Annotated in this window: 52 protein-coding genes (1 of these 52 only partly in view); 30 read left to right on the top strand and 22 right to left on the bottom strand. The window is 70.7% G+C overall.

Annotated elements, in window-relative coordinates:
- Together mdcA and HZU84_RS03555 are read right to left on the bottom strand one after the other, a co-directional pair.
- A protein-coding gene (mdcA, locus tag HZU84_RS03560; protein ID WP_149502344.1) for a malonate decarboxylase subunit alpha crosses the window boundary here: on the bottom strand, window positions 1-1,159 show its 5' portion. It extends 527 nt beyond the left edge of the window; 1,159 of the gene's 1,686 nt are visible here — the first part of the coding sequence; it begins with the start codon at window positions 1,157-1,159; the stop codon falls past the left edge of the window.
- Window positions 1,160-1,183: 24 nt separating this feature from the next.
- Entirely contained in the window at window positions 1,184-2,182 is a 999-nt protein-coding gene (locus HZU84_RS03555; RefSeq protein WP_149502343.1) for a Bug family tripartite tricarboxylate transporter substrate binding protein, read from the bottom strand.
- Window positions 2,183-2,362: 180 nt separating this feature from the next.
- Between HZU84_RS03555 and HZU84_RS03550 the strand changes: the two genes are divergently transcribed.
- The 3 genes from HZU84_RS03550 (at window position 2,363) to HZU84_RS03540 (ending at window position 5,313) form a co-directional block, all read left to right on the top strand.
- Entirely contained in the window at window positions 2,363-3,301 is a 939-nt protein-coding gene (locus HZU84_RS03550) for a LysR family transcriptional regulator (RefSeq protein ID WP_149502342.1), read from the top strand.
- 84 nt (window positions 3,302-3,385) lie between these two features.
- Complete coding sequence (locus HZU84_RS03545; RefSeq protein WP_149502341.1) at window positions 3,386-4,369, top strand: LysR family transcriptional regulator; 984 nt, start codon at window positions 3,386-3,388, stop codon at window positions 4,367-4,369.
- The gene (locus tag HZU84_RS03540) at window positions 4,366-5,313 is read left to right on the top strand and encodes a DMT family transporter (protein WP_149502340.1); all 948 of its coding nucleotides are present in this window, start codon (window positions 4,366-4,368) and stop codon (window positions 5,311-5,313) included. Before HZU84_RS03545 ends, HZU84_RS03540 begins: the two co-directional genes overlap by 4 nt.
- Here HZU84_RS03540 and HZU84_RS03535 read toward each other — a convergent pair.
- A complete protein-coding gene (locus HZU84_RS03535; RefSeq protein ID WP_149502339.1) occupies window positions 5,256-6,317 on the bottom strand; it encodes a 6-phosphofructokinase in 1,062 nt (353 codons plus the stop codon). The two genes, HZU84_RS03540 and HZU84_RS03535, sit on opposite strands and share 58 nt — an antisense overlap.
- A 143-nt stretch (window positions 6,318-6,460) precedes the next feature.
- Between HZU84_RS03535 and mpl the strand changes: the two genes are divergently transcribed.
- The 3 genes from mpl to fabG are packed head-to-tail and all read left to right on the top strand — an operon-like array spanning window position 6,461 to window position 9,218.
- Window positions 6,461-7,843: a UDP-N-acetylmuramate:L-alanyl-gamma-D-glutamyl-meso-diaminopimelate ligase gene (gene mpl, locus HZU84_RS03530; protein WP_149502338.1), complete on the top strand. Its 1,383-nt coding sequence runs from the start codon at window positions 6,461-6,463 to the stop codon at window positions 7,841-7,843.
- A gap of 5 nt (window positions 7,844-7,848) precedes the next feature.
- Window positions 7,849-8,487, top strand: coding sequence for a YqiA/YcfP family alpha/beta fold hydrolase (locus tag HZU84_RS03525; protein ID WP_180692778.1), 639 nt, complete (start codon window positions 7,849-7,851; stop codon window positions 8,485-8,487).
- A complete protein-coding gene (fabG, locus tag HZU84_RS03520; protein WP_149502337.1) occupies window positions 8,478-9,218 on the top strand; it encodes a 3-oxoacyl-ACP reductase FabG in 741 nt (246 codons plus the stop codon). Before HZU84_RS03525 ends, fabG begins: the two co-directional genes overlap by 10 nt.
- 25 nt (window positions 9,219-9,243) lie before the next feature.
- On the opposite strand, the gene HZU84_RS03515 is transcribed toward fabG, so the two are convergent.
- Window positions 9,244-11,142 (bottom strand): bifunctional metallophosphatase/5'-nucleotidase, encoded by a 1,899-nt coding sequence (locus HZU84_RS03515; protein ID WP_149502336.1) that lies wholly within the window; start codon window positions 11,140-11,142, stop codon window positions 9,244-9,246.
- Window positions 11,143-11,301: 159 nt separating this feature from the next.
- Between HZU84_RS03515 and HZU84_RS03510 the strand changes: the two genes are divergently transcribed.
- From HZU84_RS03510 to HZU84_RS03465, 10 genes are all read left to right on the top strand, one after another.
- A complete protein-coding gene (locus HZU84_RS03510; protein ID WP_149502335.1) occupies window positions 11,302-13,374 on the top strand; it encodes an RNB domain-containing ribonuclease in 2,073 nt (690 codons plus the stop codon).
- A 40-nt stretch (window positions 13,375-13,414) separates the two neighbouring features.
- Entirely contained in the window at window positions 13,415-14,299 is an 885-nt protein-coding gene (locus HZU84_RS03505) for an energy transducer TonB (protein ID WP_149502334.1), read from the top strand.
- A gap of 64 nt (window positions 14,300-14,363) precedes the next feature.
- Window positions 14,364-15,209 carry a shikimate dehydrogenase gene (aroE, locus tag HZU84_RS03500; protein WP_149502333.1) on the top strand — a complete coding sequence of 282 codons (846 nt, stop codon included), beginning with the start codon at window positions 14,364-14,366 and terminating at the stop codon, window positions 15,207-15,209.
- Window positions 15,210-15,233: 24 nt separating this feature from the next.
- Window positions 15,234-16,049, top strand: a complete 816-nt coding sequence (locus HZU84_RS03495) for a transglycosylase domain-containing protein (RefSeq protein ID WP_149502332.1) — start codon at window positions 15,234-15,236, stop codon at window positions 16,047-16,049.
- A 28-nt stretch (window positions 16,050-16,077) separates the two neighbouring features.
- On the top strand, window positions 16,078-16,683 hold the full coding sequence (locus HZU84_RS03490; protein ID WP_149502331.1) for a hypothetical protein: 606 nt from the start codon (window positions 16,078-16,080) through the stop codon (window positions 16,681-16,683).
- Window positions 16,683-17,246 (top strand): TlpA family protein disulfide reductase, encoded by a 564-nt coding sequence (locus HZU84_RS03485; protein WP_375139017.1) that lies wholly within the window; start codon window positions 16,683-16,685, stop codon window positions 17,244-17,246. Before HZU84_RS03490 ends, HZU84_RS03485 begins: the two co-directional genes overlap by 1 nt.
- Before the next feature lie 396 nt (window positions 17,247-17,642).
- Window positions 17,643-18,104 (top strand): acetyl-CoA carboxylase biotin carboxyl carrier protein, encoded by a 462-nt coding sequence (accB, locus tag HZU84_RS03480; RefSeq protein WP_149502329.1) that lies wholly within the window; start codon window positions 17,643-17,645, stop codon window positions 18,102-18,104.
- A 13-nt stretch (window positions 18,105-18,117) separates the two neighbouring features.
- Window positions 18,118-19,473 carry an acetyl-CoA carboxylase biotin carboxylase subunit gene (accC, locus tag HZU84_RS03475; protein WP_149502328.1) on the top strand — a complete coding sequence of 452 codons (1,356 nt, stop codon included), beginning with the start codon at window positions 18,118-18,120 and terminating at the stop codon, window positions 19,471-19,473.
- Window positions 19,473-20,402 (top strand): 50S ribosomal protein L11 methyltransferase, encoded by a 930-nt coding sequence (gene prmA, locus HZU84_RS03470; RefSeq protein WP_037480923.1) that lies wholly within the window; start codon window positions 19,473-19,475, stop codon window positions 20,400-20,402. The genes accC and prmA overlap by 1 nt, the downstream gene beginning before the upstream one ends.
- Before the next feature lie 27 nt (window positions 20,403-20,429).
- Entirely contained in the window at window positions 20,430-21,962 is a 1,533-nt protein-coding gene (locus HZU84_RS03465; protein WP_149502327.1) for a zinc-ribbon and DUF3426 domain-containing protein, read from the top strand.
- Between the two features lie 6 nt (window positions 21,963-21,968).
- On the opposite strand, the gene HZU84_RS03460 is transcribed toward HZU84_RS03465, so the two are convergent.
- The 11 genes from HZU84_RS03460 to rplC form a co-directional block, all read right to left on the bottom strand.
- Window positions 21,969-22,475, bottom strand: a complete 507-nt coding sequence (locus tag HZU84_RS03460) for a peroxiredoxin (RefSeq protein WP_149502326.1) — start codon at window positions 22,473-22,475, stop codon at window positions 21,969-21,971.
- A 124-nt stretch (window positions 22,476-22,599) separates the two neighbouring features.
- Window positions 22,600-22,872: a 30S ribosomal protein S17 gene (gene rpsQ / locus HZU84_RS03455; protein ID WP_037480918.1), complete on the bottom strand. Its 273-nt coding sequence runs from the start codon at window positions 22,870-22,872 to the stop codon at window positions 22,600-22,602.
- Entirely contained in the window at window positions 22,869-23,069 is a 201-nt protein-coding gene (rpmC, locus tag HZU84_RS03450) for a 50S ribosomal protein L29 (protein WP_037480916.1), read from the bottom strand. Before rpmC ends, rpsQ begins: the two co-directional genes overlap by 4 nt.
- A 15-nt stretch (window positions 23,070-23,084) precedes the next feature.
- Window positions 23,085-23,501 (bottom strand): 50S ribosomal protein L16, encoded by a 417-nt coding sequence (rplP, locus tag HZU84_RS03445; protein ID WP_149502325.1) that lies wholly within the window; start codon window positions 23,499-23,501, stop codon window positions 23,085-23,087.
- Between the two features lie 12 nt (window positions 23,502-23,513).
- On the bottom strand, window positions 23,514-24,338 hold the full coding sequence (gene rpsC / locus HZU84_RS03440) for a 30S ribosomal protein S3 (protein ID WP_037480912.1): 825 nt from the start codon (window positions 24,336-24,338) through the stop codon (window positions 23,514-23,516).
- A gap of 16 nt (window positions 24,339-24,354) precedes the next feature.
- Window positions 24,355-24,684 carry a 50S ribosomal protein L22 gene (gene rplV, locus HZU84_RS03435; RefSeq protein WP_037480910.1) on the bottom strand — a complete coding sequence of 110 codons (330 nt, stop codon included), beginning with the start codon at window positions 24,682-24,684 and terminating at the stop codon, window positions 24,355-24,357.
- Window positions 24,685-24,696: 12 nt separating this feature from the next.
- Window positions 24,697-24,972: a 30S ribosomal protein S19 gene (rpsS, locus tag HZU84_RS03430; protein WP_037480908.1), complete on the bottom strand. Its 276-nt coding sequence runs from the start codon at window positions 24,970-24,972 to the stop codon at window positions 24,697-24,699.
- Window positions 24,973-24,985: 13 nt separating this feature from the next.
- A complete protein-coding gene (gene rplB, locus HZU84_RS03425) occupies window positions 24,986-25,810 on the bottom strand; it encodes a 50S ribosomal protein L2 (RefSeq protein WP_037480907.1) in 825 nt (274 codons plus the stop codon).
- The gene (gene rplW, locus HZU84_RS03420; protein ID WP_037480905.1) at window positions 25,810-26,124 is read right to left on the bottom strand and encodes a 50S ribosomal protein L23; all 315 of its coding nucleotides are present in this window, start codon (window positions 26,122-26,124) and stop codon (window positions 25,810-25,812) included. The genes rplB and rplW overlap by 1 nt, the downstream gene beginning before the upstream one ends.
- Window positions 26,121-26,744, bottom strand: coding sequence for a 50S ribosomal protein L4 (rplD, locus tag HZU84_RS03415; RefSeq protein WP_037480903.1), 624 nt, complete (start codon window positions 26,742-26,744; stop codon window positions 26,121-26,123). The genes rplW and rplD overlap by 4 nt, the downstream gene beginning before the upstream one ends.
- Complete coding sequence (gene rplC, locus HZU84_RS03410; protein ID WP_149502324.1) at window positions 26,744-27,415, bottom strand: 50S ribosomal protein L3; 672 nt, start codon at window positions 27,413-27,415, stop codon at window positions 26,744-26,746. Before rplC ends, rplD begins: the two co-directional genes overlap by 1 nt.
- 200 nt (window positions 27,416-27,615) lie before the next feature.
- On the opposite strand from rplC, the gene speD reads away from it, so the two are divergent.
- On the top strand, window positions 27,616-28,011 hold the full coding sequence (gene speD, locus HZU84_RS03405) for an adenosylmethionine decarboxylase (protein WP_149502323.1): 396 nt from the start codon (window positions 27,616-27,618) through the stop codon (window positions 28,009-28,011).
- Here speD and HZU84_RS03400 read toward each other — a convergent pair.
- Genes HZU84_RS03400 through HZU84_RS03380 form a run of 5 tightly spaced genes read right to left on the bottom strand, consistent with a single transcriptional unit; the run spans window position 27,956 to window position 34,051 of the window.
- Window positions 27,956-29,578, bottom strand: a complete 1,623-nt coding sequence (locus HZU84_RS03400) for an FAD-dependent oxidoreductase (protein WP_149502322.1) — start codon at window positions 29,576-29,578, stop codon at window positions 27,956-27,958. The two genes, speD and HZU84_RS03400, sit on opposite strands and share 56 nt — an antisense overlap.
- Window positions 29,560-31,146, bottom strand: coding sequence for a polyamine aminopropyltransferase (locus HZU84_RS03395; protein ID WP_375139016.1), 1,587 nt, complete (start codon window positions 31,144-31,146; stop codon window positions 29,560-29,562). The genes HZU84_RS03400 and HZU84_RS03395 overlap by 19 nt, the downstream gene beginning before the upstream one ends.
- Entirely contained in the window at window positions 31,143-31,358 is a 216-nt protein-coding gene (locus tag HZU84_RS03390; RefSeq protein ID WP_149502321.1) for a DUF350 domain-containing protein, read from the bottom strand. Before HZU84_RS03390 ends, HZU84_RS03395 begins: the two co-directional genes overlap by 4 nt.
- 19 nt (window positions 31,359-31,377) lie before the next feature.
- A complete protein-coding gene (locus HZU84_RS03385; protein WP_149502320.1) occupies window positions 31,378-33,006 on the bottom strand; it encodes a DUF4178 domain-containing protein in 1,629 nt (542 codons plus the stop codon).
- Between the two features lies 1 nt (window position 33,007).
- On the bottom strand, window positions 33,008-34,051 hold the full coding sequence (locus HZU84_RS03380; RefSeq protein WP_149502319.1) for an SPFH domain-containing protein: 1,044 nt from the start codon (window positions 34,049-34,051) through the stop codon (window positions 33,008-33,010).
- Window positions 34,052-34,184: 133 nt separating this feature from the next.
- Here HZU84_RS03380 and HZU84_RS03375 point away from each other — a divergent pair, with 133 nt between their 5' ends.
- The 10 genes from HZU84_RS03375 (at window position 34,185) to HZU84_RS03330 (ending at window position 46,503) form a co-directional block, all read left to right on the top strand.
- Window positions 34,185-35,318: a YjgN family protein gene (locus HZU84_RS03375; RefSeq protein ID WP_149502318.1), complete on the top strand. Its 1,134-nt coding sequence runs from the start codon at window positions 34,185-34,187 to the stop codon at window positions 35,316-35,318.
- Entirely contained in the window at window positions 35,305-36,387 is a 1,083-nt protein-coding gene (locus HZU84_RS03370; RefSeq protein WP_149502317.1) for a M48 family metallopeptidase, read from the top strand. Before HZU84_RS03375 ends, HZU84_RS03370 begins: the two co-directional genes overlap by 14 nt.
- A gap of 116 nt (window positions 36,388-36,503) precedes the next feature.
- A complete protein-coding gene (locus tag HZU84_RS03365) occupies window positions 36,504-37,613 on the top strand; it encodes a DUF898 family protein (protein ID WP_149502316.1) in 1,110 nt (369 codons plus the stop codon).
- Between the two features lie 96 nt (window positions 37,614-37,709).
- Window positions 37,710-38,606: a DUF7092 domain-containing protein gene (locus HZU84_RS03360; RefSeq protein ID WP_149502315.1), complete on the top strand. Its 897-nt coding sequence runs from the start codon at window positions 37,710-37,712 to the stop codon at window positions 38,604-38,606.
- Window positions 38,607-38,739: 133 nt separating this feature from the next.
- Complete coding sequence (gene purB, locus HZU84_RS03355; protein WP_149502314.1) at window positions 38,740-40,116, top strand: adenylosuccinate lyase; 1,377 nt, start codon at window positions 38,740-38,742, stop codon at window positions 40,114-40,116.
- Between the two features lie 23 nt (window positions 40,117-40,139).
- Entirely contained in the window at window positions 40,140-40,964 is an 825-nt protein-coding gene (gene pyrF / locus HZU84_RS03350; protein WP_149502313.1) for an orotidine-5'-phosphate decarboxylase, read from the top strand.
- 62 nt (window positions 40,965-41,026) lie between these two features.
- Complete coding sequence (locus tag HZU84_RS03345) at window positions 41,027-42,847, top strand: ABC transporter substrate-binding protein (protein WP_244954387.1); 1,821 nt, start codon at window positions 41,027-41,029, stop codon at window positions 42,845-42,847.
- A gap of 93 nt (window positions 42,848-42,940) precedes the next feature.
- Window positions 42,941-45,016: an acetoacetate--CoA ligase gene (locus tag HZU84_RS03340; RefSeq protein WP_149502312.1), complete on the top strand. Its 2,076-nt coding sequence runs from the start codon at window positions 42,941-42,943 to the stop codon at window positions 45,014-45,016.
- A gap of 201 nt (window positions 45,017-45,217) precedes the next feature.
- Entirely contained in the window at window positions 45,218-45,769 is a 552-nt protein-coding gene (locus HZU84_RS03335; protein ID WP_149502311.1) for a hypothetical protein, read from the top strand.
- Window positions 45,770-46,011: 242 nt separating this feature from the next.
- The gene (locus HZU84_RS03330) at window positions 46,012-46,503 is read left to right on the top strand and encodes a SixA phosphatase family protein (RefSeq protein ID WP_219340837.1); all 492 of its coding nucleotides are present in this window, start codon (window positions 46,012-46,014) and stop codon (window positions 46,501-46,503) included.
- Between the two features lie 21 nt (window positions 46,504-46,524).
- Here the strand turns inward: HZU84_RS03330 and HZU84_RS03325 are convergent, their stop codons facing one another.
- Window positions 46,525-48,699, bottom strand: coding sequence for a glycoside hydrolase family 9 protein (locus HZU84_RS03325; RefSeq protein WP_180692777.1), 2,175 nt, complete (start codon window positions 48,697-48,699; stop codon window positions 46,525-46,527).
- 196 nt (window positions 48,700-48,895) lie between these two features.
- On the opposite strand from HZU84_RS03325, the gene uvrA reads away from it, so the two are divergent.
- From uvrA to HZU84_RS03310, 3 genes are all read left to right on the top strand, one after another.
- Complete coding sequence (uvrA, locus tag HZU84_RS03320; protein ID WP_149502308.1) at window positions 48,896-54,625, top strand: excinuclease ABC subunit UvrA; 5,730 nt, start codon at window positions 48,896-48,898, stop codon at window positions 54,623-54,625.
- 76 nt (window positions 54,626-54,701) lie between these two features.
- On the top strand, window positions 54,702-54,932 hold the full coding sequence (locus HZU84_RS03315; protein ID WP_149502307.1) for a DUF433 domain-containing protein: 231 nt from the start codon (window positions 54,702-54,704) through the stop codon (window positions 54,930-54,932).
- Window positions 54,929-55,114, top strand: coding sequence for a DUF5615 family PIN-like protein (locus tag HZU84_RS03310; RefSeq protein ID WP_149502306.1), 186 nt, complete (start codon window positions 54,929-54,931; stop codon window positions 55,112-55,114). The genes HZU84_RS03315 and HZU84_RS03310 overlap by 4 nt, the downstream gene beginning before the upstream one ends.
- Here the strand turns inward: HZU84_RS03310 and HZU84_RS03305 are convergent.
- Window positions 55,101-55,596 (bottom strand): ISAs1 family transposase (locus tag HZU84_RS03305; RefSeq protein WP_180692776.1); only part of this gene is annotated, 496 nt, incomplete at its 5' end. The genes HZU84_RS03310 and HZU84_RS03305 overlap by 14 nt on opposite strands.

Genomic DNA, 55,596 nt, shown 5'->3' with positions numbered 1-55,596 from the left:
CCATGTTCGGCGCACCGCCAAAGCCGGTGATGCGCCCGAGCGTCGCGGTGGAGCTGTTGCCGGCCAGATCCATCTGCAGCGTCGAGCCGATGAAGAGGTCGCAGGCATAGTGCCCGGCGGCCTGACTGAAGGCGCGGTTGCTGCGCAGGCTGCCGTCGGGGCCGGTGAAGAACACGTCGGAGCGGGCGCGGATGTAGTCCTCCATGCCCAGCTCCGAGCCGAAGGAGTGGATCGACTGCACCCAGCCCGCTTCGATCGCCGGGATCAGCGCCGGGTGCGGGTTCAGCGCCCAGTGCTGGCAGATCCGGCCCTTCAGACCGAGCGATTCGCCATAGGTCGGCAGCAGCAGCTCGATCGCCGCGGTGTCGAAGCCGATGCCGTGGTTCAGCCGCTGCACGCCGTATTCGGCGTAGAGCCCCTTGATGGCCATCATCGCCATCAGCACCTGGATCTCGCTGATCTGCGCCGGGTCGCGGGTGAACAGCGGCTCGATGACATTCGGGCGCGGCGCCTTCACCACGAAGTCCACCCAGCCGGCCGGCACGTCCACCCGCGGCACGCGCTCGACGATCTCGTTGACCTGCGCGATGACGATCCCGCCGCTGAAGGCGGTCGCCTCGACGATGGCCGGCGTGTCCTCGGTGTTGGGGCCGGTGTAGAGATTGCCGTCGGCGTCGGCGCTGTGCGCGGCGATCAGCGACACGCGGGGCGTCAGGTCGACGAAGTAGCGGGCGAACAGCTCCAGATAGGTGTGGATGGCGCCGATGCGGATCTGCCCGCGCGACACCAGCGAGGCCAGCCGCCCGCCCTGCGGCCCGGAGAACGAGAAGTCCAGCTTCGAGGCGATGCCGAGGTCGAACACATCCAGATGCTCCGGCAGCGCGAGCACCGACTGGACCATGTGCAGGTCATGGACCCGCTCGGGGTCGACCTGCACCAGCGCCTTGGCGAGGAAGTCGGCCTGCTTCTGGTTGTTGCCCTCCAGGCAGACGCGGTCGCCGGGCGCCAGCACCGCGTGCAGCAGCGCGACCACCGCCTCGGCCTCGGCATCGGCCCGGGCCTCGAGACGCTTGCCGTGCAGGCGGGCGCCAAGCGCCTCGGCGGCGCGGGCCAGCCGGACCTGGCGGTCCTGCTGGCGCTGGTTCCAGGGGAAATCCATCGTGTCGCTCGCTCGTGCGGCCGCTCAGTCGGCCTTGATGTTGCCGGCCCGGATCACCTCGGCCCAGCGCCGGGTCTCGGCCGTGACGAAGTCGCCGAAGTCCTTGCCCGCCAGCGTCGGCGTCTCGGCGCCGAGGTTGTTCCAGGCCGCCTTCAGCTCGGGGCTGGCCAGCGCGGTCTTCAGCTCGGCGCCCATGCGCTCGACCACCTCCCTGGGCGTGCCCTTCGGCGCCCACAGGCCGTACCAGGTGGCGACCTTGTAGGTCGGCACGCCGGCCTCGGCCGCGGTCGGAATGTCGGGAAATCCGGGCGCGCGCCGATCGCCCGCCACCGCGATGGCGCGCAGCCGCCCGCCCTTGACGTGCGTGGCCGACGAGCCCAGGCCGTCGAACATCATGTCCACCTGACCGCCCATCAGGTCCTGCAGCGCCGGACCCGCACCCCGGTAGGGAATGTGGGTGATGAAGGTGCCGGTCTGCATCTTGAACAGCTCGCCGGCCAGATGGTGCGATGAGCCGTTGCCGGCCGAGCCGTAGGTCAGCCGTCCCGGCTTGGAGCGGATGAAGGCCAGCAGCTCCTTCAGGTCCTTGACCGGCACCTTCTGCGGGTTGACGACGATGACCTGCGGCACGCTGGCCACCAGCGCGACCGGCACGAAGTCGCCCGCCAGGCTGTAGTCGAGCTTCGGATAGATCGACGGCGCGATGGTGTGGTGCACCCCGCCCATGAACCAGGTGGTGCCATCGGGCGCCGCCTTGGCCGCCACGCCGGCGCCCAGATTGCCGCCGGCGCCGCCCTTGTTGTCGATGATGACCTGGTGGCCGAGCTGCTTCGTGAGCTGCGCCGACAGCGGACGCGCGAAGGCATCGGTGCCACCGCCGGCCGGAAAGGGCACGACCAGCGTGATCGGGCGGCCCGGCCAGGCAGCCTGGGCCCAGGCGGGCAGCGGCAGGGCGACGGCGGCGGCGGCAGCCGCGGCGCACAGCATCAGCACCGGACGGCGCGACACGGTGAAAGGGGGCATGGCTTGTCTCCTGGTGGGCAGCGTCCGCGCTGCCTCGGCTTGGCGTCTGGAATCCATGACCCGGACGGACCGGGGTGCACGCATCGTCGGTCATCAGGCACGATCGCGCCATTCGCTTTCGATTGAGGCCGCCTTCGACCCGGGTTGAGGGCGCCTGCCCCGGCGCTGGAGCCCTTGCCCGTGATCAACCTGAACCGATTCGACCTCGTCTCGCTGCGCCTGTTCGTCGCGGTGGTGGACGCCGGCAGCCTGACGGCCGGCGCCGACCGCTTCGGCATCTCGCTGGCCGCGGCCAGCAAGCGCATCAACGAGCTGGAGCAGCACTGCGGCCTGACGCTGCTGCAGCGCGGCCAGCGCGGCGTGAGCACCACCGCCGGCGGCCAGCTGCTGCACCGCCACGCCATCGAGGTGATCGCCCGGCTCGAGCAGCTGGCGCTGGCGGTGGAGGATGTGCACGGCGGCGCCGGCGCGCACCTGCGGCTGTGGGCCAATCCGTCGGCCTTCAGCGGCTTCCTGCCGCGGCTGCTGTCGGCCTACGCGGCGCGCCACCCGAAGGTGCGCATCGACCTGGAGGACGCCCTCAGCGAGGACGGCGTGCGCGCGGTGCAGAAGGGCCAGGCCGAGCTGGCCGTCATCGGCGACAACGTGCCCTGCGAGGGCCTGGAGACGCGGCTGTGCAACATCGACCGGCTGGTGCTGCTGGTGCCGGCCGGCCATGCACTGGCGCAGGGCACGGGCGTGCAAGTCTCGGCCGCCTTCGCGCATGACCTGGTCACGCTGCCACGCAGCGCCTCGCTGACCCGCAAGGTCATGGCCGCGGCCGAGGCGGTCGGCCACACGCCGCGCATCCGGGTGCAGGTGCGCAGCTTCGACTCGATGTGCCGCATGGTCGCCTGCGGCCTGGGCCTGGCGATCCTGCCCGAGGCCGCCGCCGCGCTGTACGCCCAGGCGCTGGCGCTGAAGGTGCAGCCGCTCGAGGGTCTGGAGGTCGAGCGCCGGCTGCTGCTGGCGATGCGCAGCCGCGCCGACCTCTCGCCTCAGGCCGAGGCGCTGGTGGCGATGATCGAGGCGGAGCTGGGCGCGACTGGCGGCCCCGACGTGCATCTGGCGCACGAATGAAATGCGCGCGGCCGGGCTGTCGCCGATGACGACCCGCCGCTAGGCTCGGGGCTCGTCTTCACGCGATCCAGGAATGCCGCTGCCATGACTTCACGCCCCGCCCCACCCTCGGCCGATCTGCTGCGCGGCTCGCAGGCCGACGAGCTGTCGGCGCTGCTGGCGCTGCGTGCCCACGGCTCGCTGGCCGGCGCGGCACGCCAGCTCCAGCGCCACCCGTCAGTGCTGTCGCGCCGGCTGGATGCGCTGGAGCGGCGCCTGGGCGTGCGGCTGGTCGAACGCTCGACCCGGCGGCTGCGCTTCACCGAGGCCGGGCAGCAGCTGGCCGACCGGCTCGGCGAAGCCAGCCGCCTGATCGCCGATGCGCAGGCCGAGGCCGCGCGGGGCGCCGCCGAGGTGCGCGGCCGGCTGCGCCTGGCGCTTCCGGCCGCGATGGGCCGGCGCCTGCTCGGACCGATGATCGCGGAGTTCGCGCTGGCGCATCCGCAGATCTCGCTGGAGGTGCACCATGCCGAGCGCCGGGTCGACCTGATCGACGAGGGCTTCGATGCCGCCATCCGCATCGGCACGCTCGACGACAGCCGGCTGACCGCACTGAAGCTGCACGAACACCGCCGGCTGCTGTGCGCAGCGCCCACCTACCTGGCCCGGCGCGGTCGCCCCCAGGATCCGGACGATCTGGCGAGCCACAACCTGCTCGGCTTCACCGGCCTGGACTCACATCCTCACTGGCGTCTGCGGCGCGACGGCCAGCTCCGGGTGGTGACTGTGCGTGGCAGCCTGAGCGGCAACGACAACGAGGCGCTGCTGGGCGCCGCCTGCCTGGGCGTGGGCGTGCTGATCGCCGGCGACTGGCTGGTGGCACCACACCTGGCCGGTGGCTCGCTCGAACCGGTGCTGCCCGACTGGCAGCCCGAGGGTGACGGCGCCATCCATCTGGTGCGCCCCTCGGCACGCTTCACCAGCGCCGCGATGGAGGCCTTCCGGCAGTGGTCGCTCGACTGGTTCTCACGCACGCCCTGGCTGCCTTCGCTCGCTCCGCATCCTCCGTCTTCCTGTGCTCTGCCATGAATGCCCGCTCCGTCAACACCGCGTCTTCCTCCCCCATCGTCGTGGACAGCGCCATGCCGCTGCTCTTCGTGCTGCTGTGGAGCACCGGCTTCATCGGCGCGCGCTTCGGCCTGCCCGACGCCGGACCGATGAGCTTCCTGTCGGTGCGCTACGCCGCGGTGATCGTGCTGATGGGCGCGCTGGCGCTGGCGCTGCGCGCGCCCTGGCCGCGCAGCCGGCGCGAGGCGCTGCACATTGCGGTCTCGGGGCTGCTGGTGCACGGTGTCTACCTCGGCGGCGTGTTCACCGCGATCTCGCACGGGCTGCCGGCCGGCGTGACCGCGCTGGTGGTCGGCCTGCAGCCGCTGGTGACGGCGCTGGGCGCGCGCACCTTCCTGGGCGAGCAGGTGCGCCCGCGCCAGTGGGCCGGGCTGGCGCTGGGCCTGGCCGGCGTGGCGCTGGTGGTGGCGCACAAGGCCGGCACGGTCGCGCCCGGCGCGCTGGGCACGATGCTGGCGCCGGCCGTCGTCGCGCTGCTGGGCATCACCGCAGGCACGCTCTACCAGAAGCGCTTCTGCCCGTCCTTCGACCTGCGCACCGGCTCGGTGCTGCAGTTCCTGCCCTGCCTGATCCTGACCGGCGCGCTGGCGCTGGCCGAGACGCAGCCGGTGCGCTGGACCGGCAACTTCGTCTTCGCGCTGGCCTGGCTGGTGCTGGTGCTCTCGCTGGGCGCGGTCACGCTGCTGAACCTGCTGATCCGCCGCGGCAGCGCGGTGCATGTCGCCAGCCTGTTCTACCTGACCCCGCCGACGACCGCGCTGATCGCCTGGGCGCTGTTCGACGAACAGCTGGGCCTGCCCGCGCTGGCCGGCATGGCGCTGGCGGCGGCCGGGGTGGGGCTGGCGCGTCAGCCGGCCTCCCCCAGACACACCCCGATCTCCCGCGCGCACACCAGCAGCGGATGATCCAGCGGCACGCGCCGGTTCTGGCCGGCGACCGCGGCCAGCGGCACGCTGGCCAGCCGCCCGTCCTGCAGCGTGACCATGCGCCCGAACTGGCCGCGGCGCAGCAGGTGCGCGGCCTCGTTGCCGTACTGCGTCGCCAGCACCCGGTCGAAGGGCGTGGGGCTGCCGCCGCGCTGCACATGGCCCAGGACGGTGGCGCGCACCTCGGCGTCGACCCGCGGCTGCAGCCGCTCGCGCAGCAGGTGCGCCACGCCCCCGAGGCGGATCGGATCGGGGCTGCCGGCGACCGCGCGCTCGACCGTCAGCGTGCCGCCGACCGGCCTGGCGCCCTCGGCGATGCAGATCAGCGTGGCGCGGCGGCGCGCGTGGCGCTCGCGGCAGACGGCGGCGACGCGCTCGAGGTCGAAGTCGATCTCCGGCAGCAGGATCACGTCGGCCGCGCCGGCCAGCCCCGCCTCCAGCGCGATCCAGCCGGCGTAGCGGCCCATCGTCTCGACGATCATCACGCGGCCGTGGCTCTGGCCGGTGGTCTCGACCCGCTCGAGCGCCTCGGTCACGGTGGCCACCGCGGTGTCGAAGCCGAAGCTGCGCTCGCAGCCGGCGATGTCGTTGTCGATGGTCTTGGGCACGCCCACCATCGGCACGCCGCCGACCTCGCCGAGCCGCGCCGCCATCGTCATCGTGCCGTCGCCGCCGATGGTCACCAGCGCGTCCAGCCCCAGCTCGCGCTGGTAGGCCACGACCTCGGCCGCGACGTCGCGGCCGCGCCAGGCAAACGGGCTGGCGGTGTTGCTGGTGCCCAGGATGGTGCCGCCGGTGGCGAGAATGCCGCTGACCTCGTCCCAGCCCAGCGGGCGCACCCGGCGCTCGATCAGGCCGAGAAAGCCGTCCTCGATGCCGATCACCTCGGCGCCGCACTGGCGGATCAGCGACTTGGTGACGGCGCGGATGACCGCGTTCAGGCCGGGGCAGTCGCCGCCGCCGGTGAGCATGCCGATGCGCATCAGAGGTACCTCTCGGTTTTCAGTTCGGTCGGTTCGGTCGGTTCGGTTGAACCGCAGCCCCGGCAGATGCGGGGGCCGGAAGGTGGCCAGTCTAGGGGGACTCCGCTCGGCGGACCTTGAGCCGGATCCTAGAATCGCTGTCCATGCACATTCACATCCTCGGCATCTGCGGCACGTTCATGGGCGGCGTCGCGGCGCTGGCCCGCGAGGCCGGTCATCGCGTCACCGGCTGTGACGCCAATGTCTACCCGCCGATGAGCGACCAGCTGCGCGCGCTCGGCATCGACCTGATCGAGGGCTTCGCGCCCGAGCAGCTCGCGCTCAAGCCCGACCTGTTCGTGGTCGGCAATGTCGTCAGCCGGGGCAACCCGCTGATGGAGGCGATCCTGGACGCCGGCTTGCCCTATGTCAGCGGCCCGCAGTGGCTGGCCGAGAACGTGCTGGCCGGCCGCCATGTGCTGGCGGTGGCCGGCACGCACGGCAAGACCACCACCACCTCGATGCTGGCGTGGATCCTGGAGGCGGCCGGGCTGCAGCCGGGCTTCCTGGTCGGCGGCGTGCCGCAGAACTTCGGCGTGTCGGCGCGGCTGGGGCGCCTCGGGGCCCCGGGCGAGCGCACACCCTTCGTCATCGAGGCCGACGAGTACGACACCGCCTTCTTCGACAAGCGCAGCAAGTTCGTGCACTACCGCCCGCGCACCGCGATCCTGAACAACCTCGAGCACGACCACGCCGACATCTTCCCGGACCTGGCCGCCATCGAGACGCAGTTCCACCACCTGGTGCGCACCGTGCCGTCGCAGGGCCGGCTGGTGGTCAACATCCGCGAGGAGGCGCTGAAGCGGGTGCTGGCGCGCGGCTGCTGGAGCCCGGTGCAGCATTTCGGCGCTCGCAAGGAAGAGCCCGGCGCGCTGCGCGCCCGCGGCGAGCCGCATGCCTTCGACGTGCTGCGCGGCAGCCTGAAGGTGGGTCGCGTCGAATGGAGCCTGCTGGGCGAGCACAACCAGCTCAACGCGCTGGCCGCCATCGCCGCGGCCGAGCATGTCGGGGTGACGCCGGCGGTGGCCGCCGAGGCGCTCGGCCGCTTCGAGAACGTGCGCCGGCGCATGGAGCTGCGCGGCGAGGCCGGCGGCATCAAGGTCTACGACGACTTCGCCCACCATCCGACGGCGATCCGCACCACCGTCGACGGTCTGCGCCGGCGCGTCGGCGACCAGGCACGCATCCTGGCCGTCTTCGAGCCGCGCTCCAACACGATGAAGCTCGGCACGATGAAGTCGCAGCTGCCGTGGGCGCTGGAGGAGGCCGACCTGTCCTTCTGCCACAGCGGCGGCCTGGGCTGGGACGCGGCCGAGGCGCTGTCGCCGATGGGCAAGCAGGCGCGGGTCTACGGCAGCATTCCCGAGCTGGTCGACGCGGTGGTGCGGCTGTCGCGCCCCGGCGACCATGTGCTGTGCATGAGCAACGGCGGCTTCGGCGGCATCCACGCGAAGCTGCTGGATGCGCTGGCCGCGAAGAAGGCCTGACGCGCATGAGCGGCGCCGCGTCCCCCGCGACCACGCACCTGCTCTATCTGCACGGCTTCCGCTCGTCGCCGCAGTCGATGAAGGCGGCCAAGATGGCGGCCTGGGCGGCGGCGCAGCCGGGGCTTACCTGGTGGTGCCCGCAGCTGCCGCCCTCGCCGGCCGAGGCGATGGCGCTGGTGCGCGAGGGCACACGCCACTGGCCGGCCGGCCGGCGCGCGGTGATTGGCAGCTCGCTGGGCGGCTTCTACGCCACCGCGCTGGCGGGCGACGGCGGCTGGCGCGCGGTGCTGATCAACCCGGCGGTGCATCCGGCGCGCGACCTGGCGAAGTACATCGGCGAGCAGACCGCCTGGCACGATCCGCAGACGCGCTTCTTCTTCCGCGCGGAATTCATCGCCGAGCTGGAGACGATCGACCCCGGCGCGCCGCGCGAGCCCGCCGCCGTCCAGACCTGGGTCGCGCAGGGCGACGAGGTGCTGGACTGGCGCGAGATGGCTGCGCGCCACGCCGCCACCGAGCTGCATGTGCTCGAAGGCGGCGACCACGCGCTCAGCAGCTTCGACGCGCACCGCGACGCGATGCTGCGCTTCCTGCGCCTGCCCCACGATTCCCCCCCCCCTGCCGAAAGACACGCATGCGACTGAAGGACAAGGTCTCGATCATCACCGGCGCCGCCCAGGGCATCGGCCTGGCCACCGCGCTGAAGTTCGCCGCCGAGGGCGCGATCGTCATCGTCTGCGACATGAAGCCCGAGGCGGTGGACGCCGCGGTCGCGCAGTGCCGCGAGGCGGGCGCGCAGGCGACGGGCTTCGCGGTCGACGTCACCGACCGCGGAGCGGTCGACGCGATGGTCGCCGCCGTCAAGGCGCAGTTCGGCCGCATCGACGTGCTGGTCAACAACGCCGGCATCACCCGCGACGCGCGGCTGCAGAAGATGACGCTCGAGCAGTTCGACGCGGTGATCGACGTCAACCTGCGCGCCGTCTTCCACTGCGCCCAGGCGGTGGCCGACACGATGGTCGCGCAGGGCGCGGGCGTGATCCTGAACGCCAGCTCGGTGGTCGGCATCTACGGCAACTTCGGCCAGACCAACTACGCCGCGACCAAGTTCGGCGTCATCGGCTTCACGAAGACCTGGAGCCGCGAGCTCGGCCCCAAGGGCGTGCGCGTCAACGCGGTGGCGCCCGGCTTCATCGAGACGCCGATCCTGTCGACCATTCCCGACAAGGTGATGGACCAGATGCGCGCCGAGGTGCCGCTGCGCCGCCTGGGCCGGCCGGAGGAGATCGCCAATGTCTACGCCTTTCTCGCCAGCGACGAGGCCAGCTATGTCAACGGCGCGGTGCTGGAGGTGGCGGGCGGGCTGACGGTCTGAGACGCGTTCCCCGCCCGCTCCGGAATCAGGGCAGCACCACGCCCGCCTTCGTCGTCACCTTCTGGTGCGCGTAGTCCGCCGCCGCCGGCCGGGCGACCGTGCCCAGCGCGGTGACATGGTCGGCGAAGGTCTGGGTGTAGAGCAGATAGGTGTTGACGAACTTGCCCGCCGCGTAGATCGGCGCGAAGGTCGCATAGCCGTCCTTGCCGCTGGCGACGAAGTCGTTGGTGACCAGCACATAGCTGCGGGCCGGATCGATCGCCGACCAGAGGCCGGTGCTGCGGTTCTTCACCTCGACCTGGCTGAAGCGGCGGCCCTTGGGCTGGCTCAGGTCGAGCGCCCAGCGCAGGCCGGCCGCATACGGATGCGAGCCGTTAGACTGCGCGCTGTCGAGGTGGTTGGCCACCCCGTCCTCCAGCGCCGCGACGATCTGCGCGCCGGTGACCTCCAGCTCGACCAGCACATTGGTGAAGGGCAACACGGTGAAGGCGGTGTTCATCGTGATCGTGCCGGCGGCGATCGCGGTGCGCACGCCACCGGCGTTCTGCAGCGCCACGTCGGCGCGCTTGCTGGCGCGCAGGAAGGCCTCCGCCACCACCTGTGCCGCATCGCTGCCGCGTGCCAGCGTGTTGGCGCTCTCGCAGCCGGCGACGCCGCCGGAGCGGTTGGTGGTCTCGCCCGGCACCCGCACCAGGCACAGCGCCTGGCTGGCCGTGCCGATGGCGCGGGCCTTCTGCGCATCGACCTGCGCGGTGTAGCCGGCCAGCACGCCGGCGGCCACCGGATCGGGCGCAGCCACCTTGATGCCGGCGTCGGCGGCCAGCCGGGCGTTCAGCGCGGTCCGGGTCGCCTCGTCGACCGTGACGAAGGTGCCGGCCTCGTTCTTGCGCTTGAAGCTGTCGCCGATGACCAGCGAGGCCTGGCCGCCGCAGCTCGCCACCGCGCCGCGGGTGTCGAACCTGACATTCATCAGACCGAAGGCCTTGCTGTACTCCCAGGCCTGGCCGATGCAGACCGTCTCGCCGCTGCGGTTCTTCTCGACCGTCGGATAGGGGCCCGAGCTGCTCAGGCCGAAGCGGCTGAAGTCGCCCAGCAGCGTGTGCGAATCGGCGCCGATGATGACGTCGACATCGCTCAATGCCGCCGCCATCCTGCGATCGGCCTCGTAGCCCTGGTGGGTCAGCAGCACGATGTGGCGCACGCCCTGGGCCTTGAGCTCGTCGATGGACTTCTGCGCGGTGGCGGTCTCGTCGAGGAACTGCGTCGTCGCCAGCGGACGCGAGGAGTTGGTGGTCTTGCCGGCGATGTCGATGCCGATGATGCCGACCTTGACGCCGTCATAGGTCTTGATCAGGTAGGGCTTGTGCACCGGCGTGCCGGCCGGCGCCAGCGGCGAGCCGGCCGCCGGCACCACATTGGCCGAGACCACGGTGGTGTCGCAGCCGCCGCCCAGCAGCTGGTCGACGAAGGTCCTGAGCACGCCGTCGCCGTCGTCGAACTCGTGGTTGCCGTAGCCGACCGCATCGAAGCAGACGGTGTTCATCATCTTCGCATCGGCCTCGCCCTTGAAGAAGGTGTAGTACAGCGAGCCGGTCAGCGCATCGCCCGCATGCAGCTTCAGCAGGTTCTTCGTGCCGGCCTGCTGCTGCGCCTTGAACAGCGTCGTCAGCCGGGCAAAGCCGCCCAGCTCGACCTGCGTGGCCACGCCGTCGAGCGTCAGCTCGGTGCCGGGAAAGGCCTCCAGCTGCGAGTGATGGTCGTTGATGTGGGCGATGTTGAGCTCGAGCGCGGCATAGGTGGGCGCCGGCGCCGGGCTGCTGCCGCTGTCGTCGTCGGTGGCGCAGGCGCCCAGCACGGCGGCGGCCATCAGCGCCAGCAGGGTCGGCCGGAAACGGCGGGCAGGGGCGGGACGCAGGCAGGACATGGCGCGGCTCCAATCAGGCGGAAGGCATCGAACGTGAAGAAATGTCGCTGATGCTGCGCAACGACGGTGAACCGGCGATGACATGCAGCTTCCGGGCCGGCGCAGCCGGGGCGTGCACACAGCCCGCGGGCCTTCGCCATCGGCGACAATCCGGCCCCTATGAATGCCCTCTTCGAAGACGCCGGGAAGTTCCTCGCCGGCCGCGTGTTGTCGGAAGCCGAGAGCTCGATGCAGGTCGAGCTGGACTCGGGCAAGCGCGTCAAGGTCAAGGCGGCCAATGTGCTGCTGAAGTTCGACAAGCCCGCGCCGGCCGTGCTGATCGCCGAGGGCCAGCGCCTGGCCGAGGAGATCGACCTGGATCTGGCCTGGGAATTCGCGCCCGAGGGCGAGTTCGGCTTCGCCGATCTGGCGCGCGACTACTTCGAGGCCGGCGCCGGCACGAGCCACCAGGCCGCGGCGCTGTTCCGCCTGTTCGGCGCGCCGCACTATTTCCGCCGCATGGGCCGCGGCCAGTTCCGCAAGGCGCCCGAGGAGATCGTGAAGGCCGCCCTGCTCGCGATCGAGAAGAAGGCGCAGCTCGCCGCGCAGATCGAGGGCTGGGCGGCCGAGCTGGTCGCCGGCCAGTGCCCGCAGCCGGTGCGCGAGCAGCTCTACAAGATCCTGTTCAAGCCGGACAAGAACGCGCCGGAATACAAGGCGGTGGTCGACGCCGCGAAGAAGGCCCAGCGCGCGCCGCTGGACCTGCTGGTGGCCGCGGGCGCCATCGACAGCCCCTACCAGTTCCACTGGCGCCGCTTCCTGTTCGAGCAGTTCCCGAAGGGCGCGGGCTTCCCGGCCTCGCTGGTGGCGCCGGAGATCCGCGACGAGCTGCCCCTGGCCGCGGGCGTGCGCGCCTTCTCGATCGACGACTCGGCCACCACCGAGATCGACGACGCGCTCTCGGTGCAGGGCCTGGGCAGCGGCACCATCGTCTTCGGCGTGCACATCGCCGCGCCGGCGCTGGCGATCCAGCCGGACTCGGCCATCGACAAGGTCGCGCGCGACCGCTTCTCCACCGTCTACATGCCGGGCTGGAAGCTGACCATGCTGCCCGACGAGGTGGTGCAGAGCTACACGCTGCAGGAGGGCCGCGACTGCCCGGCCGTGTCGCTCTACGTCACGATGGACGAGGCCACGCTGGAGCTGAAGTCCACCGAGACGAAGCTCGAGCGCGTGCCCATCGTCGCCAACCTGCGCCATGACAAGCTGGATGCGGTCGTGACCGAGGCGGCGCTGAGCGGCGAGGCGCCCGCCGACTTCGACTTCGCGCCCGAGCTGGCCTTCGGCTGGCGGCTGGCCCGGCACCTGAAGGCGCAGCGCGAGGTGGTGCGCGGCAAGCCGGAGAACTTCAACCGGCCCGACTACAACTTCCGCCTGCAGGATGCCGACGGCCAGTCGCCGAGCGCACCGCCCGACGGCCGCGAGACGGTGGTCATCAGCGAGCGCCGCCGCGGCGCGCCGCTCGACACCATCGTCGCCGAGGCGATGATCCTGGCCAACAACACCTGGGGCGGCTGGCTGGCCGAGCTGGGCGTGCCGGGCATCTACCGCAGCCAGGCCAGCATGGCGCCGGGCGTGAAGGTGCGCATGTCGACCAAGGCGCTGCCGCACGCCGGCATGGGCGTGGCGCACTACACCTGGGCGACCTCGCCGCTGCGCCGCTATGTCGACCTGGTCAACCAGTGGCAGATCATCGCCTGCGCGCGCCACGGCCGCACCGCAGCGCTGGCGGCGCACTTCAAGCCCAAGGACACCGCGCTGTTCGCGATCATCTCGGGCTTCGACGCCGCCTACTCGGCCTACAACGGCTTCCAGAACGGCATCGAGCGCTACTGGACGCTGCGCTGGCTGCAGCAGAACGGCGTGACCGAACTCGACTGCGCCGCGATGAAGGACGGCCTGGTGCGCGCCGACACGCTGCCGCTGGTGCTGCGTGCGGTCGGCGCCGACGGCCTGCCGCGCGGCGCGCGGGTGCGGGTGCGCCTGGGCGAGCCGGACCTGCTGACGCTGGAGATCGGCGGCAGCGTGATCGCCCGCCTGGATGATCCGACCCGCGCGGACGACGACGCGGTGATCGAGGACGAGGCCGAGGAAGGCGCCGAGGCCGCCGCCACCGGCCTGGCGCTGGCCATCGACGTGGCCGATGCCGACGCGCCGGCCGCGGCCGACGGCGGCGCCGCACCGGCCGCCTGAGCCCGGCCCTTTCGCCTCCCCCGCCTCCACGCCCCCGCCGATGCAGCGCCTCAAGCAACTCTCGAATCTCCAGATCGCCCTGCTGCTGTCGCTGGGCGTGCATGCCGCCCTGCTGACGCTGCGGGTGGTCGATCCGGAAGCCTTCGACCGCATCCTGCAGGACACCTCGCTCGAGGTGGTGCTGGTCAACGCCAGCTCCGCCGAGGCGCCGACCCAGGCGCAGGTGATCGCGCAGCGCAACCTGGCCGGCGGGGGCGATGCCGAGCAGGGCCGGGCGACCTCGCCGCTGCCGCCCGCCCCCGCCAACCAGGCCGGCGACTCGCTCGACGAGGCCCAGCGCCAGATCGAGCAGATGCAGCTGCAGCAGATGCAGCTGCTGGCGCAGATGAAGCGCGAGCTCGCCCGTCTGGCCACCACCGATCAGGCCCGGCCCTCGGCGCAGGACCAGCCGGCTGCGCGTGCCGAGGAGGAGCGCCGTCGCCAGCTGCTCGACCAGCTCGCGCAGATCGAGAAGCGCATCAACGACGAGAACGCCCGCCCGCGCCGGCGCTATGTCAGCCCCTCGGCGCGCGAGGGCGTGCACGCGATCTACTACGACACGCTGCGCAGCCGCATCGAGGACATCGGCACCCGCAACTTTCCCGAAGACAAGGGCGTCAAGCTCTACGGCGAGCTGAGCATGCTGCTGGAGATCGACAGCCTGGGCCGCGTCGTCGAGGCCGAGATCATCCAGACCTCCGGCAACCGGCTGCTCGACCGCAAGGCGCAGTCGATCGTGCGCGGCGCCGGCCCCTATGGCCACTTCACGCCGCAGATGCGCGCGCAGTTCGACCGGCTGGTCTTCGTCTCGCGCTTCCGCTTCACCCGCGAGCAGGGCCTGCAGGCCACGGTCGAGGAAAACCAGAACGCGCCGCAGGGCCGCTGACGCGCCGCCCCCCCGGCCCGCGCCCCCCCTTTTCATCCAGTCACTCTCACGCCCGCCTGCTGCCATGGACCGCTATGTCGTGATCGGCCACCCGGTGGAGCACAGCCGCTCCCCCGCCATCCACGCCCGCTTCGCTGCCCTGACCGGCCAGACGCTGGTCTACGAGCGCCTGCTCGCGCCGCTCGACGGCTTCACCGCCACGGTGCAGGACTTTGCCGCCGCGGGCGGACGCGGCTGCAACATCACCGTGCCGTTCAAGTTCGAGGCCTGGCAGCTGGCGGCGCGCCGCACGCCGCGCGCCGAGCTGGCGCAGGCCGCCAACACGCTGCGATTCGACGCCGAGGCCGACGGCGGCTGGTGGTGCGACAACACCGACGGCGCCGGCCTGGTGCGAGACATCACGGTGAACGCCGGTGTCGCGCTGGCCGGCCGGCGCGTGCTGCTGATCGGTGCCGGCGGCGCGGCTGCAGGCGTGCTGGGGCCGCTGATCGAGGCGCGGCCGGCCGGCATCGTCATCGCCAACCGCACCGCACAGAAGGCCGAGGCGCTGGCGCTGCGCCATGCCGCGCTGGCGCGCGAGCACGGCGTGGCGCTGCAGATCGCGCCGCTGGAGGCGCCGGGCGAAGCCTTCGACGTGGTCATCAACGGCACCGCCTCCAGCCTGTCGGGCGCGGGCGTGCCGGTGCCGGCCGAGGTGCTGCGCCCGGGCGCGCTGGCGCTGGACATGATGTACGGCGCCGGCGCACGCGGCTTCCTGGCCTGGGCGGCCGAGCACGGCGCCACCGGCCGCGACGGCCTGGGCATGCTGGTCGAGCAGGCGGCGGAAGCCTTCCTGGCCTGGCGCGGCGTGCGGCCCGACACCGCGCCGGTGCTGGCCGAGCTGCGCGCGCTGGTCGACGCGCCGCGCTGAACATCCCGCCCGGAGAGACGCGCGATGTCGGACACCCCTGTCGCGACGCTGTCCTGGCCGGCCCGGCTGGGCCGGCTGCTGGTGCTGGTGCTGCTCGCCGGTCTGGCGCTGCAGCTGTATTTCCTGCTGCGCATCGCGCTGATGACGGTGATCGATCCGGCCTCGACCACCTTCCAGCGCAGCGAGATCTGGCGCCTGGCCACCACGCAGGGCCGCGTCGACTGGGCGCAGGAATGGCGCGACTACGAGGAGCTGGGCCAGCCGATCGCGCGTGCGGTCATCGCCAGCGAGGATGCCGGCTTCGTCGAGCACAGCGGCGTCGAGTGGGACGCGATCGAGAAGGCCTGGGAACGCAACCAGCGCGCCGAGGCGGTGGCCGAGCGCCGCAACGAGCAGCTCGAGCGGCGCCAGCAGCAGGCGCTGGCACGCGGCCGCGCGCCGGCCGAGCCGCCGCCGCGGGTCGAGCCCAAGGTGGTCGGCGGCTCGACCATCACCCAGCAGCTGGCCAAGAACCTCTTCCTGTCGGGCGAGCGCACTGCGGCGCGCAAGGCACAGGAATTCGTCATCACCTTCATGCTCGAGGCGCTGCTGAGCAAGCGGCGCATCCTCGAGATCTACCTGAACCATGTCGAGTGGGGCGAAGGCCTGTTCGGCGCGCAGGCCGCCGCACGCCACTACTTCCGCATCGACGCGCGCCGGCTCGGTGCGATGCAGGCCGCGCGGCTGGCGGTGATGCTGCCCGCGCCCAAGCGCTTCGAGCGCCGGCCCGGCTCGGGCTATCTGACCGGCCGCGCCGGCACCATCGCCGCGCGCATGGGCGCGGTGCAGCCGCCGCGCTGAATTGCCAACCCCTGCGAGGATCGCCAGGATGCCCACGCCACTGACTGCGGAGATCGCCGCCGCCGCCGCCCGCCTCGTCGTCGAGGAGGGGCTGGAGTACGGACCGGCCAAGCGCCGCGCCGCCCGTGACCTCGGCCGCGGCGCGCGGCAGGTCGATCTGCCCGGCAACGACGAGGTCGAGGACGCGGTGCGCGAGTACCTCGACATCTTCTGCGCCGACACCCAGCCGGACGAGCTGCGCGCGCTGCGCGAGCTGGCCGCGGTCTGGATGGAGCGCCTGGCCGTCTTCCGACCGCACCTGACCGGCGCGGTCTGGCGCGGCACCGCCACCCGGCTGTCGGCGCTGCACCTGGAGCTCTACTGCGACGACGGCAAGTCGGCCGAGATCGCGCTGCTCGACCGCGGCGTCGACTTCGACATCGCCAGCACCCGCGGCCCGCAGGGGCGCGACATCGACGTGCTGTCGCTGGCCTCGCGCTGTCCGGCCTTGGGCGAGACGGTGACGGTGTTCCTGTCGGTGCTCGATCATGACGACCTGCGCGGCGCGCTGAAGGCGGACGCACGCGGCATGACCCAGCGCGGCGACCTGGCGGCGCTGCGTCGACTTCTGGACGAGCAGGCGGAGGACGCATGATGCAACGCAGGACCTGGATGCTGCTGGCGGGCGGCACCGCGCTGGTCAGCGCGGGCGCCGGACTCTGGTGGCGATCGACCCGGCAGCCCGCGCCCGGCGCAGCAGCCCCCCCGGAGGACGGCGCCGGCACGCTGTGGTCGATGCAGTTCGACCGGCCCGAAGGCGGCAGCCTGGCGCTGGCCGCGCTGCGCGGTCGCCCGCTGCTGATCAACTTCTGGGCCACCTGGTGCCCGCCCTGCATCAAGGAAATGCCCGAGCTCGACACCTTCGCCAAGGAGCAGGCCGCCCTGGGGCCGGCCGGCTGGCAGGTGATCGGCCTGGCGGTGGACGGACCGACCCCGGTGCGCGAGTTCCTGGCCCGCACGCCGGTGAGCTTTCCGGTCGGTCTGGCCGGCTTCGGCGGCACCGAACTGGCGCGCAGCCTGGGCAACGGCGGCGGCGGCCTGCCCTTCACCGTGGTGCTCGACGCACGCGGCGAGGTGATCCATCGCAAGCTGGGCGCCACCGATCTGAAGGAAATGAAAGACTGGCGTCGTCAGGACGCATCGTCCCCCCGGTCCTGAGCCGGGAGATGGACCCGACGGGTTTCCGGGCACTCGCACCTCGTGGCATCATCGCGCCCCCCCGCGCCATCCGGCCGGTTCCTGCCCGATCGCAAATTCGTTGCATCGCTGATCGACTTGAAACGAAAAGCGCGTAAAGTCGGGGCTTCCTCCAGAAACTCGCGGTATCCATGCATATCGGCAGCCTCCAGAGCTTCCCGTCGGTCCGTTCCGCGCATTCCCGCGGGATGCGGCCCGACCTCAGCGATACCGCGCCGACCCGGGCCGGCCGACGGCCTTTCCACACGGACACGACCTGAACCGGCGCCTGCGCGCGCAGCAGGCCGACCGCCCTGGCGCGGCGCCTGCACGGTCTCCCGTCGTCCACCGCAACCCAAGAATCCCGGAGCCTCCTCCATGGACCTTCGCAAGCTGAAGACCCTGATCGACCTGGTGTCGGAATCCAACGTCTCCGAACTCGAGATCACCGAAGCCGACGGCAAGGTGCGCATCGTCAAGCAGAGCCCGACCCAGGTCGTGGCGATGCCGGCGCCGGTCTATGCCAGCGCGCCCGTGCCGGCCGCGGCTGCAGGCGCTCCCGCCGCCGCGGCCCCGGCCGCCGCTCCGGCCGCCGCCGAAGTGGCCGGCACGGTCGTCAAGTCGCCGATGGTCGGCACCTTCTACCGTGCCTCCAACCCCGGCGCCAAGCCGTTGGCCGATGTCGGCACCGCGGTCAAGAAGGGCCAGGCGCTGTGCATCATCGAGGCGATGAAGATCATGAACGAGATCGAGTCCGAGTTCGACGGCACGATCACGAAGGTGCTGGCCGAGAACGGCCAGGCCGTCGAGTACGGACAGCCGCTGTTCATCATCGAATAACAGGGCCTGCGCCATGTTCAAGAAGATCCTGATCGCCAATCGCGGCGAGATCGCGCTGCGGATCCAGCGCGCCTGCCGCGAGATGGGCATCCAGGCGGTGATCGTCTATTCCGAGGCCGACCGCGACGCCAAGTACGTCAAGCTCGCCGACGAGGCGGTCTGCATCGGACCGCCCCCGTCGCAGAAGAGCTATCTGCACATGCCGGCCATCATCTCGGCGGCGGAAGTGACCGACGCCGAGGCCATCCACCCCGGCTACGGCTTCCTGTCCGAGAACGCCGACTTCGCCGAGCGCGTCGAGAAGAGCGGCTTCGCCTTCATCGGTCCGCGCCCCGAATCGATCCGGCTGATGGGCGACAAGGTCTCGGCCAAGGACGCGATGATCAAGGCCGGCGTGCCCACCGTGCCCGGCTCGGCCAGCGCGCTGCCGGATGATCCGAAGGAGATCATCCGCATGGCGCGCGAGGTCGGCTATCCGGTCATCATCAAGGCCGCTGGCGGCGGCGGCGGTCGTGGCATGCGGGTGGTGCACAGCGAATCGGCGCTGATCCACTCGGTCGAGACGACACGCGCCGAGGCCGGCTCGGCCTTCAACAACCCGGCCGTCTACATGGAGAAGTTCCTCGAGAACCCGCGCCATGTGGAGATCCAGGTGCTGGCCGACCAGCACGGCAATGCCGTCTGGCTGGGCGAGCGCGACTGCTCGATGCAGCGCCGCCACCAGAAGATCATCGAGGAGGCGCCGGCGCCGGGCATCCCGCGCAAGACGATCGAGAAGATCGGCGAGCGCTGCGCCGCCGCCTGCCGCAAGATCGGCTACCGCGGCGCGGGCACCTTCGAGTTCCTGTACGAGAACGGCGAGTTCTACTTCATCGAGATGAACACCCGCGTGCAGGTGGAGCATCCGGTGACCGAGCTGATCACCGGCATCGACATCGTGCAGCAGCAGATCCGCATCGCCGCCGGCGAGCCGCTGCCCTTCACGCAGAAGCAGATCGGCCTGCGCGGTCATGCGATCGAGTGCCGCATCAACGCCGAGGACCCGTACAAGTTCATCCCGTCGCCGGGTCGCATCTCGGTCTGGCACCCGCCGGGCGGCCCCGGCGTGCGGGTGGATTCGCACGCCTACAGCAACTACATGGTGCCGTCGAACTACGACTCGATGATCGGCAAGATCATCGTGCACGGCGACACCCGCGAGCAGGCGATGGCGCGCATGCGCAGCGCGCTCAGCGAGATGCTGGTCGAGGGCATCAACACCAACATCCCGCTGCACCGCCAGCTGATGGCTGACGCCGCCTTCATCGCCGGCGGCACCAACATCCACTACCTCGAAGGCTGGCTGGCCGCACGAAAGGCGGCGCTGTGATGATCGAGCTGGTGCTGCTGGCCCGCGCCGACCAGGTCGACGCGCTGAGCGACGCGCTGACCGACGAACTCGACGCGCTGGCCGTCACCGTCGAGGACGCCGATGCCGACACGCCCGACGAGGCGCCGATCTTCGGCGAGCCGGGCATGCCCGCGACGCTGTCGTCGCAGATCGGCGGCTGGCAGCGCTCGATCGTCAAGGCGCTGTTCACCGACGAGGATGCTGCCACCGAGGCCGCCACGCTGCTGCTGGCGCAGGACGACGACAGCGGCGCGACGCTGTTCGACGATCTGCACATCCACGGCCTGCAGCCGGTGGCCGACCAGGACTGGGTGCGGCTGACGCAGTCACAGTTCGAGCCGGTGCTGATCACCTCGGACTTCTGGATCGTGCCGTCCTGGCACAAGGCGCCGGAAGGCGCCACCCGCGTGATGCGGCTCGATCCCGGCCTGGCCTTCGGCACCGGCACGCATCCGACCACGCGCATGTGCCTGCGCTGGATCGCGCGCCATGCCGACCTGTCGGCGCCATGGCCGCGGGTGCTGGACTACGGCTGCGGCTCGGGCATCCTGGCCATCGGCGCCGGGCTGCACGGCGCGACCGGCATCGACGCGGTCGACATCGATCCGGCGGCGGTCGAGTCCAGCCGCGCCAATGCGGCAGCGAACGGCGTGAGCCTGAACCGGGTCGGCCTGCCCGACCAGGCCGAGGGTCTCTATCCGGTCGTGCTGGCCAACATCCTGGCCGCGCCGCTGAAGCTGCTGGCTCCGCTGCTGAGCCAGCATGTCGCGCCGGGCGGCTCGCTGGTGATGGCCGGTCTGCTCGAGCGCCAGATCGAGGATCTGCAGGCGGCCTACGCCCCCTGGCTCGCGCTGGAAGTGGCAGATCGTGAAGAAGGCTGGGTCCTGCTGAGCGGCCGACGCCCCTGATCCGGGGGCGGATGGCATGATCCGGTCATGAGCCTGGCTACCTCCTGTCCCTCCTGTGGCACCGTCTTCCGCGTCCAGCAGGATCAGCTGAAGACCTCCGAAGGCTGGGTCCGCTGCGGCCAGTGCCAGGAGGTCTTCAACGCGCTCGAAGGCCTGTTCGACCTGGACCGGCGCGAGACCTCGGGCAGCAGCAGCCGCCAGGCGCCCCCGGATCTGGCCCGCCCGACCGCCATGCCCGACCCGAACGATCCGGCCTGGGCCGAAACCCGGCCGGCGATGTTCTCGGGCCGTGACAGGACGCCCCCCTCCGCACCGCCACCGCCCGTGCCGCCTCGGCCGGCTCCGGCGCCGCCGCAGGTGCGCATCAGCACCCGGCAGATGGGCACCTGGGATCCGACTGCGCAGGACTCCGGCCTGTCGATGGCACCGACCCAGCCCGACACCGGTTCCTGGCGGCTGCTGCGCGATCCCGATGATCCGGGCCGACCGCTCTCCGATGCCGACGACAGCCTGCTGATGCCCGCCCCTGCGGAGCCCGAGCCGCGGGAGGATGCCGGCTATCCGGCCACCACGCTGGAATTCCGCTCCGAGGCCTTCAGCGCCTTCGCCAGTGCCCGGCTGGATCAGCACCAGGGACGGCCGGATGTGGATCTGTCGCTGCCGATCAGTGCGGCGCCCGCCGAGCCGATCCGGCCTGCCGAAACGGGCACACCTGTTGCGCCCGCTGCGCCTGTTGCACCCGTTGTGTCCATCGAACCGGCGGAGCCGATGCCGGCCGCACCGCCGCCTGACGACAAGCCCGCGGCCACGCCGGATCCGGAAGCTGCGCCGCAGCCGGCCCCGGAGACGGCCCCGAGCCCTCGGCCTTCGCCGGACCCGTTCGAGAAGACGCTCGACCTGAGCGGCGAGGCGATGCCGCCTGCGCTGTCACGGCAGGGCGAGCAGGAAGAGGCAGAAGCCGCCAGCAGCGCCAACGCCAGCGCAGGCGCAACCGCGGCGGCAACGACCGCGGCCGTGCAGCCGCCATCGCCGCCTGCGGTGCAGGTCGATCCGGAGCCGACGCTGGACTTCATCCGCAAGGCCAACAGCCAGGCTCGCTGGCAGCGCCCGTGGGTGCGTGGCGCTCTGGGCGCCTCGGCGCTGCTGCTGGGGCTGGGACTGCTGGCGCAGATGGGCACGCACTGGCGTGATCTGGCCGGGGCGCGCTGGCCCGCGCTGAGCCCGGTGCTCGAAGCGCTGTGCCAGTGCCGGCTGCAGGCGCCCCGACAGCTCGAGGCGCTGGTGGTGGACAACACCACGCTGAAGCGGCCTCAGGAGAGCGCCGGCTTCCAGCTCGGCGTGACCCTGCGCAACAAGGCGACGCACCGCATCGCCGCGCCGCACATCGAGCTGAGCCTGACCGACACCCGCGGCCAGGTGGTGCTGCGCCGGGTGCTCTCGCCGCAGGAATTCAGGCAGCCTGACATCCTGCAGGCACAGGCCGATGCGACCTGGCTGCTGGACTTCAGCAGCACCGACAGCCGCATCACCGGCTACACGCTCGCGGCGTTCTATCCCTGAGCAGGATCAGGCGCGTGCCTGGGCCAGCAGCGTCGCTGCATCGCTGACCTCGAACTTGCCCGGGCCCTCGATGTTCAGCGTGCGCACCACGCCGTTGTCGACCAGCATCGAGTAGCGCTGCGAGCGCACGCCCAGGCCCTTGGCGGTCAGGTCCAGCACCAGGTCGACCGCACGGGTGAAGTCGGCCGAGCCATCGGCCATCATGCGCACCTTGCCGCCAGCGGCGTTCTCGCGGCCCCAGGCGCCCATCACGAAGGCGTCGTTGACCGACAGGCACCAGATCTCGTCGACACCGGCGGCCTTGAACTCCTCGGCAGCCTGCACATAGCCGGGCAGATGCTGGGCCGAGCAGGTCGGGGTGTAGGCACCGGGCAGCGCGAAGATCGCGATCTTCTTGCCGGCGCAGGCCTTGGCCACGTCGAAGGCGTTCGGTCCGAGCGAGCAGCCGTTGCCCTCGACCTCGATGTATTCGTAGACGGTCGCGGACGGCAGGGGGTCACCGATCTTCAGCATGATGGTCATCTCCAATGAAAAAAACCGACCGCCAGTATCCCAGCGTGCCGGTTCTTGTGTTGACCGGGATCAAAAGACCCCGGAAAACATGCGATAACGATGGATCGCTGCTGATCGTGAAAGATCAGACCAGACGAGCCTTCTCGACCAGGCGGGTCACGACCCAGCTCTTGGTCTTGGAGATCGGACGGCCTTCGGCGATCTCGACCAGATCACCCATCTTGTAGTCGCCGTTTTCGTCGTGCGCATGGTACTTGCGCGAACGGGCGACGATCTTGCCGTACAGCTCGTGCTTGGCGCGACGCTCGACCAGGACGGTGACTGTCTTGGCGCGCTTGTCGCTGACCACGCGACCGACCAGGGTGCGCGTGTTCTTGGTGGCTTGGGCTTCGCTCATTGCGCGGCCTCCTTCTTCTTCTCGGCCAGGATGGTCCGGGCGCGAGCGATGTCGCGGCGGGTCTTGCCGAGCAGGGTGTTGTTGGCCAGTTGCTGAGTGGCCTTCTGCATGCGCAGGCTGAAATGGGCCTTCAGCAGATCGCTGATTTCCTTTTCGAGCGCAGCGACATCCTTGGCGCGGAGTTCAGATGCTTTCATTCAATCTCTCCCGGCTCAGGAACCGAACTGGCGGGTCACGAAGGTGGTGCTCAGCGGCAGCTTGGCAGCAGCCAGCGTGAACGCCTCGCGAGCCAGCTGCTCGGGCACGCCGTTGATCTCGTACAGCACCTTGCCCGGCTGGATCTCGGCGACGTAGTACTCGGGGTTGCCCTTGCCGTTACCCATACGCACTTCGGCCGGCTTCTGCGAGATCGGCTTGTCCGGGAAGATGCGGATGAAGATGCGGCCACCGCGCTTGATGTGGCGGCTGATGGCACGACGGGCGGCTTCGATCTGGCGAGCGGTGATGCGGCCACGCTCGGTGGCCTTCAGTCCGAACTCGCCGAACGACACCTGAGCGCCACGGGTGGCGACGCCGGTGTTGCGGCCCTTTTGTTCCTTGCGGAACTTGCGACGCGAAGGTTGCAACATTCCTTGTTCTCCTTAAGCGGCCGGCGTGCGGACCACGCGCTTGACAGCGCCATCGGCACCGCCCGCGTTCGCACCACCGCCACGGCGGTCACCACGGTCACCATTGCCACGCGGACCACGGCGCTCGCCCGGACGGTCGTTGCGCGGGCCACGGCGGCGGCGGTCGTCTTCCGGACGCTCTTCGCGTGCGGCAGCCGGCAGCTCGCCATTGGCCAGACGGTCACCCTTGTAGACCCAGACCTTGACGCCGATGACGCCGTAGGTGGTCTTGGCTTCGGCGAAGCCGTAGTCGATGTCGGCACGCAGCGTGTGCAGCGGCACGCGACCTTCGCGATACCACTCGGTACGCGCGATTTCGATGCCGTTCAGACGGCCGCCCGACATGATCTTGATGCCCTGGGCACCCAGACGCATGGCGTTCTGCATCGCGCGCTTCATCGCGCGGCGGAACATGATGCGCTTCTCGAGCTGCTGGGTGATCGACTCGGCGATCAGCTGGGCATCGGTTTCCGGCTTGCGCACTTCCTCGATGTTGACGGCCACCGGCACGCCCATCATCTTGGCAAGTTGCACCTTCAGGTTCTCGATGTCCTCGCCCTTCTTGCCGATCACGACGCCCGGACGCGCCGAGAAGATCGTGATGCGGGCGTTCTTGGCGGGGCGCTCGATCAGGATGCGCGAGACAGCGGCGTTCTTGAGCTTCTTCTTCAGGAACTCGCGAACTTCGATGTCTTCGGCCAGCATCACGGCGAACTGGCGGTTGCCAGCGTACCAGCGCGACGACCAGTTGCGGGTGACCGGCAGGCGGAAACCGATCGGATGGATTTTCTGTCCCATGGTTCTCTTTCCTGCCTCAGTTGCCGACGGTCACGTAGATGTGAGCGGTGGGCTTGCTGATGCGGTTGCCGCGGCCCTTGGCACGGGCGGTGAAGCGCTTCAGCGTGGCACCCTGCTCGACATAGATCGAGGTGACGCGCAGCTCGTCGATGTCCGCGCCATCGTTGTGCTCGGCGTTGGCGATCGCGCTTTCCAGCGCCTTCTTGATGATGCCGGCGGCCTTCTTCTGCGTGAACGTCAGGATGTTCAGCGCTTGGTCGACCTTCTTGCCACGGATCATGTCGGCCACCAGGCGACCCTTGTCGCAAGAGAGGCGCACGCCGCGGACGACTGCTTTCGTTTCCATCGTCAGGACTCCTTAGCGCTTGGCCTTCTTGTCCGCGGGGTGACCCTTGAACGTGCGGGTCAGTGCGAACTCGCCGAGCTTGTGGCCGACCATCTGGTCGGTCACGTACACCGGCACATGCTGGCGACCGTTGTGAACGGCGATCGTGATGCCGATGAACTCGGGCAGGATCGTCGAACGACGCGACCAGGTCTTGACGGGCTTCTTGTCCTTCGTGGCAACCGCCTTCTCGACCTTGGCGAGCAGGTGATGGTCGACGAACGGACCCTTCTTCAGCGAACGAGACATGTCGTGCTACCCCTTATTTCTTGCGACGCGACACGATCATGTTCTGCGTGCGCTTGTTGTTGCGGGTACGGTAGCCCTTCGTCAGGGTGTTCCACGGCGAGACAGGTGCCTGGCCTTCGCCGGTGCGACCTTCACCACCACCGTGCGGGTGATCGACCGGGTTCATGGCGGTGCCGCGAACGGTCGGACGGATGCCCTTCCAGCGGATCGCGCCGGCCTTGCCGTACTGACGCAGGTTGTGTTCTTCGTTCGACACGGCGCCGATGGTGGCGCGGCAGTCGATGTGGATCTTGCGGACTTCACCCGAGCGCAGGCGGACCTGGGCGTAGGTGCCTTCGCGAGCCATCAGCGTGACGCTGGCACCGGCCGAACGCGCGATCTGCGCGCCCTTGCCCGGCAGCATCTCGACGCAGTGGATGGTCGAGCCCACGGGGATGTTGCGGATCGGCAGCGTGTTGCCGGCCTTGATCGGCGACTCGGCGCCGCTGATCACGGTCTGGCCCACTTCCAGGCCACGCGGCGCGATGATGTACGAGCGCGCGCCGTCGGCGTAGCACACCAGAGCGATGTGAGCCGTGCGGTTCGGGTCGTACTCGATGCGCTCGACCTTCGCGGGGATGCCATCCTTGTTGCGGACGAAATCGACCACGCGGTAGTGGTGCTTGTGACCACCGCCCTTGTGACGGGTGGTGATGTGGCCGTTGTTGTTGCGGCCGGCATTCTGCTTCTGCGGCTCCAGCAGCGAAGCTTCCGGCTTGCCCTTGTGGAGGTGCTTGTGCACCACCTTCACCACGGCACGGCGGCCAGGCGAAGTCGGTTTGACCTTGACGACAGCCATTACGCGGCCTCCCCGGAGAAGTTGAGTTCCTGGCCTTCCTTCAGGGACACATAGGCCTTGCGCACGTTGTTGCGACGACCCGGACGGCCGCCGAAGCGCTTGGTCTTGCCCTTCTGGTTCAGCACCTGCACCGACGCGACCTGCACGCCGAACATCTGCTCGACAGCGGCCTTGATCTCGGGCTTGGTGGCGTCCTGGAGGACCTTGAACATCACCTGGTTGTGCTTCTCGGCGACGCTGGTGGCCTTTTCCGAGATGATCGGCGCGACGAGCACCTGGGCCAGACGGCCTTCTTCGAACTTCAGTGCGCTCATGCGAACATCTCCTGCAGCTTGTCGATCGCGCCCTTGGTGACGACGACCTTCTTGTAGAAGACCAGCGACAGCGGATCAGCGTAACGCGGCTCGACGACCAGCACGTTGGCCAGGTTGCGGGCGGCCAGGAACAGGTTCTCGTCGACCTGGTCGGCGATGACCATGACGTGTTCCAGGTTCATCGCCTTCAGCTTGGCGGCCAGCAGCTTGGTCTTCGGGGCCTCGACCGACAGCGAGTCGATCACGACCAGACGGCCTTCGCGGGCCAGCTGCGAGAAGATGGCGGCCATGCCGGCGCGGTACATCTTCTTGTTGATCTTGTGCGAGAAGTTCTCGTCCGGGCTGTTCGGGAAGATGCGACCGCCCCCGCGCCACAGCGGCGACGAGGTCATGCCGGCGCGAGCGCGGCCGGTGCCCTTCTGGCGGAACGGCTTCTTGGTCGAGTGGTGAACCTGCTCGCGGTCCTTCTGGGCGCGGGTGCCCTGGCGGGCATTGGCCTGGTAGGCGACGACGATCTGGTGGATCAGCGACTCGTTGTAGTCACGTGCGAACACGGCGTCGGCGGCCTCGACCTTCGACGCGGCCTGACCCTGCTCGTTCAGGAGTTCCAGCTGTGCCATCAGTTGGCTCCCTTCTTGACCTTGACCTTCACGGCCGGGCGCACGGTGACGAAGCCACCCTTGGCACCCGGAACAGCGCCCTTGACCAGCAGCAGCTGGCGAGCCTCGTCGACGCGGACGACGTCGAGGTTCTGGGTGGTGACGGTCTCGTCGCCCATGTGGCCGGTCATCTTCTTGCCCGGGAACACGCGACCCGGATCCTGCGCCATCGAGATGGAGCCCGGGACATTGTGCGAACGGCTGTTGCCGTGCGAGGCGCGCTGCGAACCGAAGTTGTGGCGCTTGATCGTGCCGGCGAAGCCCTTGCCGATCGAGGTGCCTTGCACGTCGACCAGCTGGCCGGCGGCGAACAGCGTGGCCGACAGCGAGGCGCCCGGCTTGTACTCAGCGGCGACTTCCGGCGCGACGCGGAATTCTTCCAGCAGCTCGGCGCCTTCGACACCGGCCTTGGCCAGGTGACCGGCTTCCGGCTTGTTGACGCGCGAAGCCTTTCGGGTACCAAACGCCACTTGCAGGGCGGTGTAGCCGTCGGTTTCCACGGTTTTGACCTGGGCAACGCGGTTGTTGGACACGTCCAGCACGGTCACGGGCACGGTGTCACCGTCGTCCGTGAAGATGCGCATCATGCCCACCTTGCGGCCCAGCAACCCGAGGCGATTGCTAAGACTCATGGTTCTTCTCCAATAACCCGACAGCGATTGGCCGGGCTGACCTGTCTGGCTGCACGCTCAAGTCCCGCCAAAGGCAGGCCTGCTCGCGCAACGGCGAAATGGGGCGCAGGAATCCCAACGCCCGAAAAGCTCGCGAGTATCGCACAGACACCCCTGACCCGCAAGGCATGTGTATGCTAGCCGCATGACGGACCCGCGACATGGACGGACTTCACCTCTGCGCCGAGTGGCATGACTGCGCCGCGACGGCGCTGCTGCGCGATCGCGACACGCTGCGCGAGGCCGGCGTGCGCGCCGCACGCGAGGCGGGCCTGAGCGTCGTCGGCGAGGTCTTCCACGCCTTTCCCGAGCCCGGCGGCGTGACCGGCGTGGTGCTGCTGGCCGAGTCGCACCTGGCGCTGCACACCTGGCCGGAGCTGGCAGCGGTGACGCTCGATGTCTATGTCTGCAACCGCTCGGGCGATCACTCCCGGCAGGCGCGGCAGGTGCTGGCCACGCTGCGGGCGATGCTGAGCCCGGCCCGCGTCGAGGAGCGCGAGATCATGCGCGGCGCGCTCGGTCGGCCACCCGCTGTCCCGCCAGCGAGCCCAGCGTGAAGGCCTCCTCGAAGACCGAGTAGCCCGCCAGATCGCCATGTGCCAGCGCGACCCGGCCCGACAGCCGGGCCAGCGCCTGGTGCGCTGGCGCCGAGCGCGTGCCAGGCAGCGGAATGCGCATCGCATGACCGTGGCGAGCCAGCTCGATGCGGCGCAGCCGGTCGGGCAGGTCAGGGTGCAGCGGCAGCAGGTCGGCCAGCACCCGCTGCGCCCACGGGCGCCAGTCCGCACCCAGCAGCGCCGGCCGCTCGGCCGGGGACAGCGGCAGGTAGGCGGTCAGCACGGTCGGGCCGGCATGCGAGCGCATCGACTGGTGCATCGCGTCGACATAGCCGAGCGAGGCGGTGCCGAAGGCGACGCTGTCCCAGGCGGGCGGCGCGCCGACGCGCTGCAGCAGCGGCGCGTCGAGATGCAGGTTCGCCACCAGCCACGGCGCGTGGCGGGCCTGCGCCGCCGTCTGTCGGAGCGCCTCGGGCGCATCAGGCCACAGCCGCGCCGCGACATGCAGCGGCAGCGCCAGCACCACCCGCCCGGCCCGCCAGGCCTCGAGACGATCGGCTCGCGCATCCCAGACCCGCAGCTGCACGCCCTCGCGCTCCTCGTCCAGCCGCAGCGCGACCCGGCCGGTGTGCAGCCGCCCGGCCGCGAAGGGCGTCGCCAGCCGCCGTGCCAGCCAGGCATTGCCCTCGGGCCAGGTGAGCACGGGCTCACGCTCGGCATCCGCATCGCCCGGCGCATGGAAACCGTGGCGACTGGCGAAATAGTGCAGCCCGGCCCAGGCCGAGACGGTCGCGGCATCGGCGCCGTAGTCGTCGCGGCAGCTGTAGTCGAGGTACCAGCGCAGGGCGGGCTCGTCGAGTCCGTGCGCATCCAGCCAGGCGGCGAAGGTCTGCGACTCCAGCGCGGCCTGCGCGGGCGTCCACGGCGTGCGCAGCGCCGGCATCGAGAAGCCGACCTGCCGCTGCGCCTCGGCGACCCGACGGGCAAAGCTACGGTACTGCGCCAGCAGGCGACTGCCGGGCTCGGCCGGCGGCAGCAGGCCCTCGTGCCATTCGCCGTCGATGAAGAGCCGCTCCTGCGGCGCGTGGCACAGGTGGCGCTCGTCCCAGTGCCAGCGGCCGTGCGCCACCTGCGCCAGGCCGAAGTCCTGCAGCAGCTCGCGCACCTCGGCCGCCGCTGCGCCCGGCACCGGCAGGTAATGCGCGCCGAGCGGACAGTCGAAGCCCGCCAGCCGATGGCCGCGCGAATGACCGCCCGCCTCGTCCTCCAGCTCGATCAGGTGCACGTCGTCGATGCCGGCGCGCTCGATCGCACGCGCCGCCGCCAGCCCGGCGATGCCCGCGCCCACCACCAGCACCGCGGCCCGCCGCGTGAGGGCGGGCGCCGGCAGTGCACCGGACCTGGCGCCGCCGATCTCGCGCAGCCGGTGGCCGCGCGCGGCCGGGTCCGCACCGATCCAGCCGCCGTCCAGCGCCGGCAGCGCGGCGTCGCAGCCGGCCAGACCGGATCCGGCCACCGCAGCCAGCCCGGCCAGCAGCTCGCGGCGCCTCAATGCGGCGCCCCCCATTCCTGCTCGAAGAGCCGCACCAGACGCTGGTCGGACAGGCGGTTCGGCGCCTCTTCGGTGCGCGCCATGTCGGGCGGGAAATGGCGCAGCGTGGCCATCCCCTCGGGCGTCAGGAAACGCAGCCCCGCCGGCAGCACCGTCGGTGCCCGCCACGGCCGCCGGCCGGCGACGATGAAGCCCCACTCGCCGAAGCTCGGCACCAGCGCGTGGTAGGGCATCGTCGTCAGGCCGACCGTCTCCAGCGTCGCCGCCACCGTCCAGAAGCTGCGCCGCGCCACCAGCGGCGAGGTGGTCTGCACCACCATGAAGCCGTCGGCGGCCAGATGCTGGTCGACGATCTGATAGAAGCTCGTCGAGTAGAGCTTGCCGAGCGAGAAGTTGCTCGGATCGGGAAAGTCGATCACCACCACATCCCAGACCGCCCCGGCATCGCGCTGCGACTCCAGCCAGGTGAAGGCGTCGGCATGGACCACCGTGACCTTCGGCGAGCGCAGCGCGGCGGCATTGAGTTCGACCAGCCTCGGCTCGGTCGAGAACAGCCGCGTCATCTGCGGATCCAGCTCGACCAGCGTGACCTGCTCGACCGAGGGATATTTCAGCACCTCGCGCACCGCCAGCCCGTCGCCGCCGCCCAGCACCAGCACCCGGCGCGGCGCGCCGTGCGCGGCCATCGCCGGATGCACCAGCGCCTCGTGGTAGCGGTACTCGTCGCGGGCATGGAACTGCAGGTTGCCGTTGAGGAAGAGCCGGATGCCCGCTCGCCCGCCGGTCACGACGATGCGCTGGTAGTCGCTCGACGAGGCGTGCAGGATGCGGTCGCCGTAGAAGCGGTCCTCGGCCCAGGCGGTCAACCGCTCCGATCCGGCCAGCGCCAGCAGCAGCAGCCCGATCACGCCGGCGCAGGCCAGCGCCAGCAGCCGCACGCGACGCAGCTCGCCCCGGAACAGCCACAGCGCCCACACCGCCACGCCCGCGTTCATCAGCCCGAACACCAGCCCGGTGCGGATCAGCCCCAGATGCGGCACCAGCAGCAGCGGAAACGCCAGCGCCACCGCCAGCGCGCCCAGGTAGTCGAAGGTCAGCACCTGCGACACCAGATCCTTCAGCGCATAGCGCTGGCTGAACTGGCGCTTGAGGATGCGCATCACCAGCGGGATCTCCAGCCCGACCAGCGCGCCCACCAGCAGGACCAGCCCGTACAGCAGCGTGCGAAAGGCGGTGTCGGCGCCGCTCGGCAGCAGGTTGTGCGCGACGAACAGCCCGGCCGGCATCAGCCCGCCGACCAGCCCGACCAGCAGCTCGATGCCGAGGAACTGCGCCACCAGCTGGCGCTCGACGAAGCGGCTCAGCCACGAGCCGATGCCCATCGCGAACAGGTAGGCGCCGATGACGGTGGAGAACTGCAGCACCGAATCGCCGAGCAGATAGCTCGCCAGCGCACCCGCCGCCAGCTCGTAGACCAGCCCGCAGGCGGCGATCAGGAAGACCGAGGCCAGCAGCGTGACCTCGGCGGGCGAGATGCGCGCGTCGGCGCCAGCCGCGGCGCGGGCGTCGGCCGGCACGCTCACCCGTGAATGGCCGCCGCCACGATCTGCCCGATCGCGATGAACATCGCGCCGACGACGATGGCCAGCGCCAGGTTCTTGTGCTCGACGATCTCCTCCCAGAGCTTGTAGGGCGTGAGCTTGTCGATGACGATGAAGCTGATCCACAGCACCGCCACGCCGATGAGGGCGTAGAGGATGGAGCCGAGGATCACGGCGGGCTTGAGCATCTCCATGGGGACTCTCCGGTTGAGCTTACTTGTGGCCGCCGCCCCCGCCACCGCCGCTGCCCCACGATCCGCCGTAGGCGCCGCTGCCGGACGAGGTGCGCTGGCGTGCCAGGCATTGCTGGTATTCGGCGCTGGCCGGGCCGAAGGTGCTGCGGATCTCGTCGCAGCGATCCTCGCTGCAGCGTGCGATCAGCAGCACGACGAACAGGATCAGCAGGATCAGGATGATGACACCGGCGCAGCCCAGGCCGCTGCCCTTGGCGCCGGCCGCCACCGGCGCGGCATCGCGCCGCAGCGCCGCACCGGCCTGCGCGTCCAGCCCGAAGGCCTGGGCCACCGCGCGCGCCTCCAGCGTCTCGCCGGCCGACCAGGTGATCTCGCCGCCGCCGGGGCCGGTGGTCTGCTCGCGGCTCAGGCGCCTGCGGCGGTTCGGGCCCTCGCCTTCGTAGTCGGTGACCTCGACCGGCTCGTCGCGGCGGAGGCGCCAGTAGAACTCGCCGATCACATGGACCGTCTTCGCGCGGTAGTGCCAGCGCCTGGCATGGCGGGCGCCGGCCCAGGTCGCGCGGTCGCCCTGCACCACCGGCACGCCGGTCAGCGGCCGCACCCAGCTCCAGCCCTCCTCGGTGTCGACCAGGAAGACGAAGCCCTCGGTCGGGTGGTAGAGCAGGTACTCGCGCCAGAAGGTCTGCTCGTCGTCGCTGCCCGGCGCGGGCAGGTCGCAGCGCTCCAGGTAGCCGATCACCTGCCAGGGCAGCGGCTGCGGCGTGCCCAGCGCCAGCGTGCCGACCGTGCCCAGCGGGATCTGCGGCTCGGTGACCGCGTTCTGCGCGAAGTGCGCCAGATCGGCACCGACGCCCTGCGACACGTCGACCACCGCACGGCACTGGCCGCAGGTGACCGACCGGGTGCTGTCCAGCCGGATCTCCAGCGAGGCGCCGCAGCTCGGGCAGTCGATGCTGCGGCCGGCCAGCGTCTTCTCGCTGCCCAAGCCGCGCAGGCCGGCGAGCTGCAGCTCCGCCAGCCGCACCGCGCGGCCGACCGACCAGTGCGGCCGCGCCGGCTCGGCATAGTCGAGCGTGCCGACCTCGTCCTGGGCATTGCGCAGGTCGGCGATCACGAAGGCGTGATCCGGCCCGGCGGGCTGCGGCGGGCGCGGCAGCTCGCCTTCGGCGGCATGCACATGGGCCTGCACCACCGAGGCGACCTCCCAGGCGCGTCCGTCGATCAGCGCCTTCTGGCCGGGAAACAGCGTGCCGGCCTGCGGCACGCGGTCGTTCAGGGGCCGGTCCAGCGCCAGCACGTAGGCGCCGTTGTCCTCCGACAGCCAGGCGCTGCGCAGCCCCTGGCCGAGGTCGCTGGCATCGAACAGCGCATGCCACTCGGTCCAGCGGCCGTCGGCATAGGCGTACTGGAGGCGCCCGACCAGCGTGAAGGCCACGCCCTGCCAGCGCCCGGTGACACCAAGCTGCAGCGGCGAGTGGTCGTCGAACAGCTCGGCGCTCTCGCCGATGCGGCGCAGCGCCTCGCCCTCGCGCACCAGCGTCGAGCGGCAGTAGCCGCACACCGCGCTGGCCGAGGCCGCCGAGCGGAACTCGACCGGCGCGCCGCAGTTCGGGCAGGCCGCGCGATAGGCGCGGTAGGTCTCGGCCACCTCAGACCAGCTTCTTCAGCAGCTCGGTCTTCTTGGCGGTGAACTCCTCGTCGGTGAGGATGCCCTTGGCCTTCAGGTCGGCGAGCTTCTCCAGCGTGGCCATGATCTCGTCGGGCTGGAGCGCGACGACCGGCGCGGCCGCCGGCGCCAGGGGGGCCGCAGCGGCGGGCTGAAGCCCTTGCTGCATCGCCTGCGCCATCGTATGCCCCAGCGCCATGCCGGCCCCGAGACCCATCGCGTCGCCGGCGATGCCGCTGCCCTGGCCGGCGTTCTCGGCGAACTTCGGGAGGGCCTGCGCGGCCTGGTACTGCATGAACTGGCCCATGTTCTGACCGATCATGCCCATGCCGATCTTCTGGTCGAGAATCTTCTGCAGCTCCTCCGGCAGCGAGATGTTCTGCAGCGTCACCGTCTCCAGGCTCAGGCCCAGGCGGGCGAACTCGGGCGCCGTGACCTCCTTGAGCCGCGCGGCGAACTCGACCTGGTTGGCCGCCAGATCCAGGAAGGGAATGCCGGACTGCGCCACCGCGTCCGACAGGTGCTGCAGCAGGAAGCCGCGCAGCTGGCCGTCGATCTCGGCGGCGGTGTAGCGCTCGCGCGTGCCCGACACCTCCTTCATGAAGGCGCGCGGATCGACCAGCCGCCACGCGAAGTTGCCGAAGGCGCGCAGCCGCACCGCGCCGAAGTCCCGGTCGCGGATCGTCACCGGCTGCTGCGTGCCCCAGCGCTGATCGACCTGCTGGCGGGTGCTGAAGAAATAGAGATCGCTCTTGAAGGGCGAGGCAAAGAGCTTGTCCCAGTGCTTCAGGTTGGTCAGCAGCGGCAGCGTCTGCGTCGTCAGCCGGTGCAGGCCGGGGCCGAAGACATCGGCCACCTGGCCCTCGTTGACGAAGACCGCCATCTGCGACTCGCGCACCGTGAGCGACGCGCCGTTCTGGATCTCGTTGTCGGCCATCGGGAAGCGCCAGGCCAGCGTGCCGTCGCCGGTCTCGGTCCACTCCAGGACATCGATGAACTGCTTGCGGATGAAATCGAACAGCGACATGGCGCACTCCGGACGGACAGGGGGAGAGGTTCTGATCAGGATCATACGCAGCCAACAGGAAATTCATCGTTTGCGGCCGGTGCGCGCGCTATAAAGTGAAAAACCTGAGCCTGCATCAGGGAGGGAGCGATCCATGACGGAACCGGACATCGGCCAGTCTTCGCGCGTGCTGCCGCTGCGCTTCACCGCCTCGGGCAGCGAGTACTTCCGCATCTGGGTGGTCAACCTGCTGCTGACCGTGGTGACGCTGGGGCTCTATCTGCCCTTCGCCCGGGCCCGGCAGCTGCGCTACTTCCACGAGAACACGCTGATCGACGGCGCGCCGCTGGCCTTTCACGGCGACCCGTGGAAGATGCTGCGCGGCTATCTGATCGTCGGCGCGGCCCTGCTGATCTATCTGGTGGGCAGCCAGTTCGCGCCGCTGCTGGCGGTCGGCGCCGCGCTGCTGGGCACGCTGGCCTGGCCCTGGCTGCTGTGCTCGGCGCTGCGCTTCCGGCTCGGCCAGACCAGCTGGCGCGGGCTGCGCTTCGGCTTTGTCGGCACGGTCGCCGAGGCCTACCGGGTCTTCCTGCCGCTGATCGTGCTGCTGGGCACGGTGCTGGCGCTGAGCCCGATCCTGGCGCCGGACGCCCCGGCGGAGGGCGAGCTGACCGCCCCGCCGGTCTGGCTGATCGGCCTCTTCCTGACGGCGATGCTCGGCCTCTATGCCTGCGGCCCCTGGATCCTGCTGCGGCTGATGCGCTACCGCCTCGACCACTGCACCTTCGCCGGCGAGCAGAGCCGGCTGGAGGGCGTGCGGGTGCGCGACCTCTGGAAGCTCGGCGCCAAGTCGATGCTGCTGATGATCGCCGCCGGCCTGGGCATCGGGCTGCTCAGCATGGCGGTGTCGATGGTGCTGCCGCCGGCGATGTTCGTGCTCGGACCGCTGGCCTATCTGGCGCTGGTCACGCTGATGATGGCCTATTCCGGCGCCCGGATGCAGAACCTGCTCTGGAACCATGTGCGCAGCCGGCATCTGAGCTTCGCCAGCCAGCTCTCGTTCAGCGCGCTGTGGGGCCTGCTGCTGAAGAACGCGATGCTGACCGGCCTGACGCTGGGCCTGTACTGGCCGTTCGCCGCGGTGGCGGCCGCACGCATGAAGCTCGAGGCGATGTCGATCACCACCGACTGCCCGGTCGAGCATTTCCTCGGCACGCCGGCGACCCGCGAGCCCGGCGCCATCGGCGAGGCCGCCGACGACCTGCTGGGGATCGATGTCGCCTTCTGAGCGCCCGCTGGCCGCGCCGGTCGCGCATTTCGACGGCCGCAGCGCGGCCGCCCGGTCGGTCAGCCTGGTGCTGGTGCAGGCCCCGGACGGCCTGCGCCTGCGCATTCTCGACAGCAGCAGCGGCCAGCTCATCGGCGAGCATGCGGCCGACCGCCTGGACTGGCCCGAACACCAGCGCCACGGCCCTCGGCTGCTGCACCTGCCCGACGGCGGCCAGCTGCACTGCCACCAGGGCGCCGCCTGGGACCGGTGGGCGCTGCAGCGCCCGGGCGGTCGGCCATGGATCGAGCGGCTGCAGCAGAGCTGGCGCGCCACCGCCCTGGCGCTGCTGGCCTGCGTGCTGGCGCTCGGGCTGATGCATGCGCTGGGCCTGCCGCTGCTGGCGCGCGGCGTGCTGGTGCTGCTGCCGGAATCGGTCGATGCCTCGATCGGCCAGGCGACGCTGGCCGAGATCGACCAGCACTGGTGCGAGCCCAGCCGCCTGCCGGACACCACTGCGCAGCGGCTCGGCGAGGCGCTGACCCGGGCGCAGCAGCAGCGCGCCGATCAGGGCGGACCTGCGCCGGTGCCGGTGCAGGTGCGGCTGTGCCGCAGCCGCGAGCAGGCCGAACTCGGCCCGAACGCGCTGGCCCTGCCCGGAGGCACGATCCTGGTGACCGATGCGCTGGTCGAGCTGCTGCACGACCGCGAGGATGTGCTGCTGGGCGTGCTCGCGCACGAGGCGGGCCATGTGCGCCACCGCCACGGCATGCGGCTGCTGGTGCAGGCCACGCTGCTGGGCGCGGCCAGCAGCGTGCTCTTCGGCGACTTCGGCAGCCTGGCGGGCCAGATCCCGCTGCTGCTGGGCCAGCTGGCCTACTCGCGCGAGGCCGAGCGCGAGGCCGACGACGAGGCCATCGTGCTGCTGCGCGCCGCCGGTCTGTCGCCGGCCGTCATGGTCACGCTGTTCGAGCGCCTGGCCGGCCCGGACGGCACGGGCCGCGACAACGCGCCGCCGATCGCGCTGGCCAGCCATCCGGCCGATGCCGAGCGCATCGCCCGCTTCCAGCAGGCCGCGGACGCGCGCTGATGCGCGCTGCAGCACGCCGGCGAACGCTTTTCGACGCTCCGGCCTTCAGGTTCCCACCAGACCCGCTGCGGATTTGTTTATAAAGCGGCCCGGCACCGCCGGGGGGGCCTGCGCACATGACCAACACATCCGATCCAGACCAGCACCACACGGGCACCGGGCAGACGCTGCCGATCCGCTTCACCGCCTCCGGGCGGGACTATGCCCGGCTGTGGCTGCGCAACCTGGGCCTGACGCTGATCACGCTCGGGCTCTACCTGCCTTTTGCGCGGGCGCACCGGCTGCGCTTCTTTCGCCAGCACACGCAGGTCGATGGCGAGGCGCTCGACTTCGACGGCGACGGCCGCGAGATGCTGCGCCCTCACCTGCTGCTGTGCGCGGTGCTGCTGCTCTACATCTTGATCGCCCATGAGATGCCGCTGGGCGCGGCGCTGCTGCTGCTGGCCGCGCTGCCGTTCTGGCCGACGCTGATGATGCGCTCGCTGCGCTGGCGGCTGGAGCACACCCGCTGGCGGGGCCGGCGCCTGGCCTTTCACGGCGATGCGGCCGGCGCACGGGCGGTCTTCCTGCCCGCGGCCGCGCCACTGGCGGTGCTGCTGGTCGGCCAGGCCCTGCTGGCCGGACCGCAGGCCGAATTCGATGACGGCGGCGGCTGGCTGGTGCCGGCGCTGGTCAGCCTGGCGCTGCTGGCACTGCTGGCGCTGCTGCCGTGGCTGCATGCCCGGCACAGCCGCTATCGCCATGCGAATTTCGGCCTGAGCGCAGACGCGGGCGCAGGGGCAGACGCGGGCACCGGCCCGGCAGCGCAGGCCGAGCGCACCCGGCTTGACGCCAGCGTCGAGCCCCGCCACTTCTACCGCCTGCACGGCGGGGTGCTGGCCGGGCTGGCCGGGGCGCTGCTGGTCAACCTGCTGTTCGCGACCTGGATCGACACCCTGCTGGCCGCCGCGCCGATGCTCACCGGCCTGCTGCTGGACATGATGCTGCTGCTGGCGCTGCGCGCCTGGCTGGTCGCCGGCACCCAGACGCTGCTGTGGAACCACACCCTCAGCCCGCAGTACCGCTTCGCCTGCCATCTGCCGCTGTCGCGCCTGCTGCTGCTGTCGCTGAAGAACCTGCTGCTGTGCGTGCTGACGCTGGGACTGTACTGGCCGCATGCGGTGGTCGCCACCACCCGGCTGCGCCTGGAGTCGATCACCCTGAGCCGTCTGCCCGGGACGAATTGAAACAATCCATCCACCCTCCTGGGGACTGCCAGCGCGCCCTGCGGCGGCTAGAGTGATGTCGATGATGGCGGGTCTTCCATCGACGGGGAGAACAGGATGGGCGTGACACATGCGGGCACCGGAGCCTTCCGGGCCGCAGGCCGGCAACATCAGGACGGCGGCCGGCAGGACAGCAGCGACTGGCGCCTGCAGGGCGACTACTTCGGCAGCGCCACCCGCGCGCCGCAGCCGGTCACGCTGAGCCTGGAGGGCGGTGCACTGCAGATCGCCGGCCAGGGCTTTTCCGAGCGCCCGGCCGCCGCGCAGGTCCGGATCGGCCACCGCAGCAGCTCCGGCCGGATGCTGCTGACGCTGCCTGACGGCGCGATGCTCGACTGTCCCACCGATGCGCGGCTCGAACAGTGGCTCGCCCTGCCCCAGATCGTCGAGCGTCCCAGAGGGCGGCGCCGCCGCCAGGCCGCGCTGGCGCTGATCGCGATGCTGATGGCCTGGCTGGCCCTCCCTGCCACGGCCGAGCGCCTGGTCGACCGGGTGCCGGCGCAGATCGACCGCCACATCGGCCGCGAAATGCTCAGCCGGCTCGACCAGGGCTGGCTGCAGCCCAGCCAGTTGCCAGCGACGCAGCAGCAAGACCTGCGCAGGCGGCTGGAAAAGCAGGCCGCCGGCCACTGCCCCGCGGCGGCGTCCTCGCCGTGGGAGGCGCAGTTCCGCGCCCGCGGCCAGCTCGGCGCGCCCAGCGCCTTCGGCCTGCCCGGCGGCACCATCGTCATCACCGACGACCGGCTCGGCCCGGCGGGCGAGGCTGCGCCGGCGCTGCTCGACACCCTGTGCCGCGAACTCCAGCAGGTGCAGCGCCGCCAGGGCCTGCGCACGCTGGCCCGCCAGGAGCCGGCCTCGCTGCTGCTCGGACTGGTCTTCGAGGATTTCAGCGCCACCGTCGCGGTGGCCTGGCCGGTGCTGTCGCGCTGGCTGCCGCTCGATCGCTCGCGCTGAACACAGGGCGGTGGCTCGGGCGCCGCCGTAAAATCCCGCCTTTGCCTTCGCGCCGGATCGCCTCGCGACCCCCGGTTCCGCGCGTGCCGCGCCTGATCGCGCCCGCACCTGACCAGCCCGCCCGAGTCCCACCATGCCCTTCTCCCAGCTCACCGCCCTCAACGCCCTGTCGCCGCTCGACGGCCGCTATGCGGGCAAGCTCACCGCGCTGCGCCCGCTGCTGAGCGAGTACGGCCTGATGCACCGCCGCGTGCAGGTCGAGATCGAGTGGTTCATCGCGCTGTCGGACGCCGGCTTCAAGGAATTCCCGGCGCTGTCGGAGGCCAGCCGCGGCCTGCTGCGCTCGCTGGTCATCCACTTCAAGGAAGAGGACGCCCAGGCGATCAAGGACATCGAGAAGACCACCAACCACGACGTCAAGGCGGTCGAGTACTGGATCAAGCGCCGCATCGCGGGCCACGCCGAACTCGAGCGCATGCAGGAGTTCGTGCACTTCGCCTGCACCAGCGAGGACATCAACAACACCAGCCACGCGCTGATGCTCAAGAGCGCGCGCGACGAGGTGATGCTGCCGATGCTCGACCGCATCATCGCCAAGATGACCGCGATGTCGCACGCCTTCGCCGCGGTGCCGATGCTCAGCCGCACCCACGGCCAGACCGCCAGCCCGACCACCGTCGGCAAGGAAGTCGCCAACGTCGTCGCGCGCCTGAAGACCGCCCGCGAGCGCATCGCCGGCGTCAGGCTGCTGGCCAAGATGAACGGCGCGGTCGGCAACTACAACGCCCACCTCTCGGCCTATCCCGAGCACGACTGGGAAGCCTTCAGCCGCCAGGTGGTCGAGGGCGCGCTGGGCCTGAGCTTCAACCCCTACACCATCCAGATCGAGCCGCACGACTACATGGCCGAGCTGTTCGACGCCTTCACCCGTGTCGACACCATCCTGATCGACTGGGCGCGCGATGTCTGGGGCTACATCAGCCTGGGCTACTTCAAGCAGAAGACCAAGGCGGGCGAGGTCGGCTCCTCGACCATGCCGCACAAGGTCAACCCGATCGACTTCGAGAACGCGGAAGGCAATTTCGGCATCGCCAGCGCGCTGCTGACGCACCTGGCGCAGAAACTGCCGGTCAGCCGCTGGCAGCGTGACCTGACCGACTCGACCGTGCTGCGCAACATGGGCGTGGCGCTGGGCTACGTGCTGCTGGGCTGCGACAGCCTGATGCGCGGCCTGGACAAGCTCGAGCTCAACGAGGCCGCGCTGGCCGCCGACCTCGACAGCGCCTGGGAAGTGCTGGCCGAGCCGATCCAGACCGTCATGCGCCGCTACGGCCTGCCCGAGCCGTACGAGCAGCTCAAGGCCTTCACCCGCGGCCAGCCGATGACCGCCGAGCTGATGCGCGGCTTCGTCGCCGCGCTCGACCTGCCGCAGGCCGAGAAGGACCGCCTGCTGGCGATGACGCCGGGCAGCTACACCGGCCTGGCCACCGCGCTGGCGCAGCGCGTCTGACCCCCGGCTGCCGGAGTCCCGCGATGACCTTCACCGACCAGCTCGCCCGCGCCACGCGCCAGAACCAGTCCCTGCTGTGCGTCGGCCTCGATCCGGAGCCGTCGAAGTTTCCCGGCGCCTGGGCCGGCGACGCCTCGAGGATCTTCGACTTCTGCGCGGCGATCGTCGACGCGACGAAGGATCTGGTCTGCGCCTTCAAGCCGCAGATCGCCTACTTCGCCGCGCACCGCGCCGAGGACCAGCTCGAGCGGCTGATGGCGCACATGAAGGCGGTCGCGCCCGACGTGCCGGTCATCCTGGACGCCAAGCGCGGCGACATCGGCTCGACCGCCGAGCAGTACGCCCGCGAGGCCTTCGTGCGCTACCAGGCCGACGCGGTGACGCTGTCGCCCTTCATGGGCCGCGACACGATCGACCCCTTCCTGGCCTACGCGGACAAGGGCGTGATCCTGCTGTGCCGCACCTCCAACCCCGGCGGCAACGACTGGCAGATGCAGCGCCTGGCCGACGTTCCCGGCCAGCCGCGGCTGTTCGAGCACCTGGCGCACCTGGCGCAGACCGAGTGGAACGCCACCGGCCAGATCGGCCTGGTGGTGGGCGCCACCTTCCCCGCCGAGATCGCGCGGGTGCGCGAGATCGCGCCGACGCTGCCGCTGCTGATTCCGGGCGTGGGCGCGCAGGGCGGCGACGCCGAGGCCACCGTGCGCGCAGGCCTGACCGCGCAGGGCACCATCGTCGTCAACAGCTCGCGCGCGGTCCTCTATGCCAGCCGTGGCGAGGACTTCGCCGAAGCGGCCCGCCGCGTGGCCATGGCCACCCGCGACCAGCTCGACGCCGCGCGGGCCTGAACCGGAGCACGGCGCCCGGGGTGACGATAATCGGCGGCGATGCCTTTGCTGGAGCCGCTGCCGTGACCCTGACGCGACGTGATCTGCTGGCCGGTGCCGCCGCCGGCGCCGGACTGACCGGCACCCCGGACTGGCTGCACGCCGCCCCGGCCCGACCCGACGGCGACGGCGGCGGCGGCAGCGCGCCGAAGGTGCTGCGCTACGCCTTCCCGGCCGCCGAGACCGGCTTCGATCCGGTCCAGCTCAGCGATGTCTACTCGCTGACCATCACCGCGCATGTCTTCGAGTCCCCGCTGGACTACGACCCGCTGGCCCGGCCCTTCCTGATCCGGCCCGGCACCGCGCTGGCGCTGCCCGAGATCGCCGACGATCACCGCAGCTTCACGCTGAAGCTGCGCCCGGGCATCCTGTTCCACGACGATCCGGCCTTCAAGGGCCGCGCCCGCGAGCTGGTCGCCGAGGACTACATCTACACGATCAAGCGCTTCTACGACCCGGCGACCAAGAGCCCCGGCCACAGCTCGCTGGAGGAGCAGGGCATCATCGGCCTGCGCGAGCTGCGCGAGGCCGCGCTGAAGTCGAAGCAGCCCTTCGACTACGACCGGCCGGTCGAGGGCCTGACCGCGATCGACCGCCACACGCTGCGCATCCGCCTGCGCGAGCCGCGCCCGCGCTTCCTCTACACCCTCACCGGCCTGCCGGCGATGGCGCGCGAGGTGGTCGAGGCCTACGGCGACCGCATCATGGAGCACCCGATCGGCACCGGCCCGTTCCGGCTGGCCGAGTGGCGGCGCAGCTCGCGCATCGTGATGGAGCGCTTCACCGGCTACCGCGACCTGCGCTACGACGCGCAGCCCAACCCCGACGACGCCGAGGGCCAGGCGCTGCTGGCGCGCTTCAAGGGCCGGCGCCTGCCGATGATCGACCGGGTCGAGATCGCCATCATCGAGGAGGCGCAGCCGCGCTGGCTGGCCTTCCTGAACGGCGAGCAGGACCTGCTCGAGCGGGTGCCGGCCGACTACATCCCGCAGGCGCTGGTCAAGGGCGAACTCGCGCCCCATCTGGCCAAGAAGGGCATCCGCCACAGCCGGGTCGCCGCCAGCGATGTCACGCTGACCGTCTTCAACATGGAAGACCCGGTGGTCGGCGGCCTGACGCCCGAGCAGGTGGCGCTGCGCCGCGCGATCTGCCTGGGACTGGACATCCCGCGCGAGATCCGCCTGGGCCGGCGCGGCGAGGCCATTCCCGCGCAGGCCGGCATCACGCCGGGCACCTACGGCTTCGACCCGCTGCTGCGCACCGAGCAGGGCCGCTTCGATCCGGCGCGCGCCCGGGCGCTGCTCGACACCTGGGGCTGGCGCGACCGCGACGGCGACGGCTGGCGCGAACGCCCCGACGGCACGAAGCTCACGCTGGTGATGCTGTCGCAGTCCGACCAGACCAGTCGCCAGCTCGACGAGATCTACAAGAAGAACATGGACGCGCTGGGCCTGCGGGTCGAGCTGAAGGTCGGCCAGTGGAGCGAGAACCTCAAGTCCACCCGCTCGGGCAAGTTCATGATGTGGCGGGTGGGCTCGTCGGCAGGCTCGCCCGACGGCCAGGGCGCGCTGGAGCGCGGCTACAGCGCCTCGGTCGGCAAGGGCAATCTCGCCCGCTTCGTGCTGCCGGCCTTCGACCGGGTCTACGACCGCCTGACCGCGCTGCCCGACGGCCCCGAGCGGCTCGAGGCCTTCCGCGAGGCCAACCGGCTGATGCTGGCCTACGCACCCTACCGCTACCACGTGCACCGCATGGTCACCGACCTGATGCACCGCCAGGTGGTCGGCTACCGGCGCCCGCCCTTCTGGCTGAACTGGTGGAGCACGGTGGACATCGAAGCCTGACAGCCCACCGACACCCCGCGCAAAACCGGGCCGTTCCGGGCATTTCTGATAAAAAGTTGGCAAATTCAACCCACATCAGGACAGGACCCGACCATGGCGCACCCCGAGGCCCGGATCACCGCGTTTCTCCACTGGCTGGCGCTGGAGCGCCGGCGGCATTTCGACGACTACGACGATCTCTGGCAATGGTCGGTCGATGACCCGGAAGGCTTCTGGGGCGCCTTGTGGGACTGGTTCGACATCGAGTCGCCGGTCGAGCCGGTGGTGGCGCTGGCCGACGGGCGGGTGCCGGGCGCGGTCTGGTTTCCGGGCACGCAGCTCAACTACGCCCGCCAGGTCTTCCGCCATGCCGACGAAGCGCACGGCGCCGACCTGCCCGCCATCCTGTTCCGCAACGAGATGCTGCAGGCGGCCGGGCGCACGCTGCGGGTGAGCTGGCCGGAGCTGCGCCGCGAGGTGGCCTCGCTGGCGGTGGCGCTGCGCGGCATGGGCGTCGGCCGCAATGACCGGGTCGCCGCCTACCTGCCCAGCACGCCGCAGACGGTGGTGGCCTTCCTGGCCTGCGCCAGCCTTGGCGCGATCTGGTCGATCTGCTCGCCCGACATGGGTGTCGGCGCGGTGCTCGACCGCTTCCGCCAGATCGGGCCGAAGGTGCTGATCGGCTGCGACGGCAGCACCTGGGGCGGGCGCGACCATGACCGCCGCCCGCTGCTGCACATGCTGCTCGACGGCCTGCCCACGGTCGAGCACATGATCCTGTGGCCCTGCCTGGACCGCGATGCCGAGCCCGACGAGTTCGCCGCGCCGGGCCGGCGCGCCTGGGACCTGCGCCCGCTGCTGGCCGGCAACCCGTGGAACTTCGAGCCGGAGTGGCTGCCCTTCGACCATCCGCTGTGGATCGTCTACTCCAGCGGCACCAGCGGCCTGCCCAAGCCGATCGTGCACGGCCACGGCGGCGTGATGCTCGAGCACCTCAAGCTCAATGTGCTGCACAACAACCTCGGGGCCAGCGTCGACACCGGCGATGTCTTCCACTGGGCCACCTCCAGCGGCTGGGTGATGTGGAACCTGCAGGTCGGCGCGCTGCTGGGCGGCACCACCATCGCGCTGCATGACGGCCACCCGGCCGGCCGCAGCGACGCGCCCGACTGGAGCCTGCCGTGGCGCTTCGCCGCCGAGACCGGCGTGACCCACTTCGGCGCCGGCGCCTCGGTGCTGACCGCGATGTCGCGCTCCGGGCTGGAGCCGGCCCGGGTGGCCGACCTGTCGGCGCTGCGCGCGATCGGCTCGACCGGCTCGCCGCTGCCGGCCGAGGTCCATGCCTGGCTGCAGCAGCAGCTGCCGGCGGTCGACGGCCGGCCGATCTGGGTCAGCTCGATCGCCGGCGGCACCGACTTCGCCGGGGCCTTCGTCGCCGGTCTGCCGACGCTGGACAACCCGCCCGGCGAGATCCAGTGCCGCTGCCTGGGCGCCGCGGTCGAGGCCTGGGGCCCGCCGCGCGAGGACGGCCGCGGCGACAGCCTGATCGGCGAGGTCGGCGAGCTGGTCTGCACCCGGCCGATGCCCTCGATGCCGCTCTACTTCTGGAAGGACGAGGGCGACCGCCGGCTGATCGAGAGCTACTTCAGCACCTATCCCGGCCGCGACGGCATCGGGGCGGTCTGGCGCCATGGCGACTGGATCCGGCTGGTGCCGCATCCGCAGGAGGGCCGCACCGGCGCGGTCATTCTCGGCCGCAGCGATGCCACCCTGAACCGCCGCGGCGTGCGCCTGGGCAGCACCGAGATCTACCGGGTGGTCGAGGCGCTGCCCGGCGTGGCCGACAGCCTGGTCGTCGACCTGCATCGCGAGGGCGATCCCGACGGCGAGATCGTGCTGCTGCTGGTGCCGATGCCCGGCGTGATGCTCGACGAGCCGCTGAAGGAGCGCATCCGCACGCAGATCGCCACCCAGGTCTCGCCGCACCATCTGCCCGACCGCATCCTGGCCGCGCCGGCGGTGCCGCGCACCCTCTCCGGCAAGAAGATGGAGCTGCCGGTGCGCCGCATGCTGCAGGGCGAGCCGGCCTCGGCGGTGATGAACCGCGATGCGGTCGAGCCGCAGGGCATCGTCGAATGGCTCGAGGGCCTGGCGGCGCAGTCGCCCGCGGCCGATCCTGTATCCATCTGAGGCAATCCAGTTACCAGACGCATCGAAACCGCCGGCAAATGAAACAATCGCCGCGCCGGCAAAATCCCGGCCCGGATGGGCATATGTCACGCTTTCATCCGAAAGAGGGTGAAAAAGCGCAGGAATGACCGGGTCTGGCAAAACCGATCATTTCCAGATCTGGTTACGCCCGCGCGGACGGCCCATGCGCCAATCACGGCCATGCCCAGCCGTCACCCCCGTCATGTCCTGCACCGCACCGCCAGCCGCATGCGCCGCGCGGTGCGTCTGGTGCGCCGGCGGCCGGGATCGGTGGCCACGATGCTGATGCTGATGGGCGGCTCGCTGCTGAGCGGCGAGGCGCTGGCCCAGCCCAAGGGCGCGAACGCCCAGGGCAGCAGCGGCGTCACCGGCGAGACCCGTCTGGGCCGCCAGGTGCGGGTTCGCTACACCGAGCCGGTGCAGCCGCGCAGCGGCTGGAACGGCCAGATCGCCAGCTTCGGCGCGCCGCAGGCGGCCTCGGGCCGCACGCCGGCACGGCTGCGCGGCAGCACCATCGCCGAGCTGCCGATCACCGCGCGCACCCGCGCCTACGGCCGCATCGAGACCGAAATGAAGACCCGCCGCGACGAGCCGGGCCGTGCGCTGCAGGTCGGCGCCGGTGCCGGCCTGAACTGGCAGGTCTCGAACCAGACCCAGCTGCAGGTCGAGGTCGGCACCGCGCCCGGCCAGAACCGCGCACAAGTGAGCGTCATGCTGCAGTTGCAGCTCTGAGACGCCGATAAGGAACCCGTGCGGCCGGCCCCGGCGGGCAGGTCGCACCGGGGATGGCGCTGTTGGAATCTGTCGAGATTCCTTCGCCATGGGGCCGAGGTGCAGAGAGCGCCAGAATCGGACCCCCGGTCGATCCGGATCCAGAGACGGATTCCAACAGCCTCCTCGTCACACCACCGTCACGCCGGTATCACCCCGGGACCGCATACTCTGCGGTCCCTTGTCGTTTTCGGACCGGCCCCGTGACCCAGCAGATCTTCTTCCTTCGCCATGCCACTGCCGAAGACCGGCTGCTGGCCCCCGTCGACGCCGACCGCACGCTCATCGACAAGGGCCATCGCCAGACCCGCGCGGTGGCGCGCTTCTGCCAGCGCCAGACGCTGCTGCCGGCGCGGCTGCTGTGCAGCCCGCTGGTGCGCGCGCTGGAGACCGCGGTGCAGTTCTGCGACGAGCTGCCCGACTGCCCGCGCCCGCAGGTGGTCGACTGGCTGAAGATCGACACCCCGACCGCGCAGGCGCTGGCCGGTCTGCGCGAGCAGGCCGCGCAGACCGACGGCCCACTGTGGCTGGTCGGCCATGAGCCGGACCTGTCGCTGCTGATCAGCCGGCTGCTGGGCAGCGAGCTGCCGATCGTGCGCATCAAGAAGGCCTCGCTCACCTGCCTGGAGATCGAGCCGGACCGCAGCACGCCGGGGCGGCTGCTGTGGTCGATTCCCTGCGCGCTGATGGGCTGAGGTGAGGGGCTCGGACGCCGCTCAGGAACAGGCCGCGGTCTTCAGCGTCAGCGCCGTGCTGGCGGCCGAGACCTGGCCGGCCAGGTCGCGGGCGCGCAGCGTCAGCGTGTAGCTGGTGTTGCAGCTGAGGCCGGTGATCAGGCGCGAGGTGCCGAGCAGCCCGCCGCCCAGCAGCGTCGAGCCGCTGTAGAGGTCGTGGCCGACCACGCCGACATTGTCCCGGCCGGCGCTCCAGCTCAAGGTCGCGCTGTTGCGGGTGATCGCGGAGGCGGTGAGCCGGGCCGGTGCGGTGGGCGCCTGGGTGTCGGCGGTGCCCATCAGCCGCGCCAGCAGCTGCACATAGGCGGCCTGGTAGTAGATCGCCGGCTCGGTGACTTCCCAGGAATTTTCCGGCCAGCCGGTGTTCCAGTCCTTGTAGGCCTTCTGCGGAGGCTGGCTGGCCAGGCCGGCGACGCTGCCGGTGTAGGTGGTGTTCGGCCCGCCGGCCAGATAGCCCGGCGCCGGGCCGCGCGCCGAGGTCCTGGTGCTGTCCCAGACCGTGCCGTTGGCGAACCAGGTGTGATAGATCTCGCTGAGCGAGGACTCGGCACCGGCCGACGCCATGTTCGACAGCATCACCAGCCCCATCGGGTTGGCGCCGTGCAGCCAGTGCAGATGCTGCTCGGCGATGCGGCGGTAGAGCGCAGCACTGGTGCTGTTGATGCCGAAGGCCTCGAAGTCGAGGTTGATCAGGCCGGCGTTCGAGCGGGTCATGTTGTGACCCCAGTTGAACTCGGCGTCGGCCAGATGGGCGCGGTAGAGATCGGTGCCGTTGGCGCCGCCGTTGAAGTCGGTCAGCGAGATGACGCCGTTCTGCCAGGACTTCTGGCTGCGCAGGTTGGACGCGACGCTGGCCGCCACGCCCGGCTGGCCGGCGTGGCGCAGCAGCGCCACCTGCATCGGCGCCCAGTACGGACCCCACCACCAGATGTTGTAGGGCCGCACCCGGGCGTAGTTCGCCTCGACATGGGCGCGGTACTCGGCCTTGCCGGTGGCCTCATACAGCGCGATGGCCGCCAGCACCGAGGACTCGAGCTGGCCCTGCGCGTCGACATCGGCGTCGCCGGCCTTGATGTCGCCGTCGTCGCAGGCGGTCTGGAAGACGGTGAAGCCGCTGGTGGTGAGCTTCGCGCGGGCCCAGGCGGCCTCGGCGCGCGCCAGCAGATCGGCCGCGCCCGCCGCCTGCGAGGCAAAGCCGCGATAGACGACATGGGCCGCGCCGAACATCGCCGCGCCGGCCAGTGTCGCCGAGGTGCATTCGGGCAGGTAGTAGCGCGGGCGCGCATCGGCGCTCGGCGGCGAGATGTCGGTGTAGTTGTCGACGCCGACCTTCAGGAACAGGCCATGCGTGCCGCTGGCGTCCTGCATGCGGCGCAGGAAGTCCAGCTCCCACTTCAGCTCGTCGAGCAGGTCGGGCAGGCCGTTGCCGGACTCGGGAATGCCGAAGTCGTCGCGGAACACCGCCGGGCTCATGCGGTAGGCGTCGAGCAGCTGCAGCACCGCCGACTGCGCGAAGGTCACGTACTTGTTGGTGTCGCCGGCATCCATCCAGCCGCCGGAGAGATCGCGCGCGGTCGCGGCCTGGCCCTTGGCCCAGCGGCTGGTGGCCGAGCGGTCCTGGCCCGGGCGCTCGTAGGCGGCGGCGTCCGCCCAGCGTGCGTCCACGTAGGGTGCGACCTTCGCGTGGTTCAGGCGCTGGTGATAGAACATGCGCACCGCATGGCGCAGCACCGGCGCATAGACCGCGCGGCCGATCTCGAAGCGGCCCGAGCCGACCTGGCGCGCGCTGTCCCAGATGTAGTAGGCGCCGGCGGCGGTCAGCGCCGAGAAGTCGTAGTGCCAGCCGCGGTCGCCGGACTGCGCGTGCGTGGCGCCGCTCTTCCAGGGCTGCAGCGTGCCGGTGTGCACGACCACATCGTCGGCCCAGCGGCGGATCTGGTACTGGCCGCTGCCGGTGCCCGGTGCAAAGGCCTCGGCAGCGTTGAAGCCGGCCTGAGGATCGACGACGACCGCCACCTTCTGCATCGCCGGCTGGTAGCCGAACTGGTCGACCTTGATCCACGGCACGGTGGCCGACGGCACGGCCGGCGCCGCCCCGGCACCCAGCAGCAGCAACAGGCCGACGCATGCGCGCGGCCGCAGGAACATGGTGTTCATGAGATCCCCCGAAGATGGCCCGTGCACTCGTTCACGGCAGCCGGGCCGCATTGTGCGACAGATTGCATTTTTTCCATTTGTGGATGATCAGCATCAAGCCGATCCGTCCTGTCCGACCCGCAGAGACCCGGACCCGCCCTGCGGTACGGGCCATCCCTAGAATGTTCCGTTTCGCCCGTCAGAGAGACCTCCCGCGATGTCCGGCCTGATCCGTATCCGTGGTGCGCGCCAGCACAACCTGAAGAACCTCGACCTCGACATCCGCACGGGTGAGCTGACGGTGGTGACCGGCCCGAGCGGCTCGGGCAAGTCGTCGCTGGTCTTCGACACGCTGTACGCCGAAGGACAGCGCCGTTACGTCGAGACCTTCAGCGCCTACGCGCGCCAGTTCCTCGACCGCATGGACCGCCCGGCGGTGGACGCGGTCGAAGGCGTGCCGCCGGCCATCGCGATCGACCAGACCAACCCGGTGCGCACCAGCCGCTCCACGGTCGGCACGATGACCGAGCTGAACGATCATCTGAAGCTGCTGTTCGCGCGCGCCGCACGCCTGTTCGACCAGGACAGCGCGCGGCCGGTGCGCGAGGACGACCCGCAGAGCATCTGGGCCGACCTGAAGGCACGCAGCGAGGCCGCGGGCGATCCGCGCCTGGTCGTCACCTTCCCCGTCGAGCTGCCCGGCAGCGTCACGCCCGAGGAGATCGCGCAGTGGCTGGCCGCCAGCGGCTACACCCGGGTGCAGGCCGAGCGCGAGGTCGCCACGCCGACCGGGCCGCGCAAGGTGCTCGATGTGGTGGCCGACCGCTTCCGCTTCTCGAACGCCGAGAAAGGCCGCGTGGTCGAGGCGCTGGAGGCGGCGCTGAAACGCGGCAGCGGCCGCTGCAATGTCTACGCCGGCGCGGACGAGGCGCAGGAGATCTGGCGCTACAGCCAGGGCCTGCACTGCCCCGAGTCCGACCGCCGCTACGGCCATCCGCAGCCGGCGATGTTCTCGTTCAACTCGGCCTATGGCGCCTGCGAGGCCTGCCGCGGCTTCGGCCGGGTGATCGGCGTGGACTTCGGGCTGGTGATTCCGGACGGGCGCAAGACGCTGCGCGGCGGCGCGGTCAAGCCGCTGCAGACGCCGGCCTGGGCCGAGTGCCAGGCCGACCTGATGCGCTGTGCCGGCGATGCCGGCATCCCGCGCGACACCGCCTGGAACCAGATGAGCCCGGCGCAGCAGGCCTGGGTCATCGACGGCGCGCCGGACTGGAACGGCGACTGGAAGACGCACTGGTACGGCATCCGCCGCTTCTTCGAGTACCTCGAGAGCAAGACCTACAAGATGCACATCCGCGTGCTCTTGTCGAAGTACCGCAGCTACACGCCCTGCGGCGCCTGTGGCGGCGCGCGGCTCAAGCTGGAATCGCTGCTGTGGCGCCTGGGCGAGAAGGCCGAGGCCGACGCGGTGCTGGCGCCCGCGAAGCGCTTCCTGCCGGTCGGCGTGGCCTGGTCGCGCGAGCAGCTGGAAAGCCTGCCCGGCCTGAGCCTGCACGACCTGATGCTGATGCCGATCGCGCGCATGCGGCAGTTCTTCGACACGCTCGCCCTGCCCTCGCAGCTGCTCGACGACGCGCTGGAGCTGCTGCAGGACGAGATCCGCCACCGGCTGAAATACCTCTGCGACGTCGGCCTGGGCTATCTGACGCTGGACCGGCAGAGCCGCACGCTCTCCGGCGGCGAGGTGCAGCGCATCAACCTGACCACCGCTTTAGGCACGTCGCTGGTGAACACGCTCTTCGTGCTGGACGAGCCGTCGATCGGCTTGCACCCGCGCGACATGGACCGCATCAACCAGGCGATGGCGCGGCTGCGCGACGCGGGCAACACGCTGGTGGTGGTCGAGCACGACCCGGCGGTGATGCTGGCGGCCGACCGCATCATCGACCTCGGCCCCGGCCCCGGCACCCAGGGCGGGCGCATCGTCTTCGACGGCACGCCCGACGAGCTGAAAGGCGCCGAGACGCTGACCGGCGCCTACCTCGGCGCGCGGCGCACCATCGGCCTGGGCCTGGCGCGGCCGGTGCTCGACAGCACGCCGCGGCTGATCCTGGAGGGCGCGCGCCAGCACAACCTGAAGAACGTCACGGTCGAGTTCCCGCTGCAGCGGCTGGTCTGCGTCACCGGCGTGAGCGGCTCGGGCAAGTCGACGCTGATCCAGGATGTGCTGGCGCCGGCGCTGGCGCGCCATTTCGGCCAGGCGACCGAATCGCCGGGCGAGCATGACCGCCTGCTCGGCGCCGAGCAGCTCACCGACGCGGTCTTCGTCGACCAGAGCCCGATCGGCAAGACCGCGCGCTCCAACCCGGCCAGCTATGTCGGCGCCTTCGACGCGGTGCGCGAGCTGTTCGCCGCGCTGCCCGAGGCGCAGCAGCGCGGCTACGGCGCCGGCATGTTCAGCTTCAACGCCGGCGACGGCCGCTGCCCGACCTGCGGCGGCTCGGGCTTCGAGCATGTGGAGATGCAGTTCCTCTCGGACGTCTACCTGCGCTGCCCGGACTGCGACGGCACCCGCTACCGCGCCGAGATCCGCGAGGTGCAGCTGACGCGCCTGGGCAAGGCGATGTCGATCGCCGACGTGCTGGAGCTGACGGTGAGTGATGCGGTGCGCCTGTTCGCCGACGACCGCGAGGTGGTGCGCGCGCTGCAGCCGCTGGCCGATGTCGGGCTGGACTATGTCAAGCTCGGCCAGCCGGTGCCGACGCTCTCCGGCGGCGAGGCGCAGCGCCTGAAGCTGGCCGGCTTCCTGGCCGAGGCCGCCAAGAACGCCACCGCGAGCCGGCAGAAGGTGGCGAAGAAGGGCACGCTCTTCCTGTTCGACGAGCCGACCACCGGCCTGCATTTCGACGACATCGCCAAGCTGATGCGGGCCTTCCGCAAACTGCTCGAGGCCGGCCACAGCCTGCTGGTGATCGAGCACAACCTGGACGTCGTGCGCGCCAGCGACTGGATCGTCGACCTCGGCCCCGACGGCGGCGACGCCGGCGGCGAGCTGGTCGCCGAGGGCACGCCGGCCGACCTGCGCGCGCACCCCACCAGCCACACCGGCCGGGCGCTGCGCGAGTACGAGAGCCAGCTCGGCCAGCCCGCCGCGCTGAGCGCCGAGGAAGGCGTGCCGCTGCAGACGCTGGCCAAGGCCCGCCGCGACCGGGCGCGCGCCCAGTCGGCGCAGAGCGACGCCATCCAGATCGTCAACGCCCGCGAGCACAACCTCAAGGGCCTGTCGGTCGACATTCCGCGCGGCAAGTTCAGCGTCATCACCGGCGTGTCGGGCTCGGGCAAGTCGACGCTGGCCTTCGACATCCTGTTCAACGAGGGCCAGCGCCGCTATCTGGAGAGCCTGAACGCCTACGCGCGCTCGATCGTGCAGCCCGCCGGGCGGCCGGAGGTGGACGCGGTGTGGGGCATTCCGCCCACCGTCGCCATCGAGCAGCGCCTGTCGCGCGGCGGCCGCAAGAGCACGGTGGCCACCACCACCGAGGTCTGGCATTTCCTGCGCCTGCTCTATGTGAAGCTGGGGGTGCAGTATTGCCCGGCCTGCAGCGACTTCCATGCGCCGCCCGACACCTGGGTCGCGGTGCGGCCGCAGACGCCGGAATCCATCGCCTCGCAGCTGCTGAAGGAGTACCGCGGCCAGCACATCGGGCTGCTGGCGCCGCTGGTCATCGGCCGCAAGGGCCTCTACACCGACCTGGCGAAATGGGCCAAGGGCAAGGGCTACACCCAGCTGCGGGTCGACGGCGAGTTCCTGCCGACCGACAAGTGGCCCAAGCTCGACCGCTACAAGGAGCACACGCTGGAGCTGCCGGTGGCCAGCCTGCTGGTCGACGTGGACCACGAGGCCGAGCTGCGCCGCGCGCTGGCCGAGGCGCTGGAGCACGGCAAGGGCGTGCTGCATCTGCTGACGCCGCTGAAGTCCGCCGGCACCAGCGCCAAGGCGCTGGCCGCGTCGCTGGAGGCCGGCTTCCAGTCGAGCGCCTTCCGCAGCAAGGCCAAGGTCTTCTCGACCCGGCGCGCCTGCCCGCAGTGCGCCACCAGCTATCCCGAGCTGGACCCGCGCATGTTCAGCTACAACAGCAAGCACGGCTGGTGCCCGGACTGCGTCGGCACCGGTCTGGCGCTGACCCGCGAGCAGCGCAAGGCGCTGGACGACAGCCAGACCGACGACGACAAGGGCCGCGAGAAGACCTTTGCCGAACCCGAGGTCGAGGGCCTGGAGGACCAGCCCTGCAGCACCTGCGGCGGCGCGCGGCTCAATCCGGTGTCGCAGGCGGTGCGCTTCCGCGACGCCTCGATCGCCGAGGTGGCGGCGAAGTCGGTCGACGACGCCCGGCGCTGGCTCGACGGCCACAAGCTCGACGGCCGCGAGGCCGCGATCGCGCGCGACGTGGCGGTCGAGATCCGCAGCCGGCTGGCCTTTCTCGGCCAGGTCGGGCTGGGCTATCTGACGCTGGACCGCGCCGCGCCCACGCTCTCCGGCGGCGAGGCGCAGCGCATCCGGCTCGCCGCGCAGCTCGGCAGCAACCTGCAGGGCGTGTGCTACGTGCTCGACGAGCCGACCATCGGCCTGCACCCGCGCGACAACCGCATCCTGCTCGATGCGCTGCACCAGCTCGGCCGCAGCGGCAACACGCTGGTGGTGGTCGAGCATGACGAGGACACCATCCGCCGCGCCGACCACATCATCGACATCGGACCGGGCGCGGGCAAGCGCGGCGGCCGCGTGATCGCGCAGGGCACCGCGGACGAGCTGAAGGCCAATGCCGATTCGCTGACCGGCCGCTTCCTGAACGCGCCGCTGAAGCACCCGACCCGGCCGCGCCGCCCGGTGGACGCCGAGACGCCCGCGCTCTCGCTGCGCGGCGCGACGCTGCACAACCTGCAGGGCGTGGACGTGGCGGTGCCGCTGGCGCGGCTGGTGGCGGTGACCGGCGTGTCGGGCTCGGGCAAGTCGACGCTGGCGCGCGACGTGCTGCTGCGCAACGTGCAGGCGGTGGTGACGCACAAGGCCGCCGGCAAGAAGGCCGGCGAGCGCCCGGCCTGGGTCGGCTGCGCCGGGCTGGACGGCTGGAGCAATGTCGACCGGGTGCTGGAGGTCGACCAGACGCCGATCGGCAAGACGCCGCGCTCGTGTCCGGCGACCTACATCGGCTTCTGGGACACCATCCGCAAGCTCTTCGCCGAGACGCTGGAGGCCAAGGCGCGCGGCTATGCCGCCGGACGCTTCAGCTTCAACACCGGCGACGGCCGCTGCCCGGCCTGCGAGGGCCAGGGGATGCGCACCATCGAGATGGCCTTCCTGCCCGACGTGAAGGTGCCGTGCGACCAGTGCTTCGGCGCGCGCTTCAACCCCGAAACGCTGGCCGTCACCTGGCGGGGCAAGAGCATCGGCGACGTGCTGCAGATGGAGGTCGACGAGGCGGTGGAGTTCTTCGCCTCGATGCCGAGCATCGCGCATCCGCTCAAGCTGCTGCAGGACGTCGGCCTGGGCTACCTGACGCTGGGCCAGCCCTCGCCCACGCTCTCCGGCGGCGAGGCCCAGCGCATCAAGCTGGTCACCGAGCTGAGCAAGGTCCGCGACGACGTGACCCGCCGTGGCCAGAAGGCGCCGCACACGCTCTATGTGCTCGACGAGCCGACGGTGGGCCTGCACATGGCCGACGTGGAGAAGCTCATCCGCGTGCTGCACCGCCTGGTCGACGCCGGCCACAGCGTCATCGTCATCGAGCACGACCTCGACGTCATCGCCGAGGCCGACTGGATCGTCGACCTGGGGCCGGACGGCGGCTCAGGCGGCGGGCGCGTGGTGGTGGCCGGCACGCCGGAGGCGGTGGTGAAGAGCAGGAGTCATACGGGGGTGGCGCTGAAGGCGGTCTTGAAGCGTTGACACGCGGATACCCTCCGCCGTCCATCGCGCCCACGCGCTACAGTCACCCCACCTGACCTGTTCTGGAGCCTGTCCCATGCCGAACTACCGCGACCGGATCACCCTGGAGCCTGGCAAGCGTGGCGGCAAGCCATGCATCCGTGGCCTGCGCATCACCGTGTACGACGTGCTGGAGTGGCTCGCCAGCGGCATGTCCACCGCCGAGATCATCGCGGACTTCCCCGAACTGACCCCGGAAGACATTCAAGCCGCACTCGCCTACGCCGCCGACCGCGAGCGCCACACCGCCTGGGTACGCGCCGCGTGAAGCTGCTGCTGGACGAGAATCTGTCGCGGCGGCTGGTGCCCTCACTGCAAGCGGTGTATCCGGGGTCGAGTCAGGTCGATCTGCTCGACTTGTCCGGCGCGAACGACCATGCCGTCTGGACCTACGCCCGTGCGCACGACTCAGGGCGATTGCATGAAGCCCGATCCCCTACGTCGGGCTGATGCCGAGCACGGTCTCCAGATACTTCGGGCTCCAGGCGGCCTTCTGGCGCTTGATGTTGAGACTGGTCTTCCTGGATTTTTCCTGCTTGAGCAGGTTCAGGCTCATGCGCCTGAGGATGGCGAAGTTCTCGGCCCCGTCGCCCACGCGGATGCGACAGTCATCTTCGGAGAAGGTCATGTCCAGCACCCAGTGGCACTGGTTCTCGATGCCCCAGTGCGCGCGCACCGCGGCCTCGAACCGCTCGGGGCTGAGCTGCGTGCTGCTGATGTAGTAACGCCACTCGGTGGCCGCCTCGCCCTTGGCCCGGCCGTTGACGATCTCGCGCGTGCTCCTGATGCGCCCGACGCTGCGCAGACCGCGCCACTGTGCCGCCACCTCGCCCAGCGCGCTCACGTCGTGGGCCACGACGCACTGGCGCGTCTCGATGCGGCCGTGGCCCTTGTCCACCACGGTGACCTGGGGCAGGGCCTGCTCCAGCTCG

The sequence above is a fragment of the Sphaerotilus sulfidivorans genome (assembly GCF_013426975.1).
GTDB lineage: Bacteria > Pseudomonadota > Gammaproteobacteria > Burkholderiales > Burkholderiaceae_C > Sphaerotilus > Sphaerotilus sulfidivorans.
The sequence above is the reverse complement of the archived record's forward strand: the minus strand, read 5'-3'. Positions and strand labels throughout refer to the sequence as shown.

Excerpts from the sequence above, each read along its gene's own strand:
- prmA (WP_037480923.1), top strand. The coding sequence starts at position 19,473 with ATGATCGAGCTGGTGCTGCTGGCCCGCGCCGACCAGGTCGACGCGCTG.
- HZU84_RS03465 (WP_149502327.1), top strand. The coding sequence starts at position 20,430 with ATGAGCCTGGCTACCTCCTGTCCCTCCTGTGGCACCGTCTTCCGCGTC.
- HZU84_RS03485 (WP_375139017.1), top strand. The coding sequence starts at position 16,683 with ATGCAACGCAGGACCTGGATGCTGCTGGCGGGCGGCACCGCGCTGGTC.
- purB (WP_149502314.1), top strand. The coding sequence starts at position 38,740 with ATGCCCTTCTCCCAGCTCACCGCCCTCAACGCCCTGTCGCCGCTCGAC.
- speD (WP_149502323.1), top strand. The coding sequence starts at position 27,616 with ATGGACGGACTTCACCTCTGCGCCGAGTGGCATGACTGCGCCGCGACG.
- HZU84_RS03365 (WP_149502316.1), top strand. The coding sequence starts at position 36,504 with ATGACCAACACATCCGATCCAGACCAGCACCACACGGGCACCGGGCAG.
- fabG (WP_149502337.1), top strand. The coding sequence starts at position 8,478 with ATGCGACTGAAGGACAAGGTCTCGATCATCACCGGCGCCGCCCAGGGC.
- HZU84_RS03525 (WP_180692778.1), top strand. The coding sequence starts at position 7,849 with ATGAGCGGCGCCGCGTCCCCCGCGACCACGCACCTGCTCTATCTGCAC.
- rplC (WP_149502324.1), bottom strand. The coding sequence starts at position 27,415 with ATGAGTCTTAGCAATCGCCTCGGGTTGCTGGGCCGCAAGGTGGGCATG.
- HZU84_RS03370 (WP_149502317.1), top strand. The coding sequence starts at position 35,305 with ATGTCGCCTTCTGAGCGCCCGCTGGCCGCGCCGGTCGCGCATTTCGAC.
- rplV (WP_037480910.1), bottom strand. The coding sequence starts at position 24,684 with ATGGAAACGAAAGCAGTCGTCCGCGGCGTGCGCCTCTCTTGCGACAAG.
- rplD (WP_037480903.1), bottom strand. The coding sequence starts at position 26,744 with ATGGCACAGCTGGAACTCCTGAACGAGCAGGGTCAGGCCGCGTCGAAG.
- HZU84_RS03535 (WP_149502339.1), bottom strand. The coding sequence starts at position 6,317 with ATGCGCATCGGCATGCTCACCGGCGGCGGCGACTGCCCCGGCCTGAAC.
- HZU84_RS03490 (WP_149502331.1), top strand. The coding sequence starts at position 16,078 with ATGCCCACGCCACTGACTGCGGAGATCGCCGCCGCCGCCGCCCGCCTC.
- HZU84_RS03505 (WP_149502334.1), top strand. The coding sequence starts at position 13,415 with ATGCAGCGCCTCAAGCAACTCTCGAATCTCCAGATCGCCCTGCTGCTG.
- rpsS (WP_037480908.1), bottom strand. The coding sequence starts at position 24,972 with ATGTCTCGTTCGCTGAAGAAGGGTCCGTTCGTCGACCATCACCTGCTC.
- HZU84_RS03400 (WP_149502322.1), bottom strand. The coding sequence starts at position 29,578 with ATGGGGGGCGCCGCATTGAGGCGCCGCGAGCTGCTGGCCGGGCTGGCT.
- HZU84_RS03380 (WP_149502319.1), bottom strand. The coding sequence starts at position 34,051 with ATGTCGCTGTTCGATTTCATCCGCAAGCAGTTCATCGATGTCCTGGAG.
- mpl (WP_149502338.1), top strand. The coding sequence starts at position 6,461 with ATGCACATTCACATCCTCGGCATCTGCGGCACGTTCATGGGCGGCGTC.
- accC (WP_149502328.1), top strand. The coding sequence starts at position 18,118 with ATGTTCAAGAAGATCCTGATCGCCAATCGCGGCGAGATCGCGCTGCGG.
- HZU84_RS03545 (WP_149502341.1), top strand. The coding sequence starts at position 3,386 with ATGACTTCACGCCCCGCCCCACCCTCGGCCGATCTGCTGCGCGGCTCG.
- accB (WP_149502329.1), top strand. The coding sequence starts at position 17,643 with ATGGACCTTCGCAAGCTGAAGACCCTGATCGACCTGGTGTCGGAATCC.
- HZU84_RS03540 (WP_149502340.1), top strand. The coding sequence starts at position 4,366 with ATGAATGCCCGCTCCGTCAACACCGCGTCTTCCTCCCCCATCGTCGTG.
- rpmC (WP_037480916.1), bottom strand. The coding sequence starts at position 23,069 with ATGAAAGCATCTGAACTCCGCGCCAAGGATGTCGCTGCGCTCGAAAAG.
- HZU84_RS03325 (WP_180692777.1), bottom strand. The coding sequence starts at position 48,699 with ATGAACACCATGTTCCTGCGGCCGCGCGCATGCGTCGGCCTGTTGCTG.
- HZU84_RS03315 (WP_149502307.1), top strand. The coding sequence starts at position 54,702 with ATGCCGAACTACCGCGACCGGATCACCCTGGAGCCTGGCAAGCGTGGC.
- rpsC (WP_037480912.1), bottom strand. The coding sequence starts at position 24,338 with ATGGGACAGAAAATCCATCCGATCGGTTTCCGCCTGCCGGTCACCCGC.
- HZU84_RS03510 (WP_149502335.1), top strand. The coding sequence starts at position 11,302 with ATGAATGCCCTCTTCGAAGACGCCGGGAAGTTCCTCGCCGGCCGCGTG.
- uvrA (WP_149502308.1), top strand. The coding sequence starts at position 48,896 with ATGTCCGGCCTGATCCGTATCCGTGGTGCGCGCCAGCACAACCTGAAG.
- HZU84_RS03390 (WP_149502321.1), bottom strand. The coding sequence starts at position 31,358 with ATGGAGATGCTCAAGCCCGCCGTGATCCTCGGCTCCATCCTCTACGCC.
- HZU84_RS03460 (WP_149502326.1), bottom strand. The coding sequence starts at position 22,475 with ATGCTGAAGATCGGTGACCCCCTGCCGTCCGCGACCGTCTACGAATAC.
- HZU84_RS03515 (WP_149502336.1), bottom strand. The coding sequence starts at position 11,142 with ATGTCCTGCCTGCGTCCCGCCCCTGCCCGCCGTTTCCGGCCGACCCTG.
- HZU84_RS03340 (WP_149502312.1), top strand. The coding sequence starts at position 42,941 with ATGGCGCACCCCGAGGCCCGGATCACCGCGTTTCTCCACTGGCTGGCG.
- rplP (WP_149502325.1), bottom strand. The coding sequence starts at position 23,501 with ATGTTGCAACCTTCGCGTCGCAAGTTCCGCAAGGAACAAAAGGGCCGC.
- HZU84_RS03360 (WP_149502315.1), top strand. The coding sequence starts at position 37,710 with ATGGGCGTGACACATGCGGGCACCGGAGCCTTCCGGGCCGCAGGCCGG.
- HZU84_RS03495 (WP_149502332.1), top strand. The coding sequence starts at position 15,234 with ATGTCGGACACCCCTGTCGCGACGCTGTCCTGGCCGGCCCGGCTGGGC.
- rplW (WP_037480905.1), bottom strand. The coding sequence starts at position 26,124 with ATGAGCGCACTGAAGTTCGAAGAAGGCCGTCTGGCCCAGGTGCTCGTC.
- HZU84_RS03555 (WP_149502343.1), bottom strand. The coding sequence starts at position 2,182 with ATGCCCCCTTTCACCGTGTCGCGCCGTCCGGTGCTGATGCTGTGCGCC.
- aroE (WP_149502333.1), top strand. The coding sequence starts at position 14,364 with ATGGACCGCTATGTCGTGATCGGCCACCCGGTGGAGCACAGCCGCTCC.
- HZU84_RS03335 (WP_149502311.1), top strand. The coding sequence starts at position 45,218 with ATGCCCAGCCGTCACCCCCGTCATGTCCTGCACCGCACCGCCAGCCGC.
- rpsQ (WP_037480918.1), bottom strand. The coding sequence starts at position 22,872 with ATGAGCGAAGCCCAAGCCACCAAGAACACGCGCACCCTGGTCGGTCGC.
- pyrF (WP_149502313.1), top strand. The coding sequence starts at position 40,140 with ATGACCTTCACCGACCAGCTCGCCCGCGCCACGCGCCAGAACCAGTCC.
- HZU84_RS03375 (WP_149502318.1), top strand. The coding sequence starts at position 34,185 with ATGACGGAACCGGACATCGGCCAGTCTTCGCGCGTGCTGCCGCTGCGC.
- rplB (WP_037480907.1), bottom strand. The coding sequence starts at position 25,810 with ATGGCTGTCGTCAAGGTCAAACCGACTTCGCCTGGCCGCCGTGCCGTG.